The sequence below is a fragment of the Chryseobacterium sp. 'Rf worker isolate 10' genome (assembly GCF_050753305.1).
Lineage (GTDB): Bacteria > Bacteroidota > Bacteroidia > Flavobacteriales > Weeksellaceae > Chryseobacterium.
This window is the reverse complement of record NZ_JBOZOF010000001.1, coordinates 1-57,671: the sequence shown is the minus strand read 5'-3', so window position 1 is coordinate 57,671 and position 57,671 is coordinate 1. Positions and strand designations below refer to the sequence as shown.

General features: G+C 37.5%; 46 protein-coding genes, 7 tRNA genes and 1 riboswitch (1 of these 54 running past the window's edge). Of the genes, 28 read left to right on the top strand and 25 right to left on the bottom strand.

What is annotated here, in order from left to right; genetic code table 11:
- The 5 genes from LKL37_RS00265 to LKL37_RS00245 all read left to right on the top strand — a co-directional run.
- Nucleotides 1-256, top strand: the 3' end of a protein-coding gene (locus LKL37_RS00265) for an ABC transporter ATP-binding protein (RefSeq protein WP_431610421.1). It extends 494 nt beyond the left edge of the window; only the last 256 of its 750 coding nucleotides appear in the window; its start codon lies beyond the left edge, outside the window; the stop codon is at nt 254-256.
- A 23-nt stretch (nt 257-279) separates the two neighbouring features.
- Nucleotides 280-1,509 carry an ABC transporter permease gene (locus LKL37_RS00260; protein WP_431608595.1) on the top strand — a complete coding sequence of 410 codons (1,230 nt, stop codon included), beginning with the start codon at nt 280-282 and terminating at the stop codon, nt 1,507-1,509.
- A gap of 108 nt (nt 1,510-1,617) precedes the next feature.
- Complete coding sequence (locus LKL37_RS00255; protein ID WP_431608594.1) at nt 1,618-2,283, top strand: DUF2461 domain-containing protein; 666 nt, start codon at nt 1,618-1,620, stop codon at nt 2,281-2,283.
- Nucleotides 2,284-2,566: 283 nt separating this feature from the next.
- Complete coding sequence (locus LKL37_RS00250) at nt 2,567-3,361, top strand: FkbM family methyltransferase (RefSeq protein WP_431608593.1); 795 nt, start codon at nt 2,567-2,569, stop codon at nt 3,359-3,361.
- Nucleotides 3,362-3,369: 8 nt separating this feature from the next.
- Complete coding sequence (locus tag LKL37_RS00245) at nt 3,370-4,869, top strand: lipopolysaccharide biosynthesis protein (protein WP_431608592.1); 1,500 nt, start codon at nt 3,370-3,372, stop codon at nt 4,867-4,869.
- Nucleotides 4,870-4,907: 38 nt separating this feature from the next.
- Here LKL37_RS00245 and LKL37_RS00240 read toward each other — a convergent pair whose 3' ends face one another.
- The 4 genes from LKL37_RS00240 to LKL37_RS00225 all read right to left on the bottom strand — a co-directional run bounded on the left by LKL37_RS00240 (nt 4,908) and on the right by LKL37_RS00225 (nt 9,502).
- Nucleotides 4,908-5,948 carry a glycosyltransferase gene (locus LKL37_RS00240; protein WP_431608591.1) on the bottom strand — a complete coding sequence of 347 codons (1,041 nt, stop codon included), beginning with the start codon at nt 5,946-5,948 and terminating at the stop codon, nt 4,908-4,910.
- Nucleotides 5,949-6,061: 113 nt separating this feature from the next.
- Entirely contained in the window at nt 6,062-6,916 is an 855-nt protein-coding gene (locus tag LKL37_RS00235; protein ID WP_431608590.1) for a glycosyltransferase, read from the bottom strand.
- A gap of 87 nt (nt 6,917-7,003) precedes the next feature.
- Nucleotides 7,004-8,404 (bottom strand): aspartate ammonia-lyase, encoded by a 1,401-nt coding sequence (gene aspA / locus LKL37_RS00230; RefSeq protein WP_431608589.1) that lies wholly within the window; start codon nt 8,402-8,404, stop codon nt 7,004-7,006.
- A gap of 72 nt (nt 8,405-8,476) precedes the next feature.
- Nucleotides 8,477-9,502 carry an N-acetylmuramoyl-L-alanine amidase gene (locus LKL37_RS00225; protein ID WP_431608588.1) on the bottom strand — a complete coding sequence of 342 codons (1,026 nt, stop codon included), beginning with the start codon at nt 9,500-9,502 and terminating at the stop codon, nt 8,477-8,479.
- A gap of 136 nt (nt 9,503-9,638) precedes the next feature.
- Between LKL37_RS00225 and LKL37_RS00220 the strand changes: the two genes are divergently transcribed.
- The 3 genes from LKL37_RS00220 (at nt 9,639) to LKL37_RS00210 (ending at nt 9,920) form a co-directional block, all read left to right on the top strand.
- A tRNA-Ser gene (locus LKL37_RS00220) sits at nt 9,639-9,723 on the top strand.
- A gap of 16 nt (nt 9,724-9,739) precedes the next feature.
- A tRNA-Pro gene (locus LKL37_RS00215) sits at nt 9,740-9,814 on the top strand.
- A gap of 32 nt (nt 9,815-9,846) precedes the next feature.
- Nucleotides 9,847-9,920, top strand: a tRNA-Arg gene (locus LKL37_RS00210).
- Nucleotides 9,921-10,669: 749 nt separating this feature from the next.
- On the opposite strand, the gene LKL37_RS00205 is transcribed toward LKL37_RS00210, so the two are convergent.
- Nucleotides 10,670-11,236 (bottom strand): hypothetical protein, encoded by a 567-nt coding sequence (locus LKL37_RS00205; RefSeq protein WP_431608587.1) that lies wholly within the window; start codon nt 11,234-11,236, stop codon nt 10,670-10,672.
- Nucleotides 11,237-11,484: 248 nt separating this feature from the next.
- A riboswitch (cobalamin riboswitch) is annotated at nt 11,485-11,677 on the top strand.
- A gap of 443 nt (nt 11,678-12,120) precedes the next feature.
- On the opposite strand from LKL37_RS00205, the gene prpB reads away from it, so the two are divergent.
- The 9 genes from prpB (at nt 12,121) to LKL37_RS00160 (ending at nt 22,141) form a co-directional block, all read left to right on the top strand.
- Entirely contained in the window at nt 12,121-13,029 is a 909-nt protein-coding gene (prpB, locus tag LKL37_RS00200; RefSeq protein WP_431608586.1) for a methylisocitrate lyase, read from the top strand.
- On the top strand, nt 13,016-14,170 hold the full coding sequence (prpC, locus tag LKL37_RS00195; RefSeq protein WP_121486934.1) for a bifunctional 2-methylcitrate synthase/citrate synthase: 1,155 nt from the start codon (nt 13,016-13,018) through the stop codon (nt 14,168-14,170). The genes prpB and prpC overlap by 14 nt, the downstream gene beginning before the upstream one ends.
- Before the next feature lie 33 nt (nt 14,171-14,203).
- Nucleotides 14,204-15,655 carry a bifunctional 2-methylcitrate dehydratase/aconitate hydratase gene (locus LKL37_RS00190; RefSeq protein ID WP_431608585.1) on the top strand — a complete coding sequence of 484 codons (1,452 nt, stop codon included), beginning with the start codon at nt 14,204-14,206 and terminating at the stop codon, nt 15,653-15,655.
- A 61-nt stretch (nt 15,656-15,716) separates the two neighbouring features.
- Nucleotides 15,717-17,213: a CoA-acylating methylmalonate-semialdehyde dehydrogenase gene (locus tag LKL37_RS00185; RefSeq protein ID WP_431608584.1), complete on the top strand. Its 1,497-nt coding sequence runs from the start codon at nt 15,717-15,719 to the stop codon at nt 17,211-17,213.
- Between the two features lie 7 nt (nt 17,214-17,220).
- Entirely contained in the window at nt 17,221-18,381 is a 1,161-nt protein-coding gene (locus LKL37_RS00180; protein WP_431608583.1) for an acyl-CoA dehydrogenase family protein, read from the top strand.
- Between the two features lie 15 nt (nt 18,382-18,396).
- Nucleotides 18,397-19,506 (top strand): enoyl-CoA hydratase/isomerase family protein, encoded by a 1,110-nt coding sequence (locus tag LKL37_RS00175; protein ID WP_431608582.1) that lies wholly within the window; start codon nt 18,397-18,399, stop codon nt 19,504-19,506.
- A gap of 2 nt (nt 19,507-19,508) precedes the next feature.
- On the top strand, nt 19,509-20,393 hold the full coding sequence (mmsB, locus tag LKL37_RS00170; protein ID WP_431608581.1) for a 3-hydroxyisobutyrate dehydrogenase: 885 nt from the start codon (nt 19,509-19,511) through the stop codon (nt 20,391-20,393).
- Between the two features lie 2 nt (nt 20,394-20,395).
- Nucleotides 20,396-21,178 carry an enoyl-CoA hydratase/isomerase family protein gene (locus LKL37_RS00165; protein ID WP_431608579.1) on the top strand — a complete coding sequence of 261 codons (783 nt, stop codon included), beginning with the start codon at nt 20,396-20,398 and terminating at the stop codon, nt 21,176-21,178.
- 138 nt (nt 21,179-21,316) lie between these two features.
- The gene (locus LKL37_RS00160) at nt 21,317-22,141 is read left to right on the top strand and encodes a 5'-nucleotidase, lipoprotein e(P4) family (RefSeq protein ID WP_431608578.1); all 825 of its coding nucleotides are present in this window, start codon (nt 21,317-21,319) and stop codon (nt 22,139-22,141) included.
- Nucleotides 22,142-22,232: 91 nt separating this feature from the next.
- Here the strand turns inward: LKL37_RS00160 and LKL37_RS00155 are convergent, their stop codons facing one another.
- Entirely contained in the window at nt 22,233-22,757 is a 525-nt protein-coding gene (locus LKL37_RS00155; RefSeq protein WP_431608577.1) for a thermonuclease family protein, read from the bottom strand.
- A gap of 133 nt (nt 22,758-22,890) precedes the next feature.
- A complete protein-coding gene (locus LKL37_RS00150; protein WP_431608576.1) occupies nt 22,891-23,511 on the bottom strand; it encodes a hypothetical protein in 621 nt (206 codons plus the stop codon).
- A gap of 165 nt (nt 23,512-23,676) precedes the next feature.
- Here LKL37_RS00150 and LKL37_RS00145 point away from each other — a divergent pair.
- The 10 genes from LKL37_RS00145 to LKL37_RS00100 all read left to right on the top strand — a co-directional run bounded on the left by LKL37_RS00145 (nt 23,677) and on the right by LKL37_RS00100 (nt 29,109).
- Nucleotides 23,677-23,751: transfer RNA gene (locus LKL37_RS00145), tRNA-Pro, on the top strand.
- A 17-nt stretch (nt 23,752-23,768) separates the two neighbouring features.
- Nucleotides 23,769-23,842: transfer RNA gene (locus LKL37_RS00140), tRNA-Arg, on the top strand.
- Nucleotides 23,843-24,352: 510 nt separating this feature from the next.
- Nucleotides 24,353-24,427 (top strand) — tRNA-Pro (locus LKL37_RS00135).
- A gap of 17 nt (nt 24,428-24,444) precedes the next feature.
- Nucleotides 24,445-24,518 (top strand) — tRNA-Arg (locus LKL37_RS00130).
- Nucleotides 24,519-24,610: 92 nt separating this feature from the next.
- Nucleotides 24,611-24,883, top strand: a complete 273-nt coding sequence (locus LKL37_RS00125) for a GIY-YIG nuclease family protein (protein ID WP_431608575.1) — start codon at nt 24,611-24,613, stop codon at nt 24,881-24,883.
- 127 nt (nt 24,884-25,010) lie between these two features.
- Complete coding sequence (locus LKL37_RS00120; RefSeq protein WP_431608575.1) at nt 25,011-25,283, top strand: GIY-YIG nuclease family protein; 273 nt, start codon at nt 25,011-25,013, stop codon at nt 25,281-25,283.
- A gap of 186 nt (nt 25,284-25,469) precedes the next feature.
- A complete protein-coding gene (locus LKL37_RS00115) occupies nt 25,470-26,462 on the top strand; it encodes a hypothetical protein (RefSeq protein WP_431608574.1) in 993 nt (330 codons plus the stop codon).
- Nucleotides 26,463-26,610: 148 nt separating this feature from the next.
- Nucleotides 26,611-27,210 carry a TetR/AcrR family transcriptional regulator gene (locus tag LKL37_RS00110; RefSeq protein ID WP_431608573.1) on the top strand — a complete coding sequence of 200 codons (600 nt, stop codon included), beginning with the start codon at nt 26,611-26,613 and terminating at the stop codon, nt 27,208-27,210.
- Nucleotides 27,211-27,270: 60 nt separating this feature from the next.
- Nucleotides 27,271-28,551 (top strand): MFS transporter, encoded by a 1,281-nt coding sequence (locus LKL37_RS00105; protein WP_431608572.1) that lies wholly within the window; start codon nt 27,271-27,273, stop codon nt 28,549-28,551.
- A 6-nt stretch (nt 28,552-28,557) separates the two neighbouring features.
- Entirely contained in the window at nt 28,558-29,109 is a 552-nt protein-coding gene (locus LKL37_RS00100; RefSeq protein WP_431608571.1) for a cysteine hydrolase family protein, read from the top strand.
- 311 nt (nt 29,110-29,420) lie between these two features.
- Here the strand turns inward: LKL37_RS00100 and LKL37_RS00095 are convergent, their stop codons facing one another.
- The 9 genes from LKL37_RS00095 to LKL37_RS00055 all read right to left on the bottom strand — a co-directional run bounded on the left by LKL37_RS00095 (nt 29,421) and on the right by LKL37_RS00055 (nt 43,878).
- On the bottom strand, nt 29,421-30,053 hold the full coding sequence (locus LKL37_RS00095) for an MgtC/SapB family protein (RefSeq protein WP_431608570.1): 633 nt from the start codon (nt 30,051-30,053) through the stop codon (nt 29,421-29,423).
- Between the two features lie 102 nt (nt 30,054-30,155).
- Nucleotides 30,156-30,995 carry an SH3 domain-containing protein gene (locus LKL37_RS00090; RefSeq protein ID WP_431608569.1) on the bottom strand — a complete coding sequence of 280 codons (840 nt, stop codon included), beginning with the start codon at nt 30,993-30,995 and terminating at the stop codon, nt 30,156-30,158.
- Between the two features lie 24 nt (nt 30,996-31,019).
- Nucleotides 31,020-31,847 (bottom strand): 50S ribosomal protein L11 methyltransferase, encoded by an 828-nt coding sequence (prmA, locus tag LKL37_RS00085; protein WP_431608567.1) that lies wholly within the window; start codon nt 31,845-31,847, stop codon nt 31,020-31,022.
- Between the two features lie 414 nt (nt 31,848-32,261).
- Nucleotides 32,262-32,975 (bottom strand): 3-ketoacyl-ACP reductase, encoded by a 714-nt coding sequence (locus LKL37_RS00080; protein ID WP_431608566.1) that lies wholly within the window; start codon nt 32,973-32,975, stop codon nt 32,262-32,264.
- A gap of 353 nt (nt 32,976-33,328) precedes the next feature.
- Nucleotides 33,329-34,891, bottom strand: a complete 1,563-nt coding sequence (locus LKL37_RS00075) for a calcineurin-like phosphoesterase C-terminal domain-containing protein (protein ID WP_431610420.1) — start codon at nt 34,889-34,891, stop codon at nt 33,329-33,331.
- Between the two features lie 70 nt (nt 34,892-34,961).
- Nucleotides 34,962-36,410: a SusD/RagB family nutrient-binding outer membrane lipoprotein gene (locus LKL37_RS00070; RefSeq protein WP_431608565.1), complete on the bottom strand. Its 1,449-nt coding sequence runs from the start codon at nt 36,408-36,410 to the stop codon at nt 34,962-34,964.
- A gap of 11 nt (nt 36,411-36,421) precedes the next feature.
- Nucleotides 36,422-39,385 (bottom strand): SusC/RagA family TonB-linked outer membrane protein, encoded by a 2,964-nt coding sequence (locus LKL37_RS00065; RefSeq protein WP_431608564.1) that lies wholly within the window; start codon nt 39,383-39,385, stop codon nt 36,422-36,424.
- 489 nt (nt 39,386-39,874) lie between these two features.
- Complete coding sequence (locus tag LKL37_RS00060) at nt 39,875-40,621, bottom strand: glycerophosphodiester phosphodiesterase family protein (RefSeq protein ID WP_431608563.1); 747 nt, start codon at nt 40,619-40,621, stop codon at nt 39,875-39,877.
- Nucleotides 40,622-40,791: 170 nt separating this feature from the next.
- Nucleotides 40,792-43,878: a carboxypeptidase regulatory-like domain-containing protein gene (locus tag LKL37_RS00055; protein WP_431608562.1), complete on the bottom strand. Its 3,087-nt coding sequence runs from the start codon at nt 43,876-43,878 to the stop codon at nt 40,792-40,794.
- 323 nt (nt 43,879-44,201) lie between these two features.
- On the opposite strand from LKL37_RS00055, the gene ligA reads away from it, so the two are divergent.
- On the top strand, nt 44,202-46,208 hold the full coding sequence (gene ligA, locus LKL37_RS00050) for an NAD-dependent DNA ligase LigA (protein WP_431608561.1): 2,007 nt from the start codon (nt 44,202-44,204) through the stop codon (nt 46,206-46,208).
- Nucleotides 46,209-46,287: 79 nt separating this feature from the next.
- Here ligA and LKL37_RS00045 read toward each other — a convergent pair whose 3' ends face one another.
- The 9 genes from LKL37_RS00045 to LKL37_RS00005 form a co-directional block, all read right to left on the bottom strand.
- Complete coding sequence (locus LKL37_RS00045) at nt 46,288-46,746, bottom strand: hypothetical protein (protein ID WP_431608560.1); 459 nt, start codon at nt 46,744-46,746, stop codon at nt 46,288-46,290.
- A 31-nt stretch (nt 46,747-46,777) separates the two neighbouring features.
- A complete protein-coding gene (locus LKL37_RS00040) occupies nt 46,778-48,493 on the bottom strand; it encodes a HAMP domain-containing sensor histidine kinase (RefSeq protein WP_431608559.1) in 1,716 nt (571 codons plus the stop codon).
- A 5-nt stretch (nt 48,494-48,498) separates the two neighbouring features.
- On the bottom strand, nt 48,499-49,608 hold the full coding sequence (locus tag LKL37_RS00035; protein WP_431608558.1) for a sensor protein KdpD: 1,110 nt from the start codon (nt 49,606-49,608) through the stop codon (nt 48,499-48,501).
- Nucleotides 49,609-49,665: 57 nt separating this feature from the next.
- On the bottom strand, nt 49,666-50,751 hold the full coding sequence (locus LKL37_RS00030; protein WP_431608557.1) for a porin: 1,086 nt from the start codon (nt 50,749-50,751) through the stop codon (nt 49,666-49,668).
- 69 nt (nt 50,752-50,820) lie between these two features.
- Nucleotides 50,821-51,378: a potassium-transporting ATPase subunit KdpC gene (kdpC, locus tag LKL37_RS00025; RefSeq protein WP_431608556.1), complete on the bottom strand. Its 558-nt coding sequence runs from the start codon at nt 51,376-51,378 to the stop codon at nt 50,821-50,823.
- A gap of 10 nt (nt 51,379-51,388) precedes the next feature.
- Nucleotides 51,389-53,428, bottom strand: a complete 2,040-nt coding sequence (gene kdpB / locus LKL37_RS00020) for a potassium-transporting ATPase subunit KdpB (RefSeq protein WP_431608555.1) — start codon at nt 53,426-53,428, stop codon at nt 51,389-51,391.
- A gap of 175 nt (nt 53,429-53,603) precedes the next feature.
- Nucleotides 53,604-55,298: a potassium-transporting ATPase subunit KdpA gene (gene kdpA / locus LKL37_RS00015; RefSeq protein WP_431608554.1), complete on the bottom strand. Its 1,695-nt coding sequence runs from the start codon at nt 55,296-55,298 to the stop codon at nt 53,604-53,606.
- Nucleotides 55,299-55,304: 6 nt separating this feature from the next.
- A complete protein-coding gene (locus tag LKL37_RS00010) occupies nt 55,305-55,382 on the bottom strand; it encodes a potassium-transporting ATPase subunit F (RefSeq protein WP_077415921.1) in 78 nt (25 codons plus the stop codon).
- 352 nt (nt 55,383-55,734) lie between these two features.
- Nucleotides 55,735-57,057 carry a sigma-54-dependent transcriptional regulator gene (locus LKL37_RS00005; RefSeq protein ID WP_431608553.1) on the bottom strand — a complete coding sequence of 441 codons (1,323 nt, stop codon included), beginning with the start codon at nt 57,055-57,057 and terminating at the stop codon, nt 55,735-55,737.
- Nucleotides 57,058-57,671: the final 614 nt, after the last annotated feature.

Below are 57,671 nucleotides of genomic sequence, written 5' to 3'. Positions count from 1 at the left end.
CGTAATGATTCTGGCAGATGAAGCCACTGGAAATCTGGATACCAGAACCTCGTATGAAATCATGGCGCTTATGCAGGATCTCCACCACCAGGGACGAACCATCGTTTTTGTAACTCATGAACCTGACATAGCCACTTTCAGCAGCAGAACAGTAACACTGCGGGACGGAAAAGTCATTAAAGATGTCAGAAATGATAATATTAAATCAGCCAAAGAAGCCCTGGAAAACCTTCCGGTAAATGATGATTACAACTAGTTTTAAACTAAAAATCTATTGCAATGAACCTCTCAAACCTCTTCCGAATTGCCTGGAAAGCTCTTTTACGAAATAAGCTTCGTGCATTTTTAACCATGCTCGGTATTATTATAGGTGTGGCTTCAGTGATTGCAATGACTGCCATTGGAGAAGGTTCGAAAAAAAGCATCAGCGACCAGCTTTCTTCTATGGGCTCCAATATGATCACCATACGCCCTTCCAGCAATGTGAATGTTTCCGGAGGGGCAAGAATCGGGGCTTCCGGATTACAAACGCTGAGACCTCAGGATGCAGACGCTATTTCAAAGGGAGCACCTGATGTTTCGTACGTCTCTCCTGCTGTACAAACCAACGGACAGTCTATCAACGGGCCCAATAACTGGCCTACTCAGTTACAGGGAGTCAATGAGGAATATTTCAGTATCAGAGACTGGGGTATCGCGGAGGGTAATCTTTTCACCAAAAAGGATGTCACTTCGTCCAATAAAGTATGTCTTTTAGGCCAAACGGTTTATACCAACCTATTTCCCAACGGTGAAGATGCTGTAGGAAGTATCATCAGGTTTAATAAAGTTCCCATGAAAGTTATCGGAATTCTCGCTCCAAAAGGCTCCAATGCGTTCGGGCAAGATCAGGATGATGTGATTATCGCACCATTCAACACCGTTCAGAGAAGATTTTTGGGAATCACCTATGTTCAGACCATTTATGCCGCTTCATCCAATGAAAACACTTCACAGCAGGCTACTGATCAGGTTTCTGAGATTTTGAGAAAGCAGCATAAACTGCCTGTAGATGGTAGTAATGATGATTTCAGTGTGAGAACACAGGCTGAGCTTATCTCTACCATGAGTTCTACCAGTCAACTATTGACTGTACTTTTATCTGCTATAGCCGGTATTTCCCTTATTGTAGGAGGAATCGGAATCATGAATATTATGTACGTTTCCGTAACGGAACGAACCAAAGAAATTGGCCTGAGAATGTCTATCGGGGCTAGAGGAAAAGATATCCTTTATCAGTTTCTGATTGAAGCGGTATTAATCAGTATCACAGGAGGAATTCTTGGGGTGCTTTTAGGAGTTCTGTCTTCGGAACTGGTTACCTTCTTCCTTTCCTGGCCTACTTTTATTACGGAATCTTCAATTATTGTTTCCTTTATTGTGTGTGCTGTGACGGGAGTCTTTTTCGGATATTATCCTGCATTAAAAGCTTCAAAACTTGACCCTATTGAGGCATTGAGATATGAATAGTTTTTTTTACATTTGGGTTGTGGGATTCAGATTGTGAGATTCAGGTTTCGGAATTGAGAAGCCGTTTTAAATCTCACTTAACAACAATAAAAAAACACCTAACACAGTATGTCTTCAAGTATTTCTTCCAAAACATTTGATTTTTTAAAAAAATTAAATAAAAACAATAACCGCGAATGGTTTAATGAAAATAAAGACCTGTACACAGAATCTCAGCAAAATGTGGTTTCATTTCTGGATGAACTGATTAAAGAGATGTCCGGTTTTGATGAAGAACTTGCTAAAATAGACAGTAAAAAAGCGCTATTCAGAATTTACAGAGACACCCGTTTCTCAAAAGATAAATCCCCTTATAAAACCAATTTCGGAGCTTCTCTGGGAATGGGAAAAGGAAACCAGAAAGGAGGCTACTATCTTCACATGGAACCAGGAAAATCCTTTTTAGCAGGCGGAATCTACATGCCTGAATCTTCTGTTCTGAAAGAAGTACGTAAGGAAATTTCCTTGTACGGAGAAGATTTTCTTAAAATTCTCAATAATAAAGATTTCAAGAAGCATTTTCCCGAGCTTGACCAAGATGATAAATTAAAAAAAATTCCTCAAGGCTTCGAAAAAGAAGATCCTATGGGAGAATATCTGAAGCTTAAAAACTTTATTGTTGTATATTCCCTGAAAGACGAAGAGGTACTGGATAAAAATGCGGTGAAAAATATGACCAAAGTTTTCAAACTGATGAAACCTTTCAATGATTTTCTGAATACACCTTTTCTTTAATCCCTTTATTTTTTAATGTCTATTAATTTTTTAACCAAAGATGACACCGATTTTCACAGATGATTGGAGTTATTTAGGTGAAATTATACTTTATTGACTTTTTTAATAGAAACACTTGTGGTATATGAGTGTCTTTGTAATAAATTCAAAATATATTAGAATTCAGTGGGTTACAAAAATAAATTTTCAATATTAATACTGAAAATCAAGCTGTTATAATTAACATTTTTTAAGAAAAGTTTTACATTTTTACGTATCTTTGCTGTTCGCCAAAAAGCTTACGATGTCTTTATACCAAAAAATCGCAGAGAAACTACAATACATAAGCCCGAATTTCTACAAAAAAAGATATTTTAAAACTTTAAATAATCTTAATAAAAATAATTTTTCGGAACGTAATGTAGAACCGGAACTGGTATGGATCAAAGAATACCTTCCAAAAAATGCTGTAATACTGGACATTGGTGCGAATGTAGGAACTTTCCTATACCAGCTGGAAAATACATTGGATCATGAACATATTTATGGTTTTGAGCCCAACAAAAAACTATACCGACGATTAAAAAGATTATTTCCCGCTATGCGTATTTTTCCTCTGGCGCTTTCTGACGAAAACAGGATTGCCGAGTTCAAAGTACCTGTCATTAACGGAAAAACAATTGCTTCCCGAGGTACTTTAAACACTTCCTACAAAGAAAAAGGAGAAGAGAAAAGCTACACGGAAAAAGTAAAGGTCATCAAACTTGACGAATGGGCTGCATTGGAACATTTCAAGCGACTTGACTTCATCAAAATAGATGTTGAAGGAAACGAAATAAAAACTCTTTCCGGAGCCAAAGAAACCATCAGAAAGTTCAAGCCGACTTTAATGGTCGAAATGGAACAAAGACACCACCAAACACCTATATGGAATGAAATATCTGAAGTGATAAACTGGGGATACGAAGCCAAATATCTGAACAGAAAAAGCTTTGCGCTGGAAAACCTTACAGAAGATATTATAACACAAAATACAAACGACGAAAAAAATAAAACTCAGTACATCAACAATATTATTTTTATACCTAACAACATTTAAAACGACTTATGAGTGTAGTAGCGAGACAAGGCTTCAAATATTCCATTATCGGTTATATTGGTTTTTTGCTGGGCACCGTTTCCGCAATATTCATATTTCCGAATGATTTTGAATTTTACGGAAAGCTTCGCTACATTCTCCCGACTGCTGAAATGCTGGTTCCTTTTGTTGTTTTGGGTATTTCTTATTCGAATGTGAAATTTTTTCACAAAGTAGAAAGAGACGGTAAAAAACAGAATATGCTGTCATTATCTTTGCTGACTGTTTTTATCAATTTCCTTATTTTCACAGTTGTATTTTTCATACTTCCCTATTTTTATCCGAAGTTCAGACATTCTGAGGCATGGAAAATCAAGGAGATGATCCTTCCACTGATTCTAATCCTCTCGTTCTGTTCTATTTTTAATAAATACACTTCCAATTATAAAAGAATTGTGGTTTCCAATATTTTCGATAATCTGTTTCCGAAAATAGCTAATCTGGGAGCATTTTGTCTCTTCTTCTTTGCGTTATCACAGAATATTACGGCTGGTGCATCACAGAACATTGCATTTGCTTTCTTTTTTGGAATCTTCTTTTTAATGCTTCTGGGCTATATTTATTATACCAACAAACTGGAAAAAATTCAGCTGGATTTTAATACAGATTATTTTAAAAAGAACAATTTCTGGAAAGAATTTTTCAATTACAGTTTCTTCGGATTCCTGGGAACTTTTGGAAATTATCTGGCGATCAACAGCTTTATGATCGGGGAATTTATGGGAATGGAAGAAGTAGGAATTTATTCTGTACTGTACGCCTTAATCTCACTGATTTCTATTCCACAGCTTGGATTATTTAATATCTCTGCTCCAATCATCAACAAAACACTGGCAGACGGAGATATGGAAGAGCTGGACAGATTCCACAAGAAAACATCTTTAACGCTGTATTTTCTTGGAGCTGTTTTATTCTCGTGCATCATGGTAGGATTCCCTTATCTGACGCAATTTATGCCTAAAAACGGAACCATGTTGAGAGAGTACGAACCCGTAGTCTGGATCTGGGGTTCTGCAGTATTAATAGATCTTGCCACCGGATTCAACGGGAATATTATTTCACTTTCAAAATATTACAGATTCAATATTCTGGTTATGCTTTTGCTGGCGGGATTGACGATTGGACTTAATTATTATTTCATTAAAAATACAGATCTGAAACTAATCGGAATTGCTTTATCTACAGCCATTTCCCTTACTATTTACAATGTAGTGAAAATCGTTTTCAATTATATTGTATTTAAGGTTTCGCCTTTGAGTATTGAAATGATTTTTGTTTCCATTATCTGTACTTTAGCCATCACAGTAGCAATTGTTCTCCCGAATTTCAACAGCAATCTGCTTAACCTTGTTTACAAACCGGCGGTTGTTTTGATATTGATCTATATCGGAAATTACTTTACCAAGATCTTCCCGATTGAAGACTATCTGAACATGAAATTTATTAAGAGCGTATTTAAGATTAAATAAGTGCTTTTAAGAGAAAAGAGAATAATCCGAGAAGTTTTTTAGAGTAAACCCATTAGAAATTGTTCCAGTTTTTTCTGAACTTCTTTTCTGCTGTATGTTGTATAAAAGTCAAAAGGAGTCTCCGAAATGGTCTTTAACTGCTCAAAAGCATTTTCTTTTTCAGGAATAATAAAGTCAAGTTTTGAAGGATAATTTTGAGGAAAAACAGCCAGTTTTCCATACTTAATGGCATCCCCAAGGTTTCCTGTCATTTTAGTCAGTCCATAGGTTTCTTTCATACTGAAAAACTCTGTATCCTGCTGAATCGGGCACCATAAAACGTCTGCTTTCTGCATCCATTTTTCAAAGTCTTCGGAAGAAACTCTTTCAGAAAAATAAGTAATTTTAATGTTTTTGGATAATTTTTCAGACAGATGTTTAAGTTGTTTTAATTCATGTCCGTTTGCTTTTCCAAGGAATACAAATTGGCAATGTTTATCCGTATTGAGTTTTTGAATAGTTTCAAAAATGTAATGATAATCTCTTCTTTTCTGCGAAACTCCTCCAGGAATGACCACCACAAGATCTTCATTTTTTGTTTTGTTAAAATCTCGTGTATAAAACAGCGGTAAAAATCGATATCTGTCCGAAATCAGCGCTTCATCCAGTACGAAAAGGGATCTGGAGGTTTGATAAACTTTAGTTTTGTAGAATAACCCCTCTTTCAGCCATAATTTTAACCTGAAAATAACATCTCCTTTGAAGAGGCTTTTCATCAGATCCAGCTTTGAAGCTTTTATGAAATTAAGGTTATGGGTAATAATTGCTGTATTGTACTTTTTTGTTATCGCTAAAAATGTATTAAAATAACGATGCACAGTTCCTATAATAACCAGGTCATATCCTTTTCCCTTTAACTGATCCAGAATCATAGAACTGTCTGATAAAAACACAGCTTCATCATTATCACTTACCTGATCTTTGATTCTTTTTGAAAAATAATAGTCTACCGAAAAATCCTGAGAACCTTTCATAATATCCATGAAAGCCTGAGCAATTTCTGCGTGGGTGTCTATTTCTATGTAAGCTATTTTTTTCACGGATTGGAAGTTAAATCTTAAGTTTTGGCTAAAGCCAATGAATTTTTATTTTTTATTAAACGGTTAAAACCGGTTTCTATTGATAAACATTAAACGTATAAAAAAATGACCTTCTACATCTTCAGCCACTTCCTCTTCAGCATCCTCCAGCGTTGATCATTAACGGCTTTTTGTTCTTCTTTTGAAATTTTCAGTTCTAATTTCTGTGATCTGCAGTTTTCATAAGCTTTAATAATATCAAAGAAAAATGAAGCAGACTTGCTTTTCATCGCTTCTTTTGAAGAGGCAATATAAGCCAGAAACCTGTTCAGTCCTAAGAAATAAAAATATCTTCCATAGTAATCTGCGGGACGTATCGTGTAATCGGCTCCTTTTACTTTAATCAGCTTTACACGAAGCTCAGGAAGAACAACTTCTTTCCATCCCAGATTTTCCAGTAATATGGAATCAATATTATCCCAGCCCAATGTTTCCCTTAAACCACCGATCTGAACAAAACATTCTTTACGGTAAGCCTTCATAGGACCTCTCACATGATGTTTATTGGAATTTCCTTCATAGATCCAGTTTCCGTCTTTTTCTATATACAGAAGACCTCCTACAAGTCCAAAGTCAGGATGAGTAGAAAATGCTGTTTCTACAGCTGTTAAATAGTTTTCCGGAAGGATAATATCAGCATCAAATTTACAGATGACATCAAATTCATCCATAGATTGGGTTTGTAATCCCTTTTTAAAAGCATGTACCACCTTGAAACCCGGCTGATGTTCAGATTTCTGAAGATTAACCGTTTCGAAACGGGAATCAGTTTCTGTATATTTCCTGATCATCTCAGATGTTCCGTCTGTAGAGCCGTCATTCACTACCACTACTTTAAAATCTTTGCAGCTTTGCTGTTGTAAAGAATCAAGAGTAAATGGGAGGTTGTATTCTTCGTTATGGGCAGGAATTATGATTAAAAACCTCACGAATTATTAAGTGATTAATGATGAGCGATCAATGATAAGAAACTTTTATAATTTCAATTATCATTGATCATTCATCGTTTATAGAATTTATTTATTATGCGGTTTCAGCATGTTTTTCGGATCAAGGATTTCGTCCAGCTTTTCCTGAGAAAGAATTCCTTTTTCAAGAACAAGGTTGTAAACGCTCTTTCCTGTTTCCAATGCTTCTTTAGCAATCTGTGTAGATTGTTTGTACCCGATATAAGGGTTCAGTGCTGTTACAATACCGATACTGTGTTTCACCATATTCAGGCAAATTTCTTTATTGGCCGTAATTCCCACCACACATTTATCACGAAGCGTATCTAAAGCATTGCAAAGGAAATTGATATTTTCCATGATGGCATGAGAAAGTACCGGTTCCATTACATTCAGCTGTAATTGTCCTGCTTCTGCAGCAAAAGTTACGGTAAGATCATTTCCGAATACTTTGAAACAAACCTGGTTTACCACTTCCGGAATCACCGGATTTACTTTACCTGGCATGATAGAAGATCCCGGCTGCATTGGCGGAAGGTTGATTTCAAAAAGACCCGCTCTCGGACCTGATGAAAGCAATCTTAAGTCGTTACAGATTTTGGATAACTTCACTGCAAGACGTTTTGTAGCTGAAGAATAAATTACATAAGATCCTGTATCTGGTGTTGCTTCAACCAAATCCGGAGCTGAAACAATCGGAAATCCTGTAATCTGAGCTAAGTTTTTAGCACAAAGAGTAGCATATCCTACCGGAGCATTTAATCCTGTCCCGATAGCGGTTGCTCCCATATTCACTTCTACAAAAAGGCTCGCATTGTTATTAAGCTTGGAGATATCCTCTTCTAAAGTAGCAGCATAAGCTTCAAACTCCTGTCCCAACGTCATTGGAACTGCATCCTGAAGCTGTGTACGTCCCATTTTGATAACATCATGAAACTCCTGTCCTTTTGCACGGAAAGCAGTGATAATTCTTTCTAATTTTTCAACCAGTCCGATATTCATCTGAAGCAATCCCATTTTGATTGCTGTAGGATAAGCATCATTGGTAGACTGTGAAAGGTTGATATGATCATTAGGTGAACAGAATTCGTATTCTCCTTTATTTTTTCCTAATTTTTCCAACACGATATTCGCGATCACTTCATTCGCATTCATGTTGATGGAAGTTCCTGCTCCCCCCTGAATCATATCTACCGGAAACTGGTCATGATATTTCCCTTCTACAATTTCATCACACGCTTCTGCTATTTTAAAATACAGGTTTTCGTCTAGAAGTCCTAATTCATAATTGGTTTTGGCAGCTGCTTTTTTTACAAACGCCAATCCTTTTATGAAATCCGGATATGAAGACAAAAGCTGTCCTGAAATTTTAAAATTGTCGATAGCTCTTTGTGTCTGAACCCCATAATAAGCATCTAAAGGCACATTCAGTTCGCCTAATAGATCACTTTCTTTCCTGAAATTTTCCATTACAGATATTTTACTGTTTTTGATCGTTTAAAGATAGCAAAAACGCATCTAACCGATGCGTTTTAATTTGAATTATTTTGTTGGATATTTTTGATTTAAAGCTTGCAGTATTGCCCATGTTTCGGCATCCATAATTCCGTCATAATTCTGTGGACGGAAATGGTACTGAAATGCTTCGATTGTTTTCTTGGTAGCATCATCCCATTTTCCGCTCAAGTCTAATGCGTATCCGAATTTCTGCAATCCTGTCTGTATAAGGAAGATAAAGCTGGCATCATTGTATCTTGCAGTAATGTCAGCCTGCGCCGGTTCAAGATACGTTTGTTTAGCTGCTTCGTCATACCACATTCCAACCTGATATTCGTCGTAGAGCTTTTTCCATGGGAACATAGGACCCGGATCCTGCTTTCTTGTAGGAGCAATATCTGAGTGAGCCAGTACATTGGTAGCCTGTATCTGATATCTTGTCACAATATCTTTAACCAATGCTGCTACTTTTTTCACCTGCTCATCACTAAAAGGAGCAAATGTTCTTTTACCGGCAGCATCTGTGGTGTAGCCCATATTTACAATTTCAATTCCGATAGAGGTATCGTTAAGATTTTTGTCATTTCTCCAAGCGCTTACCCCTGCATGATAAGCACGTTTATTTTCATCTACCAATTGATAGATCTCATTATCTCCTGTATTATTTACAAGATAATGGGCACTTACTGCCTGCTGGGTAAGAACGGTAATTGATTTATCGTCCGGAATAGCTGTATAATGTAATATAAGATAACGCTGTCTGAAATTTTGGGCAACGGCAGGAAAATAAGTTTTTACAACTTTATATCCAGCAGGTTTTGCAGCTACAATAGAACCATAACTTGCCGTATTATCATTTTTGGTTGGGTCTGCTATATTAGTAGTAAAAAAGTCTACTCCGTGATCGGATACAACTTTTGGTTTTGGAGCCGCCGGAGTTGTTGTCGGAACAGTCGGTTTGGCCTGTGTTATTGGGGTTTTCGGTTTGTAAGTATTTTTTTTCACATTTTGCTGAGAAGTACATGAAAAAACAAAAGTGCTTAATCCGATGATATATAATGTCTTACGCATCAGTTTGGTTTTTGGATGATTTATTACTTCAAAAATACACAAAATTTTCTTGAATTTTATTTGGTAAATAAAGAAATCTATTCTATATTTGCACTCGCAATAACGGAACAACGATCATTAAAAAATAAACAAAAAAGGAGGGTTGCCAGAGTGGTTAATGGAGCAGTTTGCTAAACTGTCGACGCGAAAGTGTCGCAAGGGTTCGAATCCCTTACCCTCCGCTCTTTTTTATATACTCGGGGCGTAGCGTAGTCCGGTCATCGCGCCTGGTTTGGGACCAGGAGGTCGCAGGTTCGAATCCTGCCGCCCCGACTGTTTTAGTAGTTTTCTCAAAACTACTCAATGGGTGCGTAGCTCAGCTGGATAGAGCATCTGCCTTCTAAGCAGACGGTCAAAGGTTCGAATCCTTTCGCGCTCACATAAAGACTTACTATTTTTAGTAAGTCTTTTTTTGTTTTATATCCTACCAAAAATTATTGATAAATCAATCTGGATAGAGCATCCCGATTTTAACCGGGACGGCAAAGGTTCGAATCCTTTCGCGCTCACATAAAGACTTACTATTTTTAGTAAGTCTTTTTTTGTTTTATATCCTACCAAAAATTATTGATAAATCAATCTGGATAGAGCATCCCGATTTTAACCGGGACGGCAAAGGTTCGAATCCTTTCGCGCTCACATAAAGACTTACTATTTTTAGTAAGTCTTTTTTTGTTTTATATCCTACCCAAAAATTATTGATAAATCACTCTGGATAGAGCATCCCGATTTTAACCGGGACGACAAAGGTTCGAATCCTTTCGCGCTCACATAAAGACTTACTATTTTTAGTAAGTCTTTTTTTGTTTTATATCCTACCAAAAATTATTGATAAATCAATCTGGATAGAGCATCCCGATTTTAACCGGGACGGCAAAGGTTCGAATCCTTTCGCGCTCACATAAAGACTTACTATTTTTAGTAAGTCTTTTTTTGTTTTATATCCTACCCAAAAATTATTGATAAATCACTCTGGATAGAGCATCCCGATTTTAACCGGGACGACAAAGGTTCGAATCCTTTCGCGCTCACAAAAACCTCACAATAAAAATTGTGAGGTTTTTTGTTTTTCATAGTTTTCACTCGTCAAAAATAAAACTCTAATACAATAGAGCTGTTAATCCAAGATTAATTATCTGTAAAGTATTGCCCAAACCATTGATCAAAACTTTCTTTATATTGAGCCTGAGCACTTTTAATAAGCAAATCAGGTTCTTCAATCTGGCTTAAGCCATAATCTCCTTTCATCCACGTCAAATATTTGCTTAAATCTTCGCTCTCTTCATAATCGTCTTCATCTTTATAAAAATAAACCTCATCGAAATCTACTGAAATTTCAGTGTCAAAAGTGAGTAAATGTAAAAGCTGTACCATATTTTCAGCAACAATATGGACACCTCCTTCATCTCCAAAAACCACAACAGGCATTTTATGTAAAGGTTGATCCGTTCCGTTATTCCAGATGGCATAGAATGAACCGGAACCATTGGCCTGAGCAAAAGGCAGCATGCTATTCAAAAATTTTTCGTCATCACTCCAGCTTTTCAATCCGGATTTACGATCAATTAAAACACCAAAACCTTGTGAATAATTTTCAAACGAGGAAATAGTATTCTGGAAATAGATCAGTTTTTCCAGCTCTACCGGAATTTCGCTCAAACCCAAGTTTTGTTTAAATTCTGCAATATCTACCATGATCAATTATATGTGATTAATAAAATTTATAAAATGAAAGAAGAACAGCAAATTTATTAACTATCTTTAATTTTCCGGTTATCTTTTATATTAAATTAATAACGCAAACAATCTGTTTTTCTTCTAAAACACACATCACAACTCAAGCATTTTCAATAGATTACATTAAAAAAACTATTGATTACATAAAATATCTTTTTCGTTATTATAAAATACTTATATTTACCACCAAGGAGTTCTTAAAACCTTCTTTATCAACCGAAACTGGTTACACTTAGCTGTGTATTAAAAGGGAATCGTGTGTAAATCACGAACTGTCGCGCAACTGTAAGTAACAAACAAAAAGTTTTTATCCATTGATATCCACTGTATATTTTTCATATGGGAAGGATGATAAAAACCGTTACAAGTCAGGAGACCTGCCTATTTCGTATTGACGATGCTTTCGCGATTTGAAGCTTACAGTCAGGTATGATGCGATATGGATATAGTGCGATAACTTTTTTATCAAACTGTGTTATTTTTTTGAGATGAATATGAGTGTACACTAGGTGCTTCTCATGATTTTATAGCTCATTCGTATCCCCTTTCCGTAATTTTTCTTTTTTCATAAAGCACCGCGAAGTTTACAAAGAACTTTTATTGGATTTAATCAAAGTAAAAAGTGATGGTGTACCAAAGCAATCTTAATTATTCGTGGAGTCACAACAGGTTTATTTTACAGACCCGGACAATCAGAATTTTTCAAAATTCTCAACACCTGCACGACTGTATGATTTCTCAATTCATTTCCCACCTTTTCTTTTTTATTCAAAAGCTAAGTCTTAACAGATCTTCTGCTTCTTCACTGATAAACAAATTTCAATTCAACAATACATATTAAAATGATCAAAAATGAAAACTGGAAGTCACCCGGCTTAAAATTTCGGGAGGCCATGGAAAAAGAAAATCCCCTCCAGATTGTGGGAGCCATCAATGCAAACCATGCATTACTGGCACAACAGGCTGGTTTTAATGCTATTTATCTTTCAGGAGGAGGGGTTGCGGCAGGGTCTTTAGGAATTCCTGATTTAGGAATTACCACTCTGGATGACGTACTCATCGATGTTCAGCGTATTACTAATATTTGTGATCTACCCCTTTTGGTAGATATTGATACAGGATTTGGGCCTTCTGCCTTCAATGTTGCCCGAACGATAAAATCATTAATTAAAGCAGGAGCAGCAGCCATTCACATTGAAGATCAGGTAGGTGCAAAACGCTGTGGGCACCGTCCCGGCAAAGAAATCGTAAGCAAGGAAGAAATGGTAGACCGACTTAAAGCTGCTGCAGATGCCCGCACCGATGAAAATTTTGTGATCGGAGCCAGAACAGACGCTTTTGCAAATGAAGGGCTGGAAAAAACATTAGAAAGAGCCATTGCCTATAAAGAAGCCGGTGCAGATTTCATTTTTGCCGAAGCAGTGCCTGATTTAAGCTTTTACCAAAAATTCGTTGATGCTGCCGGAATCCCAGTATTAGCCAACATCACGGAATTTGGGATGATCAACATGTACACTGTAGAAGAATTAAAAAATGCAGGTGTGGGACTTATCCTCTACCCTCTTTCCGCCTTCAGAGCCGCCAATAAAGCAGCGCAGAATGTATACCAGCATATCCGTAAAGACGGAACGCAAGCCCATGTTCTGGATACAATGCAGACCAGAGAAGAACTCTATCAAAGCATTGGCTACTATAATTATGAACAAAAATTAGATAACCTTTTTAAACAAAATACTTATGTCAACGAATAGCGAACCAACATTTAAGCCTAAAAAAAGTGTAGCACTTTCCGGGGTAACAGCAGGTAATACCGCTCTTTGCAGTGTAGGAAAAAGTGGAAATGATCTTCATTACAGAGGTTATGATATTCTGGATCTTGCAGAAAGAGCACAATTCGAAGAAGTAGCCTACCTGCTTATTTATGGTCAGCTGCCTACTGAAGCTCAGCTCAAAAACTATAAAGCAAAATTAAAATCACTGAGAGGGCTTCCCCACTCTGTAAGAAATATCTTAAAAAGCATTCCGGCAGCGGCGCATCCAATGGATGTGATGCGTTCAATGGTTTCAGCAATTGGAAGCATTCAGCCGGAAAAAGATGACCACAATGTAGCCGGTGCTAGAGATATTGCGGACAAATTACTGGCATCATTCAGTTCCGGACTTTTATACTGGTATCACTACACACACAATGGCAAAGAGATCAATGTAGAGACCGATGATGATACTATTGGCGGACATTTCCTTCACCTTTTACATGGTAAAAAAGCTCCGGATTCATGGGTAAAAGCAATGGAAATCTCTCTTAATCTGTATGCTGAACATGAGTTTAATGCTTCTACGTTTACGGCTCGTGTTATTGCCGGAACCTCATCAGATTTTTATTCATGTATCACTGGTGCTATCGGTGCTTTAAGAGGACCTAAACATGGTGGAGCCAATGAAGTTGCTTTTGAAATCCAAAGCCGTTACAATTCGCCCGATGAAGCAGAAGAAGATATCAGAAAACGTATTGCCAGCAAAGAAGTCATTATTGGATTCGGACATCCTGTTTATACTATATCAGATCCACGAAATGTAGTGATAAAAAAAGTAGCCAAAGAACTTTCCGAAGAAGCTGGAGATATGCTGCTGTACAATATTGCAGAAAGGCTGGAAACCGTCATGTGGGAAGAAAAGAAAATGTTCCCGAATCTGGACTGGTTCTCCGCAGTATCCTATCACCTGATGGGAGTTCCTACCCTGATGTTCACTCCATTATTTGTTATTTCAAGAGTTACCGGATGGAGTGCTCACATTATCGAACAAAGACAGGATGGGAAGATCATCCGCCCAAGTGCCAATTATACAGGTCCTGAAAATAAAGACTTCGTATCCATCGAAAACAGAAAATAAAAAATCAATTCATAATTAAACTAAAAAATAAAGATGTCATCACACATTTCAAACGAAAGACCGCAACCAGATCAGGTATTAACAGATATTGCAGATTATGTATTAAACTATGAAATCAAAAACGATTTAGCCTGGAAAACAGCGCACTATTGTTTATTAGACACGATCGGATGCGGATTAGAAGCGCTGACTTATCCTGCATGTACCAAACTTTTAGGACCTATCGTAAAAGGTACCGTAGTTCCGAACGGGGCTAAAGTTCCGGGGACTCAGTTTCAATTAGATCCTGTACAGGCTGCTTTCAACATTGGAGCCATTATCCGTTGGTTAGATTTCAATGATACTTGGTTGGCCGCTGAATGGGGACATCCTTCAGACAACCTGGGAGGAATTTTAGCTACAGCAGACTGGCTTTCAAGGACGAATATTGCAGAAGGAAAAGCTCCGTTAAAAATGAAACAGGTTCTGGAAGCGATGATCATGGCTCATGAAATACAGGGAGTTATTGCGTTGGAAAATTCATTCAATAAAGTAGGTTTAGACCATGTTTTATTGGTAAAACTAGCCTCTACAGCCGTTGTTGGAAAACTAATCGGTTTAACCCGTGATGAACTGATCAATGCCGTTTCATTAGCATTTGTTGACGGACAGTCTTTAAGAACCTACCGTCATGCTCCCAATACAGGAAGCCGCAAATCATGGGCTGCCGGAGACGCCACTTCAAGAGCTGTACGTCTGGCATTAATCGCCCAAACAGGCGAAATGGGCTATCCATCAGTATTAACGGCGAAGACATGGGGATTCTATGATGTATCTTTCAAAGGAAATGAATTCAAATTCCAGAGAGATTATGGTTCTTACGTTATGGAAAATGTTTTGTTTAAAATTTCATTCCCGGCGGAATTCCACTCTCAGACAGCTGTAGAAGCAGCCATGACTTTACACCATCAATTAAAAGAATCAGGAAAATCTGCTGAAGACATTAAGAAAATAACCATCCGAACCCATGAAGCCTGTATTCGTATCATTGATAAAAAAGGGCCGTTGAACAACCCTGCTGACCGTGACCACGCTATTCAGTATATGGTAGCAGTTCCATTGATTTTTGGAAGACTGACTGCTGCAGATTATGAAGATAATGTGGCATCAGATCCAAGAATTGACATCCTTCGTGATAAAATTGAATGTGTGGAAGACGTACAGTTTACCACAGATTATCATGATCCGGAAAAACGTTCCATTGCCAATGCTTTAACGGTAGAATTAAACGACGGAACTGTTTTGGAAGAAATTGTTGTGGAATATCCAATCGGCCACAAACGCAGAAGAGATGAAGGAATTCCTGAACTGATCAAAAAATACAAAGTAAACCTTGCCAGGATTTTCCCGGAAAAACAACATAGAATTGTATTAGAAAATTCTTTAGAATACGATACCCTTATTAATCTGGATGTCAACAAATTTGTTGACCTGCTGGTAATATAATCTAATTCAAAAGTTGAGAGTGGAAATTCACTCTCAGCTTTTCACTCTCAATCTAAAAATCATGTCACAAAAAGTAAAAATATTAATCAACGGAAATTTTATTGAAAGTAAAGCTGCAGAGCATCTTCCCGTAGAAAATCCTGCTACTCAGGAAGTTCTTGCAGAAGTTCCTTTAACGGAATTATCTGAAATAGATCAAGCCATAGACGCTGCTAAAGAAGCCTTCAAAACCTGGAAAGAAGTAGCCACCCCGGAAAGAGCCCGATTATTCTTGAAATACCAGCAGCTTTTAAAAGAAAATCAAAAAGAAATCGCCGAAATTCTTTCCAAAGAAAACGGAAAAACATTCCCTGATGCCATGGGAGATGTATGGCGCGGAATTGAAGTGGTAGAACATGCCTGCAATATTCCGACACTCATGATGGGAGAAACGGTAGAAAACGTAGCAAGAGGTGTTGATACTTACAGCTATATTCAGCCCCTTGGAGTGTGTGCAGGGATTACCCCTTTCAACTTTCCTGCAATGATTCCTTTATGGATGTTCCCAATGGCCATTGCCTGCGGAAACACCTTCATTTTAAAACCTTCGGAACAAACGCCTATGACCTCTATGAAAATGGCTGAGTTATTTCTAGAAGCGGGTTTTCCAAAAGGAGTTCTGAACATTGTTCACGGGTCCAAAGATCAGGTGAATCACATTCTGAATCATCCGGAAATCAGAGCTATTTCATTTGTAGGTTCAGTTCCTGTTGCAGAACATGTCTACCGCACCGGAACCGATAATCTGAAAAGAGTTCAGGCTTTTGGCGGCGCAAAAAATCACATGGTGGTCATGCCGGATGCCAATAAAGAACAGGTCATCAACAATCTTGTAGGTGCTTCCTGCGGAGCTGCCGGCCAGCGTTGTATGGCCATCAGCGTAGCTGTTTTGGTGTGTGAAGCTCAAAATTGGGTGGATGATATCAAAAAAGCCTTAAGCACGATTAAACCTGGAGTTTGGTCTGATGATTCTGCTGCCTTTGGTCCTCTGATCAACAAACAGTCAAAAGATAAAGTTTTAAGATTGATTAAAAGCGCTTATGACCAGGGAGCCGAAGTATTGCTGGATGGCAGCAGCTGTAAAGTAGAAGGCTATGAAAACGGACACTTTGTAGGAGCCACGTTATTCAATAATGTATCAACGGATATGGATATTTACAAAGAAGAAATTTTCGGACCAGCTCTATTATTGCTGAAGGCAGAAACACTGGATGAAGCTATTAAAATCATCAATGCAAATCCTTATGGAAACGGAACATCCATCTTTACGAACTCAGGAGCAGCAGCAAGAAAATTCCAGCACGAAATTGAAGTGGGACAAATCGGTGTAAATCTTCCGATTCCTGTTCCATTACCGTTTTTCTCTTTTACAGGATGGAGAAAATCATTCTTTGGCGACCTGCATTCTTACGGAAAACAGGGTGTTCGTTTTTACACGGAAACCAAAACGATTACAGCCCGTTGGTTCGAAGAAGATATTCCTGCAGGCGATCTGAATATGACCATCAGTTTAAAATAAGTTTTCTATGGAATTCAACCTAAATGAAGATCAATTGGCGTTTCAGGATGCCGCAAGAAGATTTGCTGATAAAGAACTCGCACCTTATGCTTCGGAATGGGATGCTCAGAAAACATTTCCGAGAGAAGCCATCACGAAAGCTGGAGGACTGGGCTTTTGCGGTGTTTATACCAGTGAGGATGCGGGAGGCCTGGGATTATCACGGCTGGATGCTACCATCATATTTGAAGAATTGGCAGCCGCCTGCCCTTCCACTACCGCCTACATAACCATCCACAACATGGTTTCATGGATGATTGATGAATTTGGGAATGAAGAGATCAGAAAACAATTATGTCCGGATTTGTCATCAGGTATATTATTAGGTTCCTATTGTCTTACAGAACCGGGTTCCGGTTCAGATGCTGCAGCTTTAAAAACGACAGCAATAAAAAAAGACAATAAATATATTATTAATGGAACAAAAGCATTCATCTCCGGGGCAGGCGAAAGTGATATACTCATTGTAATGGCCCGTACAGGAGACTCCGGTCCCAAAGGAATCAGTGCTTTTGTGGTTCCGGCCAATTCTAAAGGAATCAGTTTCGGGGAAAAAGAGAAAAAATTAGGCTGGAATACCCAGCCGACACGCTTTGTTTTCTTTGATCACGTAGAAGTAAATGAGGAATATCTTTTAGGCGAATTGGGGCAGGGATTTAAAATAGCACTGAAAGGCCTGGATGGTGGCCGTATCAATATCGGAACGTGTTCTGTAGGAGCGGCACAGGGAGCTATTAATCAAGCCAGAAAGTATATGCATGAAAGAAGGCAGTTTGGCAAATCACTGGCACAGTTTCAGTCTCTGCAGTTTAAAATAGCTGATATGGCGACAGAACTTGTGGCAGCCCGTCAGATGGTCCATTTAGCTGCTTTCAAATTAGATTCTAAAGACACAAATGCTACTACGTACTGTGCTATGGCAAAACGCCTGGCAACCGATATGTGCTTCAACATCTGTAATGAAGCATTACAAATATTGGGTGGCTATGGATGTACACAGGATTTTCCGGTGGAGCGCCTTATGCGCGATGCCAGAATACATCAGATAGTAGAAGGAACCAACGAAATTATGAAACTGGTGATCTCCAGAAAAATTTTAGAAGAAGGAGCCATGATACAAATCCGTTAATTCAAAAGATTAAAAATGAGTTTAGTACTAACAGAAATAAAAAATAAAGTCGGGATCATCACCCTGAATTCCGAAAAGACACTCAATTCGCTTTCATTAGAAATGATTGAAGAACTGCAAGCTGTTTTGGAAAGCTGGAAAACATCTGATGACGTTGCTTGTTTATTCATTCAGGGAGCAGGTGAAAAAGCCCTTTGTGCCGGAGGAGATGTAAGAAAACTGTACGACGCTATTATTGAACAGCAAAGCATCGATGGAACACAAGTACCTCAGCCCTGTTTCGATTTCTTTTTAAAGGAATATCAGGTAGATTACGCTATTCACACGTATCCGAAACCCATTATCGTCTGGGGACACGGAATTGTGATGGGTGGCGGCATCGGAATTATGGTTGGGGCATCCCACCGTATTGTTACGGAAAAAAGTAAACTGGCAATGCCTGAAATTACCATCGGTTTATATCCGGATGTTGGCGGAACATGGTTTTTAAATAAAATGCCTTCCGCTTATGGAATTTATCTAGGATTAACAGGCGCAAGATTAGACGGAGCAGACTGCAAATTCTTAGGATTGGCAGATTATTATATTTCTTCCGGTACAAAAGAAACATTATTGAATGCTCTTAACCAAATTCAGTGGAATGGAAATAACCATCAAACCGTTTCTGCAATCCTGGAAAATATTTCCAAAGAAACAGAAACACCCGAATCACAGGCACAGAACCATCATTCATTCATTAAAAAGTTTGAAGGAATAGATTCTTTAGAAGAGTTTAAAGAAATTTTACTCCAATATCCTGATAAAGATGAATGGATCAATACAGGGATCAAAAGCTTTGAAGCAGGTTCGCCAAGCTCAGCACATATCATCTTCAGACAATTGAAAGAGGGTAAAAGCTTAAGTTTGGAAGAAGTCTTTCAATCCGAATTAAATCTATCCTGCCAATGCTGCATTCATCCTGATTTTGCAGAAGGTGTAAGAGCTTTATTGGTAGATAAAGACCAGTCTCCAAAATGGCAGCCTGCAACATTAGATGACATCATCAAAGAATGGGTAGACAGCTATTTTACTCCGCTTTGGCCTCGTGAAGAACATCCATTAAAAAACTTAGGAAAAAAAGATTAATTATGTCAAATATCGCATTTATAGGATTAGGAAATATGGGTGGTCCAATGGCCATCAACCTTGTAAAGAAAGGTCATATCGTTACCGGTTTTGATCTTTCACAATCAGCTTTGGAAACATTAGTTTCTGGAGGCGGACAAATTTCAGATTCAGCACTTGCAGCGGCGAAAGATTCAAACGTCATTATTTCAATGCTTCCGTCTGGCAAACACGTTGCAGAACTCTATTCCGAAGAATTCATCAGCCAGCTCAAACCTGATACATTAATCATCGACAGCAGTACCATTGATGCCGTAACCGCCCGTTCTGTTGCCGAACTGGCCGCTTCAAAAGGATGCAAAATGATTGATGCACCTGTTTCCGGTGGTACTGCAGGAGCACAGGCAGGAACATTAACCTTTATTGTGGGCGGTAAAACCAAAGACTATGAAAAGGCAAGACCTATATTAAAATGTATGGGACAGAATATCTTCCATGCCGGAGATTCCGGGGCGGGACAGGTTGCGAAAATCTGTAATAATATGCTGCTTGCTATACACATGATCGGAACCTCTGAAGCTATCAATTTAGGAGTCCGTCACGGATTAGAACCTAAAATATTAAGTGAAATCATGCAGAAAAGTTCCGGCAGAAACTGGTCGCTGGAAGTCTATAACCCTTATCCCGGAGTGATGGAAAATGCTCCATCTTCAAGACAATATTCGGGTGGTTTTGCAGTGGATTTGATGACAAAAGATTTGGGATTGGCAGCAGAAGCGGGACTGGAAACAAGAACCTCTACTCCATTGGGAAATGCAGCTTTAAACCTTTATCGAATCTGGAGTGAAGCAGGAAATGGCACGAGCGATTTTTCAAGCATTATTCAATTCTTAAACAAACATCAGTAATCATGAATTTTGAAACACTACTATATCGGCAGGAAGGATATATCGGAACCTTAACTATTAACCGCCCGCAGGCTTTAAATGCTTTGAATGAAACGGTTTTAAAAGAATTGAGATCATTCGCAGATCAAATCCAATCCAACAAAGACCTTCGGGTTTTAATTATTACCGGGGCTGGTGAAAAAGCTTTTGTTGCAGGTGCTGATATCAAAGCCATGCAGGGTATGACACCAAAGGAAGCGACAGATTTTTCTATCATGGCTCAGAACGCTTTCAATTCCATTGAAGCATTACCATTTGCAGTAATCGCGGCAGTCAACGGTTTTGCATTAGGCGGAGGGTGTGAGCTGGCTTTGTCCTGTGATATCATTCTGGCCAGTGAAAAAGCAAAATTCGGATTACCGGAGGTAACCCTTGGATTATTGCCTTGTTTTGGAGGAACACAGCGTTTACCGAGAGCTATTGGATTGTACAAAGCGAGAGAAATGGTATTCTCCGGTGAATTTTACTCAGCAGAAGCTTGTAAAGAATTAGGTTTTGTAAACCGTGTGATTGCTCCTGAAGAATTATTGAATGAAGCCCAAAAATTAGCTTCAACAATAGCCTCAAGAGGTCCTGTAGCTGTAGCAAAAGCTAAACAATCATTGAATACAGGTACGGAATTACATATCTCTGATGGTCTACAACAGGAAGCTGTTTTATTCGGGGAATTATTTGACACGGAAGACCACAACGAAGGTATCAGTGCATTTATAGAAAAAAGAAATCCGGATTTTAAAGGAGAATAAAAGAGAAAATAGTTTTTAAAGAAATATTTGATTTTTAGGAGGCTGGCATATTCTTATGGCTGGTCTCCTTTTTTACTTCCATAAAATAATTGTCATACAATCAAATTGTCCTAATTTTGTTCTTCCTATTCAAATTCAATGAAAAATTTTAATCTCATTATCGCAAGCTGCTTCCTTGTTTCGGTTATATCGTGTACAACGGCAGCTCCAGTTTCAAAAACTTCCACTGAGGAGACATCTTATCAAAACCTTGGACGTGACGGAAAAATATACGCCGCTTTTTATCAGCAAAGAGCAGCAGAATATGAAGCACTCTGTCTTCAGGCTTACAATATTGCAACACTTCGTCTGGATCAGGCTTTAGCACAGAAATCGGACAAACCTTTAGCCATCGTTTCTGACATTGATGAAACTTTTTTAGATAATTCCTATTATGCTGTTGAGCGCTCAAAGATGGGAAAAAATTACGATCAGAAAACATGGGAAGAATGGACTGCGAAAGGGATTGCTACTCCACTTACAGGTTCTCAAAAATTCTATCAGTATGCTGCCAGCAAAGGAATTCAGGTTTTCTATGTGACCAACCGTGTTGAGCAGGAACGTGAAGGAACTATGAAGAATTTAAAGAAATACAATTTCCCTGTTCAAAGCGATACCCATCTTATTCTGAGATCAAAAGAAAGCAGTAAGGAAACACGCAGAAAAGATATTGCTAAAAATTATAATATTGTTTTGCTATTGGGTGATAATCTTGCCGATTTCTCAGATCTATTTGATAAGAAATCTGAAACAGAGCGATCATCAGCAGTGAAAAATTCTGCAGAGGAGTTTGGTAAGAAATTCATCATCATTCCCAACGTGGGTTATGGAGACTGGGAATCCTCTTTTTATCATTATAAATACGATTACACCGATCAGCAGAAAAACTCAATGATGTATGATGCTGTAAAATCTAATCCTTAGATAAAACTTACACTGTAAATACAAACTCAAAACCTCTCAATTTTATTGAGAGGTTTTTTTATTAATTTTTATGGCTTCCCTACCAAAGTACCTAAGCTACTCCTTTTACTTTTGTTCCGGTTTTAGCAGCCTCGATTTTCTTATTATTTTTAAGCTCACGTTTTATTTTACGGTATTCCCAGGGAGCGAGAGCATTACTATCCTGCCAAAGCCCCATCCTTTTAAGCTTTGCAGTTTCCTGCAGTTTCCCTAAAGAATCATCTTTGGAATAGGAGTAATACCACCATCCCATTCCAGCTTTTATAACCTCTTTGGAAAGATATTTTCCATCATCATAATACACCTTTGCAATAGATCTTCCATAACGGTCTGTAGTGGTTTCTACAAAACTGACTGTTTTCCCAAACACCTGAGCAGAAGTAAACTGTTTAGCATTTTTACCGAATGCCTGTCCACTTTCCGGACAATCGACTTCGGCCAGCCTGATTTTTTTTTGCTGATTGCCTTTTAGCAGTAATGTAATGGTATCTCCATCTGAAATTTTGATCACTTTTCCGGTAGTCTGTGAGAATAGAAATACAGGGAAAAGTAAGTACAGCAGCATTAATCGTTTCATGGGATAAAGATAGTATTTATAAAAGATAAAACTACCTCAAACATTGGGTACAAAAGGTAAAACCTTAATCATCAGAAACATTTTTTTACTATTTAATCTCACCCGTTAATTTCCCTATTGCTTTTTTCAATATTTACGGATTGAATTTAATGGTTTTAAAGACTTTTAAAAATACCTCTTTATTCTCTTCACTGATGTCACTAACAATAATAGCCATCTTATTTTTGTGAATATCTACACTATCAAAATGAACACCGATAGATCCTTTATCCATTTTTTTAGGCAGCATAATCTGAGCCCTGTGCCGATTGATGGTATCATAGTAGTAGTAATTAGCATTATAAATTCCATTTTTGTAATCTCTATCAGAATTATCAGATAAATAGGCTTTAATTTCTCTGTTATTCTTAAACTTTTCAAAAATTTCACGTTCCACTGTAACCATATAATTATCTTCCTCAAAGGGTTTATAGTCACCATAATAAATATAGCCAGTATGTTTATCTCCTTTACTGATACTATATACCTGAGAATCTTCAGCAGGTTCTTTCTTAATAACAAATGATTTGGGTAAATTAAGGGATATATTGGCAATATTATGAGGTGCAAATTTTTCTTCCTTACAACAGGACGATAACATCATCAAAATACAACTTAGTACAAGAAAACTTCCTACTCTTTTCAAAGCTTCTATTTTGTATTTTGAGAGAATAATGCTAAATGTGAGCAAAAAAACTGAAAAAATTTCCATCATTTTTAAAGCAGGCTAAATCAATGGTTATTAACAGGCTAAAGGTAATTAAAAAGATTTCATAAAAAATTAATTAAAAATTATTCTTCATTTTATTTTTTTATTAAAAAAAGAATTGCAAATTTGCAGCCCTAAAAACGAAGTAAAATTCGTTACTGATGACATCCTCGGGGCGTAGCGTAGTCCGGTCATCGCGCCTGGTTTGGGACCAGGAGGTCGCAGGTTCGAATCCTGCCGCCCCGACTTTTAAAGAACATTTAGGGTGCGTAGCTCAGCTGGATAGAGCATCTGCCTTCTAAGCAGACGGTCAAAGGTTCGAATCCTTTCGCGCTCACTTAAAGACTTACTGGAGACTGTGAGTCTTTTTTGTTTGTTTTCCTACTCAAACAATAATGGATTTAGCATGCGGGATAAAGCATCCCGATTTCAATCGGGACGGCAAAGGTTCGAATCCTTTCGCGCTCACTGAAAGACTTACTGGAGACAGTGAGTCTTTTTTGTTTGTTTTCCTACTCAAACAATAATGGATTTAGCATGCGGGATAAAGCATCCCGATTTCTTTCAATCGGGACGACAAAGGTTCGAATCCTTTCGCGATCACTGAAAGACTTACTGGAGACAGTGAGTCTTTTTTGTTTTTGCTCAATTCTGGGTAAAGGTCAGCCATTTTAGCAAGAGATAATAAAAAAATATAAGACTATGGTTTTTAAATAAGTAGGGTTAGTCAAAAAGGATTCACTAAAAATTAATTAAAAATTATTCTTCATTTTATTTTTTTATTAAAAAAAATATTATACCTTTGCAACCGCAAAAACGAAGTAAAATTCGTTACTGATGACACCCTCGGGGCGTAGCGTAGTCCGGTCATCGCGCCTGGTTTGGGACCAGGAGGTCGCAGGTTCGAATCCTGCCGCCCCGACTTTTAAAGAACATTTAGGGTGCGTAGCTCAGCTGGATAGAGCATCTGCCTTCTAAGCAGACGGTCAAAGGTTCGAATCCTTTCGCGCTCACTGAAAGACTTACTGGAAACAGTGAGTCTTTTTTGTTTTATCATATCTGAATTTTACAATTTAAAAGTGTATTTTTTGCGTATTTTAGTCCTATGCACTTTTGCTATATCCTTCATTCAAAAACCTTAGATAAGTTCTATATCGGACATTCTTCAGAATCTTTACAAGAAAGATTAAGAAAGCATCTGTCCGATCACAAGGGATTTACATCAAAAGCTAAAGATTGGATGCTTGTTTATTTTGAAACTTTAGAATCTAAATCTCTAGCATATAAAAGAGAAAGGGAAATTAAAGCATGGAAAAGTAAACCAAAAATTCAAAAGCTCATACAATCAGCAGAAAAGATAGAGCATCCCGATTTATAATCGGGACGGCAAAGGTTCGAATCCTTTCGCGCTCACTGAAAGACTTACTGGAAACAGTGAGTCTTTTTTGTTTTATCATATCTGAATTTTACAATTTAAAAGTGTATTTTTTGCGTATTTTAGTCCTATGCACTTTTGCTATATCCTTCATTCAAAAACCTTAGATAAGTTCTATATCGGACATTCTTCAGAATCTTTACAAGAAAGATTAAGAAAGCATCTGTCCGATCACAAGGGATTTACATCAAAAGCTAAAGATTGGATGCTTGTTTATTTTGAAACTTTAGAATCTAAATCTCTAGCATATAAAAGAGAAAGGGAAATTAAAGCATGGAAAAGTAAACCAAAAATTCAAAAGCTCATACAATCAGCAGAAAAGATAGAGCATCCCGATTTATAATCGGGACGGCAAAGGTTCGAATCCTTTCGCGCTCACTGAAAGACTTACTGGAAACAGTGAGTCTTTTTTGTTTTTATTTCTTACTCAAAAATCATTCGCTCTGAACTTTTTGAAAATATAAAATTGAACGTTCTGACAATGGTAAATAAACCAACATATTGGAAATTTGCATAAACATAAATTTTAATGAAAAAAGAAAGTATACTTGCAATTTTCCTATTCGTCATGACTTCAGGCCAAGTAGGAATTAATACAAAAAATCCAACAGAAACTCTTGATGTTAACGGCATAGAGAGAGTGAGGGAACTTCCAAAGCATCAAACTGCCAATGCTATTTTTACAAAGCCCGATGGCTCTTACTCTGGTAATAAAGATCAAACCTTTGTAGCAACCAGAAGAGTTGTAGCTGATGCTAATGGTGTTCTGGGATATATTGATGGATTATCCGGTGGTGATCCGGGTAGTTCCCGTAGAAATGTCACTATTGGGTATTCAGCCAGTTTATGGGATGGAAATCTGTATGCGATTGGAGGCTCAGGTTTCCCTGATTTTAATTCTCAACTTCAAAATAAACTTAATTATGGGGCCAATGGTATCTATAATAAAGTATCAGGTATTGACTTCATACGATTTGAAGGGCAGATTAATAATTATACTGCAACGCAATTAAAAAATATAGTGGATGTTTTCTGTATTGGTGTTTCTCCCGGAGTAGAATTAGATACTACTATACTTACAAAGATCAAAGATTTTTCAGATTTGGGAGGGGTTGTTATCGTTCTTCTTGACGCCGGCAGAAATACTCAGGCTCTTCAGGTATTTGGTGGAAACGGCAGTGTAGCTAGTGGTACAGGATATTCGTATTCTATAAGTGGAACAACAGGCAGTAATGGTGTTTTTGGAAATATCGCAGGAAACACTGTTATTTATGGAGCTCAAACTGCAGGAAGAGTCTCCAACTCTCAACTCCCTCCCGCCAGCACAATTTTAGCTACAGAAGGAGGATCTGGGACATCCTTTGCTGGTATCACCACAACCGGAACCAATGGAAGAGTGATATTCTTTTGGGATGAAGGAGTATTTAGGTTTTCTGGTGTTAGCGGTAGTTACATAGATACAGATCAGGAAAAATATCTGCATAATATCATGGCATATGCGTTAGACAAATTGAATCTATAATTTCCGGTTTTTCAAAAGCTATCCTTCTCTTCTGGATGAAAAACATAAAACAAATTTATTATGAGTGTATAATAAATTTGTTTTATCATTTTGACAAAATTTGTTTTTTTGTCAAAAATATATTATTTTTGCACTCATATTTCAGACAATGTCATCTCATACAGAACAAGATCAGCTTTCACAACAAATCCTGGAAACCGCTTCAGGGCTGTATTTGAAGTATGGTTTAAAGAAAGTGACCATGGATGATATTTCAAAAGCAGTCGGGAAAAGCAGAACATCTATCTATTATTATTATAAAAACCGGGAGGAAGTTTTTCAGGCAGTTTTGGATAATCTGATCAAAGAAGTTATTGCTGAGATTGATTCCAAGATGAAAAAGAAAAGGACTTTTGAAGGGAAGATTCAGGAGTTTTGTCTGGCTAAAGTAAAGACATCGGAAGAAAGGTCTTCGTTTTTCAGGGCTATTGAAGCTGGGATGGACAATGAAGAAAAATCAAAGCATATTACCGATGCCCACAACCGAATGATGGAAGCAGAAAGAAATCTTCTTCTCAATCTATTCTCAACGAGCATTAACAGTGGTGCCATTCCAAAAGTTGCCATTGAAGAACAGGAAACCATTATCTTTATTCTACAGAGCAGCATCAGAGGAATAAGGCGCGAAATGAGTTTAAAAAACAATTTTAAAAATTTAAACAATACAGTGAATACACTGACCTCTATGGTTATTCAACATATCGGGTAAAAATTTTTTATTTAAATTTTGACATTTTTACAATATATGTCAAAAAGTCTATTTTAAAAGATGAACAAATTAAGTAATATCAGTACATTCCGGGCTTTCAGAAGCACCAATTATACGTTGTATTTTTTCGGGCGTTCTGTCTCACAATTCGGAACATGGATGCAGCGTACAGCAGTGGTATGGGTTGTATACAGCATGACTCAGTCTGCCTTTATGCTGGGGCTCACCATTTTTGCAGAACAATTCCCCTCTTTTTTATTTTCAGCATTCGGTGGCGTTGCTGCAGACAGGTATAACCGGTATAAAATTATACAGATCACTCAAATTTTATCATTAATACAAGCGTCACTACTGGCTTTTCTGGTAATGACCGGGCATCAGAATATATGGAGCTTCATTGTGCTCAGTGTTTTTCTCGGTATTATCAATGCTTATGATATCCCGGCACGTCAGGCCATGATCAATGAAGTAGTAACGGATGATGAAGATCTTCCAAGTGCTCTTTCTCTGAGCGCAGCCATGGCAAGTATTGCAAAATTAGCAGGCCCCGCCCTTTCCGGAATTATCCTTCAAAAATTCGGAGCGGGAACATGTTTTCTTATCAATGCAGCCAGCTTTGCAGCGGTGATGGTTTCCATTTCTTTGATGAAAATAAAGATTATTCCCAAAAAACCTACTAAGAAGGGAACTTTTACAGAATTGGCCGAAGGTTTCAGGTATCTGAAAAAAGAACCCTCCATCAGTCTGGTCATCATTATGCTGAGTATTACAGGTTTATTGATCTTGCCATATGATACTTTAATTCCTGTTTATGCAAAAGAAATTTTTAAAGGTGATGCTAAAACATTCGGGTATATATCAAGTTTCATCGGGATTGGGGCAGTTCTCGGAACAGTATTTCTGGCTTCCATGAAGAAAGGAGCCTCTATGAGAAATATTCTTATCCTGAGTACAGCTATTTTGAGTATTGGACTGATCTGTTTTTCGTACGCCACTAATTTCTACTGGTCTATGTTTTTTGCGGCACTAACAGGGTTGGGAGGTGTTGCACAGTTTACCACCTGTAACATTATTGTACAGTCTGAAGTAATTCCCGAAATGCGATCAAGAGCAATCAGTATTTTGCTGACTGCCATATTCGGGATGCTGCCTTTGGGAAGTGTGCTTATCGGATTTGTTTCGGAGAAAATAGGAGCGCCAAAAACCTTGTTGATAGAAGGAATCGCAGGTATTTTAATTGCCGTTGTCTTCAGACGTTTATTATTTAAAAAGAATAAAACCAAAGCTGTCAACAACCAACTTTTAGAAGAATCAGAAGAACAATTCATAAATAAAGTATAATTAAAAATGGAAAACACAAAAACAGCATTATTGGTGATGGATATGCAGTCATCAATACTAAGTAACGTACCTGATACTCAAGAATTGGTATCTAATGTAAAAGAGGCTATTAAAATTGCCAGAAATGGCCAAATTCCGGTTATTTATATTACAGTAGGGTTCAGACAGGGAATGCCGGAAATAAGTACTAAAAACAAAGTGTTTTCAGGAATAAAAGAGCATATGGCAGATGTTGATATGAAAGACTGGATTGCCATTCATCCTGATCTTAGTCCTGAAGACAAAGATATCGTGATTACCAAAAGAAGATTTAGTGCTTTTACGGGAAGTGATCTTGAAGTTGTTCTCCGCGGACTGGACATTCAGCATTTGGTACTGACAGGAGTATCTACCAGCGGTGTTGTTTTATCTACGGTGAGAGAGGCTGCAGATAAGGATTATAACCTCACGATCATTGAAGATTGTTGTAAAGATGGAGATGAAGAAGTGCATGAACTGCTGATGAGAAAAGTTTTCCCAAGACAGGCCGATGTTATTAAAATAAATGACTGGATATAACAGAACCGGAAATAACACCACTCTTCAGCAATTCGTTTCACCGGATGAAAATTCCGTTTCACTTATCTTTTTTGCTGAATCAGTTTATCTTTTGTTCCGGGAGATAGGAGGACGTATTACTTTTACATGGTAAATGCAACCGAAAGGTCACTTAGTTAGTTTTAATTAGTATCAAGGAACATTGATTAAGAATCAATAAAAATCTTTTTGTGCTTTAATTCCTTGCAGCCACTAATGGCTGAACTATACACTTAATCATGTTTGGGTAGGATTGGTTTGTTCCAGTCCTATTTTTTTATTTTAATCTTTATTTAAAACCGGAATTCTTCGATGGACAGATCATTGAGCAAAATTTTTGTACAGATTTCATGTTTTTTTGCAGCTCCCTGAACGCGCCAGATGATGGTGTATTTTTCTCCGATTCTTACCTGCTTTCCTCTGATTGATTTTAAACTATGTTCTGCGAAAAGCGTTTCATATTTCTCCACTACTCCATCTTCATAAGGAAGTGTAATCTGATAGGTGTAACGGACACTTATTTTATCAATAATATCCTGAACATATTTGAACATAATAAGCAGTAGAAATACTACTAACGAGCCTATTATTGCTTCCTGATAATATCCGGCCCCGATGGTCATTCCCAGAGAAGCACAAATCCATATCGTAACAGCAGTTGTAAGACCTGAAACCCTGTTTTCTTCTTTAAAAATTACTCCAGCTCCCACAAATCCTATTCCTGTAATAATATTGGCAGCAATACGGTCAGGACTTCCTGGCCCGCCCAAACTCATAGAAAGCATGGTAAAAATACAGGCACCCAGCGTCACAAGAATCATAGTTCTTAATCCGGCTGATTTTAGCTGGTATTCTCTTTCAATTCCTATAATACCGCCTACAAATACGGAGAATAAAATGGGAAGTACATCTTCAAGTATATCCATTTGTTTTTTTATCTTCTAAATGTATTTGATTTTTTTCAACTGTAAAAGATCTTTACACAAAAAAACCGCTGTGGGTACAGCGGTTTACTATATTAATACTTATTATTTCAGTTTATAAGAACTTCCGTTCCAAAGATAAGTTTTGGAAGAGCTTTTCTTCTTCTCTCTGTCTTTTTCATCCACTTCCATATCTTCCACTTTTAAGATAAATGCATTGGGAATTCCTCCTTTATCATTAGGAAAAACATATACTTCGCTGTGATAATAAGCACCGGCATCCCCAACATTCATTAATTGCGGAAGAATAACCAGTTTTTTATCCTTGAAAAGAACATACTGATCATAGCTGGCGATTCCACATGCTTCTCCGGAAACCATTGCTTTTAAAGTAAATTCAACATTTTCAAGTTTGTGGCCGCTTTCAATATTAAAAGATGCGGAACTCAACTCTTCTCCTCTTCCCGTATCAAAATACACCTCATCAATAAGCATATTTCCTTCCATTACTTTTATTCCGGCAATGTTCTGTTTTTCTATCTCATTGAATTCTTTATTTTTCCTGTCAATGGTTTTGGAAAGTCCAAAAAGGAAATCATACCCGCTTTTGTTACGATAACCTACACAAAGATTACCACCCCAGATATACCCTTCCTGTGTATTTTCTCCCTTCTGATAAGAGATTTTATACCAGTTAGCATTTCTTTCTCCCAATTTCATGACTAAATTCTCTTTTTTAAGAATCATAACCTGCTGATTGGTCTGTAGCGAATCTACAATCTGAGCATTCACTCCGGGTTCTGATCTCACGCGGGTCCAGTCTGTGAAAATCTTCTGGGTTTTATTCTCTTCAAAACCAAAGACTCCATCTGCATATACTTCATTTTCCTGCGCTGTAAAAAACTGCAGCATCAGTAAAAATAAAGCTGTCCATAAAGTTTTCATAGTTATATTTTATTTTTTTGTGTGTTATTTTTCAAGCAGAAGACTTACCCATTCTTCACGTTGCAATTGCTTTTTCAGCTCAAGTCCGCTTTCTTTGCATACTTCCAGGATATCATCTACATCAAAGAAACATAGTCCTGAAAGTAATAGTTTTCCTCCTTCATTCAATACTGAAACATAAGTTGGGATATCTGAAATCAGAATATTTCTGTTGATATTGGCTAAAATAATATCAAAATTCTCTTTTCCTAAGTTTTCAGCAGTTCCCTGTTCAATATCCAGTTCTACATTGTTTCTTACGATATTTTCTTTTGAATTTTCTACTGACCATTCGTCAATATCGATGGCTTTTGTATCTCCTGCTCCCTGCTGTTTTGCATAAATGGCCAATACAGAAGTTCCGCATCCCATATCCAGAACTTTTTTACCATTGAAATCAATATCCATCATCTGTTGGATCATCAAATGGGTGGTAGGATGATGCCCTGTTCCGAAAGACATTTTAGGCTGAATGATAATTTCATGCATTCCCGGTACAGACTCATGGAACTCTGCTCTGATCAATACTTTATCATCGATATTAATTGGAGAGAAATTCTTTTCCCATTCCTCATTCCAGTTGATGTTCGGCATTTCTTCGAAAGAATATTCGATTTTTACATTTTCGTTTTCAAAGATCGGAAGTGCTTTCAACTGATCTTCATGAAACAATTCTGTCTGGATATATCCTAAAATTCCGTCAATCTCTTCTGTAAAGCTGTCAAAACCTATTTCTATAAGCTCTGCCATTAATATCTCATTCCAAGGCTGCAATGGAGAAATCTTGAAATTGAATTCTAAATAATTTTGCATGTGACTAATTTGCTGCAAAAATACTAATGTTATTACGGTTAAAAAAATGATGGAAGGATTTTTGGCTGAAACCGGGGAGTTTTTTGTGATTATTTATTCCACAGATTACATTGATTGCACAGATGTTTGCATACAGTATATTCAATAGAGGCGGGCTTTAGCCCGTTTAAAAAATCAAGATCAATTCCATTGGCTTTAGCCAAAACCTATTATAAAAGACCTGAAAATAAATTCCCGGGTTATTTTTATTATGTTGACTTTTTGATTGTTGGTTTTGGCTAAAGCCCCAGAAGTATGATAAAAAAGAAAGCGGGCTAAAGCCCGCTCCTGTTGAATTTTATTATCCAAGGAAGATTAACTGCTCTTTGTCGGAAGCATTAAACTCAGAACCTTGAACTTTAAATTTTAAACTTATTATGGATTCGTAGAGAAAATAGAACCGTTTGCAATTAATGCTCTTCTGTTCATTTTCAGGATATCTCTTACCCATTCTGCGAAGTCTTCCGGCTGTAATACTTTATCAGGATTTCCGTCAGTAAGTCCTCCCTGGATACTCATATCAGAAGCGATGGTACTTGGGGTTAAAGTGATGACACGGATGTTTTGTTTTCTCCATTCTGCCATCATAGATTGAGATAAAGATACTACAGCTGCTTTTGAAGCTGCGTATGCTGACATATTCGGCCCACCTTTCAAGCCTGCAGTAGATGCTACGTTTACGATATCTCCTTCACCTTTAGCTTTCATGAATGGATGAGCTGCTTTCGCTGCGTAATATACTCCAAACAAGTTGGTTTTAATCACCTGTTCCCATGTTTCAGAAGGCATTTCTTCAATGGAACCAAAGTCTCCGATTCCTGCATTGTTGATCAGAATGTCAATTCCTCCCAATTGCTCTGCTAAAGACTCTATCCCAGCTTTTACCTGAATTTCATTGTCTACAGAAAAAACTGCGTAGGCTGAGTTTACTCCTGATTTTCTGATTTCTTCAACCGTCATTTTAAGATTTTCCTCGTTTCTTCCTGTAATGGCAACGTTTACTCCTTCATTGGCTAAAGCTAAAGCTACCGCTTTCCCTAGTCCTCTTCCACCACCTGTTACAATGGCATTTTTTCCCTTTATATTCATAGTAATGATACTTTTCTTTGTACAAAGTTACGAAAGAACATTTTTATGAGCGGGTGAAAATACAGATTTAACTTATATTTTATACAACCACAAAAGTCACAAAAGATGATTACTATTGAGAATATTTAAAAGTTGCAATCATCCTGTATAAAAGTTCACATAAGTTGAAAATGCAGATTTTTATAAAAGCTTAAGTGCACTTCTTATATCCAAAGTTATAGCTTTAAAAACTTAAGTAATTAAAAATTTTTGGGACTTTTGTGGTTAATCTAGGGCTCAGCAAAAAATTAAAACCGGCTCATGGGAACCGGTTTCAAAATCTAAAAAAAGGTATAGTAAAAAAAATAAAATGCTTAAGGAATCTGAATGGCATTCTGAACTTCAAATTCTTCTGAAGCTGAGAATTCATTTCCATACATGTCAACAGCTTTCACCTCAACTTTGTGTTTTCCTAATGGTAATTTTTTAGGAAAATCTGCTTCCCAGATATGCTTTGACATTTCAGGATTGGAAGGTCTTCTTCCCGGAAGAATTTTCTCTGTAGTGTCCCATTTGAAAACAGAAAGAGCAAAATTTGGATCTATGGTTTCATCGTATTCCATTTCTTCCCATTTTCCTCCGTCTATTCTGTATTCTACTTTGTCTTTTTTGCTTCCCATGAAGAAATTAGCCAATACTTTAGCAGAAGTTCTTGAGGATGGAATCACTTTCGGAACATATAATTTGATCTGATAGTCCTCCGGTTTTCCTGCTGTTCTGTATTTTACTCTATACTGATTGTCTGCAAAGCTGATAAAAGAATATCCTTTTGCGGTTCCATCTCTCATGGTTGAGGTAGGAAGTCCTTCATCATCCGGTGTTCCTGAATACCAATCTCCGCAAGTGGTTCCTACATTATATTCGTGTAATTCTTTCATTCCGTTCCAGCCTGCTTTTTTGCCATAGAAAATCTGCTGTTGGATGTGTGTATGCGCTGATAAAAGCAAGACATTCTGAAATGGATTCAGAAAATCAAATAATTTCTGACGGTCTGCATTTCTAAAGTTGTCTTCGTTTTTATGTTCTAATGGAATATGGAAAGAAATGACAATCAGTTTATTTTTATCTACCACTTTCAGATCGTTTTCGATGAACTGAAGCTGGTCTTCACGGAATCCTCCCCAATATCCTTTGCCATCTCTCGGATCAGGATAAAGAATATCATCCAGAATGATGAAGTGCACGTTTCCATAATTGAAGGAATAATTGGCAGGGCCAAAATTGGATTCAAATGTTTCGTCGGAAAGCCTGTCTTCTTTTGCATCATAGTTCATGTCATGATTTCCCATTACATTATACCAGGGAAGTCCCACTTCTTTCATTACATCTGCGTAAGGTTTCTGAAGGCTTAGGTTGTCTCCTACCAAATCTCCCAGACTGATTCCCAGCACAGCATTTTTCTTGGTGTTTTTCACTTCGTTTACAATTCCTCTTTTGAAATAGTCCAGTTCTTTTTCTGTGTAAGGCTGCGGATCACCAAAAACAAGGATATCAAAGTTTTTATCTTCTTTTTGAGGGTAAAGCGGGAAATTCAGTTCTTTAGGAAGATCTCCTGTGGCAGCTACTCCTTTGTATTTAAAATCTGCCGGAGAACCTTTTGGTTTATGATGATAGTAGAATTGTGGAAGATTGTTTGCGTTTAAAGCCGTTTGATAACCTGAAGGTTTGATCACAAAAATAGTCTGATCTTCCTGAACCGGCAGGCTGTATCTTCCGTTTTTATCGGTAAGAACCACCTGAACACCATTGGAAACAGATACACCTTCTATTCCTTTCTCGCGGTTTTCTTTCTTTTGATTTTTATTGCTGTCTTCGTAGACATATCCTGAAACAGATGTTTGTGAGAATGCCATTGCTGAAACCAGTACACAAGGCATTAAGAATTTTATATTGATACTCATAAGTTTTAAATCTTTAAATTATTTTTAAATTTTTCAATTGAGGTTATTATTTATTCCACCACATTTTTACATTGATATTGTCTCCACCCATAGATTGTACGGCTGCATTATAATTATCCGTATTCATCACTTTTGTCGTGGTTGGGTACATAAATCTTACAGGCATCTGCCCTCCGTTCTGAAGTCCTCCGTTATTAGGAAGTACCGGAAGTTTTGTCCGTCTGAATTCATACCATTGCTGATGGTCTACAAAAAACAACGAAATATATTTCTGAAGCATAAGTTTTCCCAGAGAACCATCATAAGCTACTTTTGTATTGCTGAAATAATTAGCCGGAACGGTTGCTCCCCATTGTTCAATAATAGATTTCACCCCTGTTTCGTAATAAACCTGCTGATTTCCTGCAACAATTCCTCTATTGACCAACTCTGCCAGGATAAACTGAACTTCAGAATAGGTCATGATTAAAATCTTTAAAGGTGCTTTTGCTAAATTTTGGTTAAGGTTAGAAGGCTGATAGTTGAAAGCTGTTCCCAACGCATATCCTGAAGGAGCTCCTTTATAACCAAGATCTTCTCCTGTGGTGGCTTTAGCTTTCGTAAAAAACATACTCATCCTTGGATCGTTATTGTCTTTCATCGCATTCACAAAGAACTCACCTGCTGATCTGTATGCCGTGAAATCCTGTGGACGGGCAATTGGTGGTAAGTATGGAGATACCCCCGAAAGCGGTAATACAGCACTGTCTGCATTATTCTGGAAAATGGGATATTGAGCCGGATTGTTGACAATTTCCTGAATTCTTTCATATACATTTACTTCTCCGTTTCTGCTTAGAATTCTGGTCAGTAATCTTAACGATAATGAATTACAGAATTTTTTCCATCCTAAAATTCCTGTCTGGCTGTTGGTATTGGCATTGTAAAACAAATCAGTTTCTGTGAGTGCCTGTGTTGTATTAAATAATGTGTTAGCTGTTTTCAGATCATTTAAAAGCTGGATGTAAATATCTTTCTGTTTATCATATTTCGGTCTCAAAATATTTTCTTCAATCTTCACCGCTTCTGATAAAGGAACGTCTCCGAATGCATCGGTAAGGTTTGAGGCAATCCAGGCATTTAAAACCATCGATATGGCCAGATAATTATTATTCTGCTCTTTTGTGGCATATTTCCGAAGATCACTTACCTGTTTCAGCCATTTATAAGAAGTATTCCAATAGCCGTTACCACTTTTTTCGTCCATATAATATCTGCTGTAGGTATTACCTTCACTCGGAAAGTCTAAAGCGATCTGCATGATATCAAAGGTAAAATCATCGGCTCTGTTATATCCATAACTTCCCATTTCATATTGAATAGGTGCAAGAAGGCTTCCTACTGACGGATCTTTGATCTTGCTGGTATCTGTATTGATTTCCTCGAATGTTCTGTCGCAGGACTGAAGCATAAAAACAGAAACAGTCAAGGCAAGATGTATGATTATTTTTTTCATTTTTAAAGATTTTAGAATTTAAGATTTAATTGAAACCCGACTGTCCTTGCAGTAGGAAGCTGTCCCATTTCCACTCCCGGAGTGATAGTCGCATTATCCAATGTAGCTACTTCGGGATCAAACATTGGAAACTTGGTCCACATCCACAGATTCTTTCCGAAAATAGCAAGTGTAAGATCATCCAGCCCTAAAGACTGAATCGTTTCTTTCGGGAAAGAATAGGCAATTCTGGCATCTCTAAGCTTAATAAAATCTGTACTGAAACTATTGGTTTCCACATTGGCTCTTCTATAATAATCTGCATAATAAGAAGATACTGTTACTCCTTTTGTGTTAGGGCTGTAAGATCCGTCAGGGTTCTGAACCACTCCTTCTCCTACAATCATTCCGCCCGGATTATCTCTTCCCGGAAGGGTAGATTTCAGTTTCCCTTGTTCAGACATTTTATGATGCGACTGAGAGTAAGCAACACCTCCATACTGACCGTCAAATGAGAAGCTTATGGTAAAGTTTTTAATCTTGAAATCATTCTGAAGACCGGCTCTCCATTTCGGGAATGCATTTCCTACTTTTTCAATGTCTGCAGGTCTTCCGGGAAGTCCGTTGTCTCCGTAAATTACTCTTCCATCTGGTGTTCTTAATAATTTAAATCCATACATATCTCCCAGAGAACCTCCTACTTCCATTTTATAGAAAACTACATCGCCTACGTTGGAAACAATTCCGTCGAAACCTTCTGGTAACGTCATTACTCTATTTTCATTGGTAGACCAGTTTCCACCTACTTTCCATGAGAAGTTTTTACCTTTAACGGCTAAGATATCTGCTGAAAGCTCAAGACCTCTGTTTCGGATTTTCCCTGCATTGATTACCCTTTTGGAATAGCCGCTTTCATAAGGAAGAGACACCGGAATAATCTGATTTTCGCTGACGTTCTGATAAGCAGTAAGATTAAGGTTCAATCTGTTTTTGAAAAGACTGAAATCCATACCGGCTTCAATATTGGTGTTCTTCTCTGGTTTAAGAGAAGGATTGTTAAAAGTGCCCGGTGCCACTACGCTTCCGGTAATATTACTTGCGGTATAATAATTGTCCAGAAGATAAGGATCACTGTCTATCCCTACTTTTGCCCATGAAGCTCTCAGTTTCCACAGATTAAGATTATTACTTTTCAGGTTAAATAGGTCTGAAAGAATAAAACTGGTACTCACCGAAGGATAAAAGAAGGATCTGTTCTGCTTCGGAAGTGTAGAACTCCAGTCATTTCTTCCGGTAACATCTACAAATATTTTATTGTCATATCCCAGCGTAAGCAATCCGTAAACACTGTCTACATGCTTATCTCTAGGTGCTGGATACTTAACCGGAATAGAAAGCGCATTGGTAAGGCTGTACTCACCGGCAGTTTTCAACCCGATTGCCTGATAATCGGTCATCAAGTATTCATTATAACGGATACTTCCTCCTACTGATGCGGAAATACTGAATTTATTCCAATCTGCTTTGTAGGAGAATAAAAGATCATTATTATATTCCTGATTCTTGATAAATTGTTCTCTGTAGAAACCTTTCAGGTAATTGGCAGAACTCCACGGTCTTTTGGTCGTTCTTTTTTCGTTCAGAATTTCAAGTCCTGACCTCAGCATTAAACTGAAATTTTTATTAAACTGATACTCTGCCGTGATATTTCCTGTAATGGTCTTTTTTCTTACCCCATTCAGCATTTCGTAGGCAATCATATAAGGGTTGTCGATATAAGAACTGAAAGGGTGTATCTGATCTACCTGCTCCTGTCCGGGTTTCCAGATGGGTCTGTACCATTCAAGATCTACGTTAGGATTTTGAAAAATCATGAAATAAGAGATTGACTGGTTGTTGTATCCGGTCGCAGGAAGATTGTCACTGGTAGTCGTGTTATAAGCAAATTTGGTTGAAATTTTTAATTTTTTAGTAAGCTGATGAGCAAATGATAAGGCGAAATTGAACCTGTCAAAGCCTGTATTCGGCATCATCCACTCGTTATTAAGGTAAGTAAGTGAAGATCGGAAACTTGTTTTCTCGTTGGAACTTTCTACGGAAATGCTGTTGGAATAGGTAGAACCTGTTCTCCAGAAACCTTTGATGTTATTTTCGTAAGGTCTCCACAGCTGTCTGTCTTTACTTTGTCCCTGCAGGTTTGGATCATACTGGAAGTAATACTGCCCGGCAAATTTAGGCCCGAACGCACTACTTGTACCACCAGTGCTCGGTCCATCTGCGGAAAGACCATAAGAGTAGTAAAAGTTTCCTGCTGTATTGGTTGCCAGAGTTCCCTGTCCGTATTCATATTGCCAGTCCGGCCATTTCAATACGGAATCAAAGCTTGAAGAAGAATTAAAAGTTACCCTCAGTTTTCCATTTTTTGTTTTACCGGATTTTGTGGTGATCATTAAGGCTCCGTTGGCGGCACGGGATCCGTATAATGCAGCTGCAGAAGCCCCTTTCAATACAGTTACAGATTCGATGTCATCCGGATTGATGCTGTTCAGTCCATTTCCAAGATCAATCGGAACATCACCTCCGGAACCAGCTCCGTATGCTGCGGTACCGGAACCTGTGGTAGAATTTCCCAATGGTACTCCATCTACTACGATCAGGGCATAGTTATGATCCATCATGATAGATTTTTCTCCTCTCAAGGTAATTCTGGAAGTCCCAAGAGGCCCTGCACCGGCTGTCTGAACTTTAAGACCTGCCACTTTCCCTTCCATGGACTGTGCCCAGTTGTTGTTTTGGGTTTCTTCAAATGTTTTGGCTTCTACTTTTTCTGCAACATACCCCAAAGCTCTGTCGTGCCTCTTGATTCCCAAAGCAGTGACCACCACTTCGTCAAGTCCTTTGATCGTATCTTTTTTAGCTTTCTGCTGAGCTGCCAGATTGACGCTGACTAATCCTAACAGCGACAAAACCAACAGTTTCTGTGTCTCTTTACGCATTTCCTTTTTGTTTGCGCAAAATTAGAACGACATAACAAGGATCACCTTAACACAATTTTAACGTTTCTTAAAAATTTATTAAACAATATATTAATCCACCCTTAATAACATTGGATAAATAATTAATTAACAAATACTTAAGTAATTAAGTATTATTAATACCGTTTCGCAGTTGTATTTGTGTATCTTTATTGTCTTGCCTTGAGATAATACTACATAACACGCTCAAACAATTGATTTTCAGTAACATATTACAAATTCAATTATACTCTTTCTTTCGCTATTATTAAGAAGATGTGTTTAGTGTCTAAAAAGAAACAGTCTGCCCTTTTAAAATAAGGCAGACTGTGTAAATTATGATTGTTATTGGTTTAACCGAGATGTCTTTTTAAACCACCCGCCAAAAATTCTTTTGAATTTTTGCCATCCCTTGGAGGGGTGGGAATATTTTGTCCTTCAGTTGTACTATTGGTGAAGGATATTCAATCGTTATTTATTCTTTAGCTGATCAGGAATATTGGTGGTTACGAACCCGATTCCCTGTTTTTTCAATTCGTCGTATACGGCAACGTCATTTACTGTCCAGGCATTGGTGATTAATCCTAAAGCTTTTGCTTCACCAATCCAGGTAGGGTTTTTCTGGAAAACACTGTAGTGGTAATCCATCCCGTCCAATCCTTCTTTTTTGATCTGTTCAGGAGAAAGCTCACCGTTCAGATACTGTACTTTAAAGGCAGGAGCTAGTTTTTTGATTTCTTTACAGATATTCAGGCTGAAAGAAATAAACTCACTCTGAGATTCCAGTTTCATGTCTTTGATCATTTTGATCGTCTTTTGGGTGATCTCATTTTCAATTTCAGGAGTCTTGGCAGGTTTGATCTCGACGATCAGTTTCAGAGCTTTGTCTTTTTTTCCCTGTTTTAAATAGTCTTTTAAAGTAGGAAAGTTTTCTCCGTTGGATAATTTCACGGCTTCCAATTCTTTGAAAGTAGCTTCTGAAATTTCCATATTACCATGGTGCTCATCATGATTGATCACCAATACACCATCTTTGGTCATTCTCACATCAAATTCGGATCCATATACTTTTAACTTCTGGGCATTCTCCAACGATTGAAGTGAATTCTCCGTTGTAGGAGGCTGAGCCTGGAAATATCCTCTATGGGCAATGATCTGGGTTTGTGCTTTCATCATAACTGTACTTAAAACTGCTAACCCTAAGATAAAATTTTTCATAATATAATTTAGATAATTTATAAAAGAAGTCATGAAACTTCTGATAAAGGTAGTTATTAAAAAATGGAAACCACAAAGACATACAAGATTTTCGGGCTAAAACTAAGGTTATGTCAAACCAATCAGCCGTTTCAAATTCTTATATGTCTTCAGTGGTTCATAAACAGAAATTAGAAGGAATACTTCGCTCCGATCTGGATCTGGTATGGATTTCCGGATAGCGGAACCAAGCCACCTCCACTTACGTTTTTGGTGTATTCATACTGCATCGTATCCTTGTTAAACTTGGTTACTTTATACAGAGAGGTGTTTCCGTATGATTTGTTTACCCCCCATTCTTTGTTAAGAAGATTGGCTACGTTGAAAATATCTACAGAAAGTTCAAAAGCACCTACTTTGTCAAATTTTATTTTCTTCGCTACACGTACATCCCAAACGCCATAGAATCCGTTTTTACCTCCGTTACGTTCTGCAATTTTTCCGTTGTACTCGTTGATATAATCTTTCAGAGCCTTTCCTACCTGTGGATCGTCCAGAATCGCTTTGGTTATATTCGGGAAGATAAAAGCAAGGTCATTGGAATCTACGAAATCTCCATTGATATTTCCTCCTGTTGTAGCAGAGAAACGGGTACCTCCGATTCCTGAATATCTGATCCCCAATGTAAATCCTGCAATGGTAGGTGAGTTTCCGTAGATCACCACTTTATTACGGAACTGGTTATCCGAATAGGTCATTCTTAAGTCTCTCGGATCACTCTGAATCATGGTAGACAAAGTAGCAGAGTTGGCAACGTTTCCGTTATAAGAAGTATTGTCTTTGATGTCGGACCATGTATAACTTGCCGTGATTTCTCCGTCTTTCCAGTAGCGGTAACTTGTATCTATTACGAATGAGAACTGGTTTACTTTACCATCACTTACCAATTCCAGTACTCTACCAAAATTTTTATTGATTCTTCCTGCTTTCCAGTCAAAGCTTACACTGTTATTCGCGTTATTGGTAATAGCACTTGTAGGGATGAACACTCCTCTTCCACCTTCATTAGCCAATGTGAAGAAAGGATTGGCCACCATGTTTCTGTCATAGTAATAATAATTATTTCTACCCAAAGCCATATATCCTGCAATTCCTGCTCTGAACCTTTCATTGAAGAAATGGGTGTAAGAGATATTCGCTTTATAAACGATTGGAATTTTTGCATCTTTCCCTGTATAGTTGATGGTTGGAATCTGGTACTGAGCAAGTGAAGGAACCGATCCATAATCATTTCTATAGCTGTTAAAATCAGGAGTAAGACCAATAGCTGTAGGATTCACATCCACAGTAGCCAAATGTTTTCCGTCGAATACAAGGTTGTTGATGATCATATAATTGTTGATATCGGAAGAGAAAATTCCGGCACCGAACTTAAGGAAGTCTTTATTTCCTTCATTGATGTTCCAGTCAAACTGGAATCTTGGCTGAATCACAAATGATTTGATTTTATTATCCGTTCTGATTCCCATTTCATCAAACAATTTCTGGTTGAGCTCTGCTTTTGGATAGCCTCCATAGTCTAATCTTAAACCTGCCATTAAGTCAAGACCTTTTGCTATTTTTGTCTGGAATTGTCCATATACTCCGATATTCCAGATATTTGATCTTACAGACGGATCTTCCATTAATGGAACTTCTCTGTAGAATCTGTAAGGTGTCATCGCATCGAAATTACTCATTCCCTGGAAATGGAATCTTCCGTTCACTTCGCTTCCGTACACAGATTTTGCTGTTGTATACATCAGGTCAGCTCCGAAAGTATATTTTACCTTATCGGTATTGTAGTATAAGTTATCTACAACCTGGAATACATTATTTCTAAAGCTTTCCTGCCCGAAACGGTGCCCTCCGATCTGGATATTGGTAGATCCCGCACTTGAAGCCACTCCTTCCACAATGGCTCTAGGAACAGGTTTTCCTAACTGATTGTTCTGGTAACTGTCCTGGAAAGTATAAAGATACTGAGCCTTTAATTCATTGGTTAAATTAGGCTGCAGGTTGGTTCTTAAGGTTAACAATAAACTGTTGTCAAGGTTTTTATCGTTTCCATAAGATTCGAAGAAATTGATATTGGTATTATCACCCAATCCGTTTTTATTAAGATCGTAGGTGAAGTTATTTCTTAGAGTCAATAAGTTTTTTTCGTTGATCTGCCAGTCTAAACGCAAAAATGCAGCATCAGAGTTTCTTACTTTATCAAACGTTCCGAATTGCGGGCTGCTTCCTACCCCATATTTTGCTCTTGCAATATCCAGAAACTGATTAAGAGTCTGCGTGGTAGTACTGAATCTCTTCTCATCATCCGGAGATTTGATATCAGCAATAGCCAACGGTCTCGAATCCAACTGGTGATCCCATGCTACGAAGAAATGTAATTTATTTTTAATAATCGGTCCCCCCAATGAAAATCCGAACTGGGAAGTAGAGAAATCATTATCTCTTTTGTTTCCTCTGATATCGTATGGGCTGGAAAGCCAATTGGTTCTTAAATATTCCCAGGCACTTCCGGAAAACTTATTGGTTCCTGATTTGGTAACAGCACTTACCGTCCCACCACCGCTTCTTCCCAATGTCACATCATATTGGTTGGTGGTAATTTTGAATTCACGTACTGCTTCAATAGAAATGGAAAAAGGGGCGCCGCTTCGGCTGGTAGTAGCTCCTGCGGAAGTTGGGTTTTTCGCCGTCATTCCATCAATCGTAAAATTGGTAGAAGATCCTAGCTGTCCGGAAAGGTTACCTCCTTTTCCGCTTAATGGAGAAAGTTCAGCAAGGTTAGCAAAGTTTCGTCCGTTTACCGGAAGCATGCTGATGTTTTTAGCAGAAATGGCTGTAGCGGCTCCAAGATTTCCAATCTTGTTTTTAAGGTTTCCGGTAATCTTTACTTCTTCAATGTTCTTTTCATTACCAAGATCCATATTCACAGTCACCTGATCACCGAAGTTGACACTGTAACCTTCTTTTTTATCATCGTTTACAATGACTGTGTAAGGCCCCCCAAGAGGAATTTCTTTAAAAATATACTCCCCTTTTGAGTTCGTTTCCGTTTCCGTTCTGAATCCTGTAGACTCATTCACGATCGTTACTTTCACTTTTTCCTGAGCCGTACTTCCAGGCCCGGTAACTTTCCCAACAATAGAAGCCTGCGTGGTCTGTGCATAAGCCATTGTCCCAAGCCCTAAAAACAATAATCCCAGTACAATCTTTACTTTTTTCATTTCTTCCGAAGATCTTTATGATTAATTTTTTTGTGATCGTCCAAGAACCTCTTTGATTTTCATATCAATAGATCATTAGAGGTTTCTTTCAATTAGATGTGCAAAGGTATCTTGACTTTAAAGGCAGGCTGTTTAAGAAAGTTTTAACATTTTTTTAATTAAATCAGAACGATATGTTAAATTACTTTAAACACATGTTTTATTTCCTGCAAAACCAGTTGGTTAAGGCATATTACGTATTCTTAATTTTCCTGTAATATTTAATTCCGTTATTTTTTAAATGCGATTACTTTAGTTATTTTTGCTCAAAAGATAGAAAGCCAATGTCTGAAAACATTCAACAAAAGATAGAACAGCTCCGCAAAGAGCTTCACCAGCATAACGAAAACTATTACCTACTGGATACTCCCACCATTTCGGATTTTGAATTCGATATGCTTCTGGAGGAACTACAGAATCTGGAAGCCCAATATCCTGAATTTTATGATGAAAACTCTCCTTCAGTACGTGTAGGTGGTGGTGTTACCAAAGTTTTCCCTACGATTCAGCATAAATTCAGAATGTATTCTCTGGATAATTCCTATGATTTTGATGATCTGGAAGACTGGGAAAAAAGAATCATCAAAACGATTGAAGATCCGGTAGAATTTGTTGCTGAATTGAAATATGACGGTGCTTCTATTTCTATTCTTTATGAAAACGGAAAGCTGTCACAGGCAGTTACCCGCGGTGACGGTTTTCAGGGAGATGAGATTACCCCGAACGTAAGAACCATTTCAGATATTCCTTTGACTTTAAAGGGTGATTTCCCTACTCATTTTTTCATGCGCGGAGAAATTTATCTGACCAGAAAAAACTTTGATAAACTTAATGTACTGCGTGAGGAAGAAGGTCTTGATCCCTTCATGAATCCAAGAAATACAGCCAGCGGAAGTTTGAAAATGCAGGACAGCGCTGAGGTAAGAAAACGCGGACTTTCTTCTGTACTGTATCAGTTTATCTCCGAGGATATTCCTGCAGAAACGCATTGGGAATTACTTCAAAAAGCCCAAGGCTGGGGCTTCAAAACCTCACAGCAGGCCAAATTATGTAAAACGATGGCTGAAGTACAGGAATTTATTACGTTCTGGGATACGGAGCGCCATAACCTTCCTTTTGAAATTGACGGTATCGTTTTAAAAGTGAATTCATTACAGCAGCAGAGACAGCTTGGTTATACGGCCAAATCTCCACGCTGGGCCATGGCTTATAAATTTAAAGCAGAAAAGGTAGAAACAGAACTTCAAAGTGTGTCTTATCAGGTGGGAAGAACGGGTGCTATCACTCCTGTTGCCAACCTTAAACCTGTTTTGCTGGCCGGAACAATTGTAAAAAGAGCTTCTCTTCATAATGAGGATATCATCAAGAAACTGGATCTTCATGAGAATGATTTTGTGTATGTAGAAAAAGGAGGTGAAATTATTCCAAAAATTGTAGGGGTAAACACGGATAAAAGAACGGAAGAAAGCAAAGAAATTGAATACATCAAACATTGCCCTGAATGCGGTACTGAACTGGTAAAAATTGAAGATCAGGCGATCCATTTCTGTCCGAATGAACTTCACTGTCCGCCACAGGTAGTAGGAAGAATGATTCACTATGTTTCCAGAAAAGCTTTGAATATTGACAACCTTGGAAGTGAAACTATTGAACAGTTATACAGAGAAAAACTGATTGAAAATCCTGCTGACTTTTATGTTTTAACGAAAGAACAGCTTCTTCCACTGGAAAGAATGGCTGAGAAATCTGCTCAAAATATCATTACAGGAATCGAAAAATCTAAAGAAATTCCTTTTGAGAAAGTATTGTACGGAATCGGGATCAAGCATGTAGGAGAAACCGTTGCCAAAAAACTGGTAAAAAACTTTCCAACGATTGAAGAATTGAAAAATGCTACTGCAGAAGAGCTTTGCCAGGTAGAAGATATCGGGGCGAAAATTGCGGTAAGTATTGTAGAGTTTTTCCAGAATTCAGAAAATCTATTGATGATCGAGCGCTTGAAATCTTACGGAGTACAGCTTGAAAAAGGAGAAAGTACGAATGAGGTTTTATCCAATGTTCTGGAAGGAAAAACATTCCTTTTCACCGGAAAATTGTCTTTATTCACGAGAGAATCTGCCGAGGAAATGGTAGAAAAGCATGGCGGGAAAAATATTTCTGCGGTTTCGAAAAACCTTAATTATCTAGTAGTAGGTGAAAAAGCAGGAAGCAAACTGAAAAAAGCTCAGGATATCGGAACGATTGAAATTTTGGATGAGCAACAGTTCCTAGATCTAGTTGAGAAACAATAAGTTTTAACAATATTTTCACAAAAAAACCATTGATTTCTTTCAATGGTTTTTTTTATATCTTTTGAACATACTCAATACTTTACTTGAAAACAATAATCGTATACGGATTTTTCTGTCCTGCTTTAGGCAGTATCAACCTGATATGTTCTTTATTCTTATAGTAATCTACATAAGGTTCTTTAGTAATGATCTTCCCTTTCTCAGTTTCTTTATATCCGCCTGCCAATATCAGTTTAAGATATTGATCATATTCTTTTTTATCTTTAAACTCAAATTCAATTCTGTCTTCTGATTTTTCTTCTGCATATTCAAACTTTCCTATTTTCGAAGTATAATCCGGGGAATCATATTCGTTTAAAAGGAAGCCTAAACCTTCTGTTCTGTCATAAAATTTAAACTGAAGCTGTTTCATTTCTTTTTTAAACTCATCCATGGTAAGTTTATTGAATCCTTTAAGCTTTTCTAATGTAAAAGTCTGTGCAGAGACCTGAATACTCAGTAAAACTGAAAATAATAAGAGTCCTAAGGTTTTTCTCATTTCTATTTTTATCACAAATATAAAATAATCCTTATGAAACCGGCAGTCTGAAATAAAACGTACTTCCATTATTCAGGGAACTCTTCACTCCTATTTCTCCGTGTTGTTTTTCAATGAAGTTTTTTGAAATTGCTAGGCCCAGCCCTGTTCCATTCTGATGTTCTCCGGGAACCTGAAAATAGCGGTCAAAGATCTGGCGATGGTATTTTTCATCAATTCCGCTTCCGGTATCAATAATACTGAACTGAATGAATGAATTTAGTTTTTCTACCACAATCTTAATATTTTCATCCTGAAAAGAGTGTTTTACAGCGTTGGTCAGGAAATTATTCATGACCCAGACTGTTTTATCAAAATCTGCAGTCACAGCATCACTATCTTCAAGAAGATATTCTGTACTGATGGAAATATTTTTCTGCTCGGCCAGTTTTTCAACATTCTTTACAGCAGTCTGTACAATTTCTTTCGGAGAACATTTTTCAACCGTCAGTCTGATATTCCCGGATTCTACCTGAGAAAGATTAAGCAATTCTCCAGTGATATCCAATAAACGCTGTCCGTCTTCATTGATGCTTTTCAATAATTCCTGCTGCTGCTCGTTCAGTTCTCCAAACTTTTGGTTTCCAAGAAGCTGTACGCCCATTTTGATAGCCGAAATTGGAGTTTTCAGTTCATGGGAAATTGTCGCAATGAAATTGGTTTTAGCAAAATCCAGTTCTTTGAAAGGGGTAATATTTCTTAACAAAATTACTTTTCCAATATATTTTTTTTCCTTTTCACCCGTCTTTACGATATTGATAGGAATAATATCCTGTTCAAAATAATTCTCCTTATTATCACGAACAATCTTGATAGGATCTTTTACCGGATGATCTATATTTTTCAGCAGCTCGCGGATAAGATCGTTATTGATGGCTACTTCATGAGCTGTTTTTCCAATAATTTCTTCTTTATGGAGGTTGGTAATTTTCAGAGCTTCATCATTGATCATGTAGATAAAATGGTTCTCGTCCAAACCAATCACAGCATCATGCATATTGTTGACCAGTGTTTCGATCCGTTTTTTATCCATCAACTGTTTGGAAAGCGTGCTGCTTTCGTATTCCTGAAGCTTTTCTGCCATGGTATTGAATGAATCTGCCAGACTGCTGAACTCTTCACTTCCTTTGAAATGAACTCTTTCATTATAGTTTTTATCAGCAATCTGTTTGATACTGAAAGTAAGCTGATTGATGGGTTCCGCAATGGTTTGGGGTAAATTGAAAAGCAATATAAAAGCGATCAGAAAGCATACGGTTCCTAAACTTACGATCCAAAAAGTGGCATTTTCTGCTGTAATAATCGCAATATCACTTTTCCGTTCTATGCCTTTCATATTCAAAGACATGATCTTAGCCAGATCCTCACGAATAAGTTTTTCTTTATGGATATCCGGTGCTTTCAGATAACTGCTGAAATGCATATTGAGGTTCTGAGTGGCTTCTCTTTCTCCAAATTCTGTAAGGTTTTTTTCCTGCAGCTTATTATTTTTTCGAAAATCTGCTATCGCAACAGTACTGTCAGTACTGATGTTATCCAGTGCCAGAAGCATGTTTTTGGAAAACTCCAGACTGTTGTAATTGGCCGTAAGGATCTTTTCAGTATCGGATTTTAATTTATTAATATATACAGAACCTATCACTGAAAGCAAAACAATCAGTAGAAATAAAAGGCCAACGCCTAAGGTAAGTTTCGTTTTAAGTTTCATTATTTTTATGATAAAATAATAATATCTATCTGTCTTTCATTCAGCCTGTTCATAAGGGTATAAATCCAGCTGTATCCCAGCATTCGCTGCCAGAAACTGGCATGAGGCTTTCCAATGCAGACCGTGGTGATATTATGAGCAATCACATATTCAAGAATTCCGGTGTGAACACTGCTTTCTTTGATCCGGACTACTTTGGCACCTAATTCCTGTGCTAAATTAAAATTATTAATTAAATACCGTTGTTTATCGAGTGCAATTTTTTCCGGATTTTCAGATGGCTTCTGAACATACAAAACAGTCCATGGACTGTTATAGTAGCTGGCTAATCTCGCTGTTTTCCTGATAATCGTTTTGGCAATTTTCTCGTTGCTGCTGATGCAGGCCAGGAATTTTATGGGTTTAAAATTTTCAGTTTTGATCTCTGTTTCTACCTTTCTTTCAACGTGGGTGGCGACTTCTTTTAGAGCCAGCTCACGAAGTTGTAGAATATGCCCGCTTTGGAAGAAATTACTGAGTGCTGTCTGAATTTTTTCTTTTTTATAGATTTTTCCTTCTTTTAGACGGGTCAGCAGCTCATCAGCCGTTAAGTCAATATTGACTACTTCATCGGCGAGTGCCAATATTTTATCCGGAACACGCTCTGTTACTTCTACGCCAGTGATTTTCTTTACTTCTTCATTCAGGCTTTCGATGTGCTGAATATTCATGGCACTGATGACATTGATTCCATTATCAAGGATTTCCAGTACATCCTGCCATCTCTTTTTATTTTTGGAACCTTCTACATTGGTATGAGCCAGCTCATCTACCAAAACTACTTCAGGATGTTCATTAATGATGGCCTGAAGATCCATTTCCTCAAGATTTTTCCCTTTATAAAAGACCGATTTTCTTTCAATTTCAGGAAGACCTTCTGCAAGGGCTACGGTTTCTTCCCGGCCATGGGTTTCAATATAGCCAATTTTTACATCAATGCCATTTCGCAAAAGAGAATGTGCTTCCTGAAGCATACGGAAGGTTTTTCCTACGCCTGCACTCATCCCTATATAAATTTTGAATTTTCCTTTACGGGATTTTTGAATCAGTTCTAAAAAATCTTTTGCTGATGACATTGATTTTATTCTTTTTAATTTTACTTTAAACACTTTTAAATGTGGTTAAGCTGATCATTAAAACCAGGCTGCAAGACTTGTTGTAATGAAGAAATTTCCTTTTTTAAATCCATCATTTTTCGCAAAAATGGCATCTTTAGCACTCAACCCTCTTGCTTCTGTACGGAAAACTACATTTTTAAAGATCGCATAATCTACATTGAGAGAATAACCGAAGGTCTGAAATCCATTAGGAGTTCCGGTATTGATAATCACTCCGTTTTTATCATTGTAATATTCTAATCTTCCTGCCAGTGCCCACTTGTTATCGAATTGATATTTCATAAGAACATTCGGGCTGTACCAGATATTATACTGCTCACTTCCTTTTGATTTCTGCTCTGCTCCGATATCAAATCCCAATACCGCAGAAACCTGATCTGTCAGCTGAAAGCTTCCATACAAATCATGAAAATAGCGCATTCTTTTATCTTCTTTTGCTTTATCATTCCCGATAAATGAGCTGCTGTTCAGGGTAATTTTATCATTGGGTTTATAAGTCACCTGATGTCCAAAAGAAATACTCTGGTTTCCTTCCGGTTTTGCAATTCTTTGCCATCCATTCAATACTAATCCGCTTAAAAACCACTTCCCATTATCTGAGGTATAAGAAATTTTGGCACCTGTCTCAAAATAGGGAGAATTTTCTGCTGCAAAACTTCGTGTAAGGTTGATGTTATCTTTTCCTATAGCACTTTCCCAGCCGATATGAGACGGCATGATCCCTGCATCAATCCATAAATTTTTATTTTTTGATATTTTGATCCCAATATTAGCTTCATTTACATAGCGTAAAGCATTTTGTTCAGCGGCCATATTATCCTGGGCATACGTTCCGGCCATTAAAGCTACATTAGCACGGAGATTTTCACTCTGATAGTTAGCTTTAACCAGTCCCAAGTTAAGATTCACTTCATTATGTCTGTTATATGAGTATAAAAAGTTTTGACGCATATGATTGCCCGGCTCATTAAAATCATAGGTATAAAAGAGTTCTGCATAAGCAGAAAATGTCACTTTATTTCCAATTTTCAATGAATCTGATGATTGGGCTTTGGCTAAAAACAGCCCTGATAGTCCACATATAGCTAGATATTTTTTCACGTTAGTTTTAAGGTGTATTAATCATGTCAAAATTTAAAATCCTGACATGATTATCGGTTATTAAATTTATTATTTTAATTGATCCAAAGCGATATTAAGCTTCAGAACATTTACTTTTGATGGTCCGAAAAGTCCTAAAAACGGCTTTTCAGTTTGGTTATTAATTAAGTTTTTAACCTGCTCTTCTGAAACATTTCTCACGTTGGCAATTCTCTTTGCTTGGTACAATGCTCCTTCTTCAGAAATATCCGGATCCAACCCGCTTCCACTGGCAGTTAACAATTCTACCGGGACTTTGATATTTCTCATTTCAGGATTCTTCATTTTTAACGTGTCAATTCTTTTCTGTACAATTTCAAGATATTCTTTATTGCTTGGACCTTTGTTGCTTCCCCCACTTCCTGCTGCATTATAATTGACAGAGGAAGGGCGGCCGTGGAAGTATTTTTCAGATTTAAATTCCTGCCCGATATTGGCATAAAACTTCTGTCCTTTATCATAAACAATTTCTCCGTTTCCTTTGTTGGGAAGTATTTTAGAACCTGCGTATACAACTGCCAGATAAATACCTGTAACCACCAGCATTACAAGAGTTAATCTGAATGCTGAGACAATATGATTTTTCATTTTTTAAATTTTAATAGAATAAACTGATTACCAGATCAATGATTTTGATCCCGATGAACGGAACAATCACCCCGCCAAGGCCATAAATCAAAAGGTTTCTTCTCAATAATGCACTTGCACCAATCGGTTTGTAAGCCACCCCTTTCAACGCCAGCGGAATCAGGAACGGAATAATAATCGCATTGAAAATAACTGCTGATAATATAGCCGTTTCAGGACTGTGAAGATTCATAATATTCAGCTTCTGAAGCGAAGGAATAAAAGTGATAAAGAGCGCCGGAATAATGGCAAAATACTTTGCTACGTCATTCGCGATACTGAAAGTGGTCAATGTTCCTCTTGTCATTAGCAGCTGTTTCCCAATTTCTACAATTTCGATCAATTTTGTTGGGTCATTATCAAGGTCTACCATGTTACCGGCTTCTTTTGCTGCTTGAGTTCCACTGTTCATTGCTACGCCTACATCTGCCTGAGCTAATGCCGGAGCGTCATTGGTACCGTCTCCCATCATGGCTACCAGTTTACCTTCCTGCTGTTCCTTTTTGATGTAATTCATTTTGTCTTCAGGCTTAGCTTCAGCGATAAAATCATCTACTCCTGCTTTTTCTGCGATAAATTTTGCTGTTAAAGGGTTATCTCCGGTTACCATTACCGTTTTCACTCCCATTTTTCTCAGTCTCTGGAAACGTTCCTGGATTCCTGTTTTGATGATATCCTGAAGTTCAATAACACCCCATACTTTTTCATTAACGGATACTACCAGAGGAGTTCCTCCGTTTTCAGAAATTTTGGTTACCGCATCCTGAGTTTCCTGCGGGAAAATATTCCCGGCTTTTTCAGTCAGTTTTTTTATCGTGTCATAAGCTCCTTTACGGATTCTTGTGTCGTCAAAATCAATCCCTGAAGTTCTGGTTTCCGCTGTAAAATCAATATAAGTAGGATTAGGAACCAATAAATCTTCAGATTTCAAAGCGCTTAGTTCAATGATGGATTTTCCTTCCGGTGTTTCATCCGCTACAGAACTTAATGCAGAAGCTTTAATGAATTCTTCAAGCTGAATTCCATTAGAAGGATGAAATTGAGTTGCTTTACGGTTTCCAATGGTAATTGTTCCGGTTTTATCAAGCAGTAGAACATCAATATCTCCCGCAGTTTCTACTGCTTTACCACTTTTTGTAATTACATTTGCTCTCAATGCTCTGTCCATCCCCGCAATCCCGATTGCAGAAAGCAGACCTCCGATGGTTGTCGGAATAAGACAAACGAAAAGAGATATAAATGCCGCAATAGTAATCGGAGTCTGCGCGTAGTCTGCAAAAGGCTTTAAAGTGAGGGTAACAATAATAAATGTAAGGGTAAATCCTGCTAAAAGTATAGTTAATGCGATTTCGTTAGGTGTTTTCTGTCTTGATGCTCCTTCTACAAGGGCAATCATTTTATCTAAGAAGGATTCTCCTGGCTTTGTAGTTACTTTTACTTTAATTCTGTCTGAAAGTACTTTTGTACCTCCGGTTACAGAGCTTTTATCTCCCCCTGCTTCACGGATTACCGGTGCACTTTCTCCTGTAATTGCTGACTCATCAATAGTTGCAAGACCTTCAATGATCTCACCATCCATAGGAATCTGATCTCCGGCTTCACAAAGGAAAATATCACCTAATGTCATTTCAGCAGACATTTTAAGTCTTGTTTCTACCTGAAATCCCGGTTTATTATCTAGCACTAATTTAGCTGGAGTTTCTTCCCTTGTTTTTCTAAGGGTATCAGCCTGCGCTTTTCCTCTTGCCTCTGCAATAGCTTCTGCAAAATTGGCAAACAGAACAGTGAAAAATAAAATAATAAATACTAAAAAGTTATAGGAAAAGCTTCCCTGGGATTGATCACCAGTAAGACTGAACATGCTTACAAGAAACATGACAATGGTTCCGATCTCCACCAGGAACATTACCGGATTTTTAAACATAATTTTCGGATTCAGCTTTACGAAGGACTGTTTGATCGCTTCGTTGACCAAATCTCTTTGAAACAATGTTTGTGACTGATTTTTCATTTTTTTGAAAGAGTTTATATCATTGTAAATCAATAATCACCATCAAGGTCTGCCAAATAATAAGGAGAGTTATGGATAATATAAGTGAACGTTTCAGTAAGTGTCAGACTAGCTACCTTACGCTTTTCAGCTCCCTTAATGGTTGAATATTGATTCTAATTTTTAATGTTCACATTTATTTTGAGAAATACTGAATCTGTTCTGCAATAGGACCTAAGGTCAATGCTGGGAAGAAAGACAGTGCTGCAATCAATAGAATTACCGCCAGGGTCATAAATCCGAAAGTAGCCGTATCTGTTTTCAGTGTTCCTGAACTTTCAGGGATGTATTTTTTCTGAGCCAATAATCCTGCAATTGCTACCGGTCCTATAATCGGGATGAATCTTGAGAGTAACAATACAATTCCTGTTGAGATATTCCACCAAGGTGTATTGTCTCCAAGTCCTTCAAATCCGGATCCGTTATTTGCTGCAGAAGAGGTAAATTCATAAAGCATTTCACTGAAACCATGGAAACCGGGATTATTCAATGTTTTTGTTCCAAATTCCGGTAAATAAGCAGTTAAAGCTGTTCCTGCAAGAATTAAGAAAGGGTGAAACAAAGCCACAATCATTGCAATCTTCATTTCTTTGGCTTCAATTTTTTTACCCATAAATTCCGGGGTTCGCCCAACCATCAGACCACTGATGAATACAGCCAGAATGATAAAGATGAAATAGTTCAGAATTCCGACTCCACAACCTCCGTAGAAGCAATTGATCATCATAGCCAGAAGTTCATTCATCCCCGACAGAGGCATTGTACTGTCGTGCATAGCGTTCACAGAACCTGTAGAAATTACGGTAGTTGCTATGCTCCAATAACCGGATGCTGCACTTCCGAAGCGGATCTCTTTACCTTCCATCGCACCCAGACCCTTGTCTGCCCCCATTTGTGTAATCAAAGGATTTCCACCTGTTTCATTTACGATGTTAGGAATGGTAAGCGCCAGAAAACCGACTGTCATTACTGTAAAGATCACCCATGAAAGTTTTCTTTTATTCAGATAAAAACCTAATGCAAATACCAATGCAAACGGAATGATCATCTGAGTGACCATCTCTGTCATATTGGTCATATAATTAGGATTTTCAAGCGGATGTGCTGAATTAGCTCCAAAAAAACCACCTCCATTAGTTCCCAGGTGTTTAATCGCAACAAATGCAGATACGGGTCCTCTGGAAATATCAGCTTTCTGACCTTCCAGTGTGATGATGTGATCTTTACCTTCGAAAGTCATCGGACTTCCATTGATAGAAAGAATTAAAGCAACAATTACACTGATAGGAACTAGGATTCTGATCATTGATTTTGTGAAATAATCGTAGAAATTCCCTAATTCTGTGCTTGTTTTTTCTTTAAAAGCTTTGAAAAGAACCGCCATCGCAGCCATACCTGTTGCAGCCGTTACAAACTGTAAAAACATCAGATAAAGCTGGCTCAGATAACTTACTCCTGTTTCTCCCGAATAATGCTGCAAATTACAGTTGACTAAGAATGAAATGGTAGTATTAAAAGCCAGATCGGGTGACATATTCGGGTTTCCATCAGGATTTAAAGGAAGCCAGGCCTGATTCAGCAAAAGAAGAAAACCGATGATGAACCAAACCAGATTAATCGCCAGCATGGCATACATATTCTGTTTCCAGTTCATCTGACGGGCAGGATTAATTCCCGAAACTTTATAAATTAACTTTTCAATAGGTTCGAAAACCGGATCCAGAAAAGTCTTTTTGTATCCATAAACATTAGCTATGTATTTACCTAAAAATATTCCGATAACTAACGTGACAGCAAACATTGCTATAATGCCTAAAATTTCTGTATTCATGACCAATTAAAATTTTTCAGGTTTAATTAAAACATAACAGATATACACAAAGGCAAGTATTGAGAGGAAAAATAAACTCCACATAATTTATATTCTATCAAAAAATTCAACTGATTTATATAAAAGCCAAAACAATACTGCAAAAAGCAGAATTAAACTTATAAGCATCATATCTTAATCATTAGGGTTAAAAGAGTCAACAATACATACGATACAATCAGCAGACTCAAAGTAGAATGCTCCCGTTTTTTAAACGTTTTTCTTGAAATTGTCATTTTTAAATATTTTATTCAGAGACTATATGCCAAAAGAAAGTCCATTTTAAAACATAACCACATAAAACATTGAATAACAATCAATTAATCCCAATAATCAAACTATTGAAAAACAGAAAAGCCTATCAAAATGATAGGCTCTTTATTAAAATGATAAATAATTATTTTACTCCGTATTCTTCCAGTTTACGGTATAGCGTGGCAATACCAATCTCAAGTAACCGGGCTGCTTCTGCTTTATTTCCTTTGGTATACTGCAATACTTTTTGAATATGTATTTTTTCCAGCGATCGAATGCTTAATGAATCACTTTCCGGAACTGTTTTTTCAGAATAATGAGGAAGACTTTCAGCATCCAGGATATTGTTATCCATTAAAATTAAACTACGTTCTACAGCGTTTCTGAGTTCACGTATATTTCCTTTCCAATCATTTTTTTCCAGGGCTTTATAATAGTCGGGATCTACCTGAACCCCTGTCAGATGAAGCTTGTGTGAAAAAATATCTATAAAATGTTTGGCAATCGCCTTTAGATCTTCTTTTCTTTCTCTTAATTCAGGAAGAGCTATCTCGAATACATTCAGTCTGAAATAGAGGTCTTCTCTGAAGTTTCCCTGCTTTATTTCATCTTCAAGATCTCTGTTAGTCGCTGCAATTAATCTGAAATCAGATCTGGAGACCTTTGTTTCACCCATTTTAATAAATTCTCTGCTTTCCAAAACTCTGAGCAGCTTTGCCTGAAGTTCAATCGGCATCTCACCAATTTCATCCAAAAACAGAGTTCCTCCGTTAGCTTCTTCAATCAATCCTTTTTTATCTTTTACAGCACCGGTAAAAGCACCTTGCTTATGACCAAAAAGCTCACTTTCCAGAATCTCTTTACTGAATGCTGAACAGTTGATGGCTACAAAGCTATTTTTCTTTCTGTCACTTCCCTCATGAATAGCACTCGCAAAGACCTCTTTTCCGGTTCCAGTCTCACCCGTAAGAAGAACAGCAGCATCTGTTAAAGCTACTTTTTCAGCCAGCTTTTTAGCCTGTAAAATTAAAGGCGACTTACCAATAATCTGATCAAAGCCTTTGGTAACAACCTGCTGAACCATTCTTGACTTATTATCTTTTACCTTATCCAGAGCCTTATACACCAATGGAATAATTTTCTCATTATCATCTCCTTTCACCAGATAATCATAAGCTCCATTCTTCATTGCTTGTACTGCATCCGTGATATTCCCAAATGCAGTCATCAGAATGATTTCCAGTTGAGGATATTTAGTTTTAATGGACTTGATCAATTCGACTCCAAAAGCGTCAGGAAGACGAACATCACTAAGAACAACATCAAAATCATATTGCTCCAGCATGGTCATCGCTGAACGTGCTGTAGAAGCTTCTTTTACATTAAAATTTTCTTGGGAGAGGATCATTCCTAGTAATTTAAGGAGCTTGATCTCATCATCGATGATCAGAATATTTCCTGACATTATAATTATTTTTGGAAAACTGGTACAAACTTATTGAATTTATTCGAGTATAATGAGGTTATAGAAGTAAATAGTTTTTTGAATAGCTAATGATGATTGATAATCCGAGTTGTGAGTTTCGAGTTCCTGGGTTAGTAACGGAGAGCTATTAGGAGTTTTAAAATCCTGATTCCTATAGAATAGATGGGTAGATTTCCATTTATCATTCCGCAGGAATAAAGGCCTATTGATGATAGTTTTAAAGGATGTAAGATGACAGGATAATGCTTAAATTTTTTTAGCATTTAGTATTAGCAGTGTCATGCTGAGCGAAGTCGAAGCATTTCAATTACGATAAATTATATTTCTGCTATTATAATTCTATGGAAGAGCTTTGTTTAGACTCCTTCGGAGTGACAATCGTGTGAGATAGAAAATTGTCATGATGGTAAAGACCCATTAAAGTAAAAAGTTAGGTGCTGGAACAAGGGAGATGAAAGCGAGAGAGGCTGGGGGAAGTGAGAGAGGTTGGATTGTTTGGGTTATTGTTGTTATTGGTATAGGTATAAAACAAAAAAAATCCTTTATCATCAGATAAAGGATTTTTTAAAAATAAAATAAAAACTGGCGGCGGC

What these genes read in the sequence shown, in the direction of transcription:
- LKL37_RS00070 (WP_431608565.1), bottom strand. Translation starts at nt 36,410, where the DNA reads ATGAAAAAAATAATCATACATCTTGCCTTGACTGTTTCTGTTTTTATG.
- LKL37_RS00080 (WP_431608566.1), bottom strand. Translation starts at nt 32,975, where the DNA reads ATGAATATAAAGGGAAAAAATGCCATTGTAACAGGTGGTGGAAGAGGA.
- mmsB (WP_431608581.1), top strand. Translation starts at nt 19,509, where the DNA reads ATGTCAAATATCGCATTTATAGGATTAGGAAATATGGGTGGTCCAATG.
- LKL37_RS00090 (WP_431608569.1), bottom strand. Translation starts at nt 30,995, where the DNA reads ATGAAAACTTTATGGACAGCTTTATTTTTACTGATGCTGCAGTTTTTT.
- LKL37_RS00125 (WP_431608575.1), top strand. Translation starts at nt 24,611, where the DNA reads ATGCACTTTTGCTATATCCTTCATTCAAAAACCTTAGATAAGTTCTAT.
- LKL37_RS00040 (WP_431608559.1), bottom strand. Translation starts at nt 48,493, where the DNA reads ATGAAACTTAAAACGAAACTTACCTTAGGCGTTGGCCTTTTATTTCTA.
- LKL37_RS00160 (WP_431608578.1), top strand. Translation starts at nt 21,317, where the DNA reads ATGAAAAATTTTAATCTCATTATCGCAAGCTGCTTCCTTGTTTCGGTT.
- LKL37_RS00250 (WP_431608593.1), top strand. Translation starts at nt 2,567, where the DNA reads ATGTCTTTATACCAAAAAATCGCAGAGAAACTACAATACATAAGCCCG.
- LKL37_RS00005 (WP_431608553.1), bottom strand. Translation starts at nt 57,057, where the DNA reads ATGTCAGGAAATATTCTGATCATCGATGATGAGATCAAGCTCCTTAAA.
- LKL37_RS00035 (WP_431608558.1), bottom strand. Translation starts at nt 49,608, where the DNA reads ATGTCATCAGCAAAAGATTTTTTAGAACTGATTCAAAAATCCCGTAAA.
- LKL37_RS00205 (WP_431608587.1), bottom strand. Translation starts at nt 11,236, where the DNA reads ATGGTAGATATTGCAGAATTTAAACAAAACTTGGGTTTGAGCGAAATT.
- LKL37_RS00115 (WP_431608574.1), top strand. Translation starts at nt 25,470, where the DNA reads ATGAAAAAAGAAAGTATACTTGCAATTTTCCTATTCGTCATGACTTCA.
- LKL37_RS00190 (WP_431608585.1), top strand. Translation starts at nt 14,204, where the DNA reads ATGTCATCACACATTTCAAACGAAAGACCGCAACCAGATCAGGTATTA.
- LKL37_RS00175 (WP_431608582.1), top strand. Translation starts at nt 18,397, where the DNA reads ATGAGTTTAGTACTAACAGAAATAAAAAATAAAGTCGGGATCATCACC.
- aspA (WP_431608589.1), bottom strand. Translation starts at nt 8,404, where the DNA reads ATGGAAAATTTCAGGAAAGAAAGTGATCTATTAGGCGAACTGAATGTG.
- LKL37_RS00155 (WP_431608577.1), bottom strand. Translation starts at nt 22,757, where the DNA reads ATGAAACGATTAATGCTGCTGTACTTACTTTTCCCTGTATTTCTATTC.
- LKL37_RS00100 (WP_431608571.1), top strand. Translation starts at nt 28,558, where the DNA reads ATGGAAAACACAAAAACAGCATTATTGGTGATGGATATGCAGTCATCA.
- LKL37_RS00065 (WP_431608564.1), bottom strand. Translation starts at nt 39,385, where the DNA reads ATGCGTAAAGAGACACAGAAACTGTTGGTTTTGTCGCTGTTAGGATTA.
- LKL37_RS00095 (WP_431608570.1), bottom strand. Translation starts at nt 30,053, where the DNA reads ATGGATATACTTGAAGATGTACTTCCCATTTTATTCTCCGTATTTGTA.
- LKL37_RS00105 (WP_431608572.1), top strand. Translation starts at nt 27,271, where the DNA reads ATGAACAAATTAAGTAATATCAGTACATTCCGGGCTTTCAGAAGCACC.
- prmA (WP_431608567.1), bottom strand. Translation starts at nt 31,847, where the DNA reads ATGCAAAATTATTTAGAATTCAATTTCAAGATTTCTCCATTGCAGCCT.
- LKL37_RS00255 (WP_431608594.1), top strand. Translation starts at nt 1,618, where the DNA reads ATGTCTTCAAGTATTTCTTCCAAAACATTTGATTTTTTAAAAAAATTA.
- LKL37_RS00185 (WP_431608584.1), top strand. Translation starts at nt 15,717, where the DNA reads ATGTCACAAAAAGTAAAAATATTAATCAACGGAAATTTTATTGAAAGT.
- LKL37_RS00075 (WP_431610420.1), bottom strand. Translation starts at nt 34,891, where the DNA reads ATGCCTTGTGTACTGGTTTCAGCAATGGCATTCTCACAAACATCTGTT.
- LKL37_RS00165 (WP_431608579.1), top strand. Translation starts at nt 20,396, where the DNA reads ATGAATTTTGAAACACTACTATATCGGCAGGAAGGATATATCGGAACC.
- LKL37_RS00150 (WP_431608576.1), bottom strand. Translation starts at nt 23,511, where the DNA reads ATGATGGAAATTTTTTCAGTTTTTTTGCTCACATTTAGCATTATTCTC.
- LKL37_RS00060 (WP_431608563.1), bottom strand. Translation starts at nt 40,621, where the DNA reads ATGAAAAATTTTATCTTAGGGTTAGCAGTTTTAAGTACAGTTATGATG.
- LKL37_RS00110 (WP_431608573.1), top strand. Translation starts at nt 26,611, where the DNA reads ATGTCATCTCATACAGAACAAGATCAGCTTTCACAACAAATCCTGGAA.
- LKL37_RS00225 (WP_431608588.1), bottom strand. Translation starts at nt 9,502, where the DNA reads ATGCGTAAGACATTATATATCATCGGATTAAGCACTTTTGTTTTTTCA.
- ligA (WP_431608561.1), top strand. Translation starts at nt 44,202, where the DNA reads ATGTCTGAAAACATTCAACAAAAGATAGAACAGCTCCGCAAAGAGCTT.
- LKL37_RS00245 (WP_431608592.1), top strand. Translation starts at nt 3,370, where the DNA reads ATGAGTGTAGTAGCGAGACAAGGCTTCAAATATTCCATTATCGGTTAT.
- kdpA (WP_431608554.1), bottom strand. Translation starts at nt 55,298, where the DNA reads ATGAATACAGAAATTTTAGGCATTATAGCAATGTTTGCTGTCACGTTA.
- prpB (WP_431608586.1), top strand. Translation starts at nt 12,121, where the DNA reads ATGATCAAAAATGAAAACTGGAAGTCACCCGGCTTAAAATTTCGGGAG.
- kdpC (WP_431608556.1), bottom strand. Translation starts at nt 51,378, where the DNA reads ATGAAAAATCATATTGTCTCAGCATTCAGATTAACTCTTGTAATGCTG.
- LKL37_RS00055 (WP_431608562.1), bottom strand. Translation starts at nt 43,878, where the DNA reads ATGAAAAAAGTAAAGATTGTACTGGGATTATTGTTTTTAGGGCTTGGG.
- prpC (WP_121486934.1), top strand. Translation starts at nt 13,016, where the DNA reads ATGTCAACGAATAGCGAACCAACATTTAAGCCTAAAAAAAGTGTAGCA.
- kdpB (WP_431608555.1), bottom strand. Translation starts at nt 53,428, where the DNA reads ATGAAAAATCAGTCACAAACATTGTTTCAAAGAGATTTGGTCAACGAA.
- LKL37_RS00180 (WP_431608583.1), top strand. Translation starts at nt 17,221, where the DNA reads ATGGAATTCAACCTAAATGAAGATCAATTGGCGTTTCAGGATGCCGCA.
- LKL37_RS00120 (WP_431608575.1), top strand. Translation starts at nt 25,011, where the DNA reads ATGCACTTTTGCTATATCCTTCATTCAAAAACCTTAGATAAGTTCTAT.
- LKL37_RS00260 (WP_431608595.1), top strand. Translation starts at nt 280, where the DNA reads ATGAACCTCTCAAACCTCTTCCGAATTGCCTGGAAAGCTCTTTTACGA.
- LKL37_RS00010 (WP_077415921.1), bottom strand. Translation starts at nt 55,382, where the DNA reads ATGTGGAGTTTATTTTTCCTCTCAATACTTGCCTTTGTGTATATCTGT.
- LKL37_RS00045 (WP_431608560.1), bottom strand. Translation starts at nt 46,746, where the DNA reads ATGAGAAAAACCTTAGGACTCTTATTATTTTCAGTTTTACTGAGTATT.